The organism is Novosphingobium guangzhouense, from assembly GCF_002896965.1.
In the GTDB taxonomy this organism is placed as follows: domain Bacteria; phylum Pseudomonadota; class Alphaproteobacteria; order Sphingomonadales; family Sphingomonadaceae; genus Novosphingobium; species Novosphingobium guangzhouense.
Genome location: NZ_LYMM01000029.1, coordinates 169326 through 225901 on the forward strand (window position 1 = coordinate 169326; position 56576 = coordinate 225901).

General features: G+C 61.6%; 56 protein-coding genes and 3 tRNA genes (2 of these 59 cut by a window edge). 21 read left to right on the forward strand and 38 right to left on the reverse strand.

Annotated features, from left to right (window positions below):
* From xrtA to A8V01_RS10065, 11 genes are all read right to left on the reverse strand, one after another.
* Window positions 1-451, reverse strand: partial view of an exosortase A gene (xrtA, locus tag A8V01_RS10015; protein ID WP_245892408.1) — the beginning only. Its footprint begins 1076 nt before the window's first position; 451 of the gene's 1527 nt are visible here — the first part of the coding sequence; it begins with the start codon at window positions 449-451; its stop codon lies off the left edge, out of view.
* 28 nt (window positions 452-479) lie between these two features.
* Window positions 480-1706 carry a TIGR03087 family PEP-CTERM/XrtA system glycosyltransferase gene (locus A8V01_RS10020; RefSeq protein WP_103095698.1) on the reverse strand — a complete coding sequence of 409 codons (1227 nt, stop codon included), beginning with the start codon at window positions 1704-1706 and terminating at the stop codon, window positions 480-482.
* Window positions 1706-2782: a FemAB family XrtA/PEP-CTERM system-associated protein gene (locus A8V01_RS10025; RefSeq protein ID WP_103095699.1), complete on the reverse strand. Its 1077-nt coding sequence runs from the start codon at window positions 2780-2782 to the stop codon at window positions 1706-1708. Before A8V01_RS10025 ends, A8V01_RS10020 begins: the two co-directional genes overlap by 1 nt.
* Window positions 2779-3651, reverse strand: a complete 873-nt coding sequence (locus A8V01_RS10030) for an XrtA system polysaccharide deacetylase (protein ID WP_103095700.1) — start codon at window positions 3649-3651, stop codon at window positions 2779-2781. Before A8V01_RS10030 ends, A8V01_RS10025 begins: the two co-directional genes overlap by 4 nt.
* A 15-nt stretch (window positions 3652-3666) precedes the next feature.
* The gene (locus tag A8V01_RS10035; protein ID WP_103095701.1) at window positions 3667-4983 is read right to left on the reverse strand and encodes an XrtA/PEP-CTERM system-associated ATPase; all 1317 of its coding nucleotides are present in this window, start codon (window positions 4981-4983) and stop codon (window positions 3667-3669) included.
* A 13-nt stretch (window positions 4984-4996) separates the two neighbouring features.
* Window positions 4997-6748: a preprotein translocase subunit YajC gene (locus tag A8V01_RS10040; protein WP_103095702.1), complete on the reverse strand. Its 1752-nt coding sequence runs from the start codon at window positions 6746-6748 to the stop codon at window positions 4997-4999.
* Window positions 6745-7746, reverse strand: a complete 1002-nt coding sequence (locus tag A8V01_RS10045; RefSeq protein ID WP_103095703.1) for a P-loop NTPase family protein — start codon at window positions 7744-7746, stop codon at window positions 6745-6747. Before A8V01_RS10045 ends, A8V01_RS10040 begins: the two co-directional genes overlap by 4 nt.
* Before the next feature lie 10 nt (window positions 7747-7756).
* Window positions 7757-9280: an XrtA system polysaccharide chain length determinant gene (locus A8V01_RS10050; protein WP_103095704.1), complete on the reverse strand. Its 1524-nt coding sequence runs from the start codon at window positions 9278-9280 to the stop codon at window positions 7757-7759.
* A 1-nt stretch (window position 9281) separates the two neighbouring features.
* Window positions 9282-9926, reverse strand: coding sequence for an XrtA/PEP-CTERM system exopolysaccharide export protein (locus tag A8V01_RS10055; protein WP_103095705.1), 645 nt, complete (start codon window positions 9924-9926; stop codon window positions 9282-9284).
* A 170-nt stretch (window positions 9927-10096) separates the two neighbouring features.
* A complete protein-coding gene (locus tag A8V01_RS10060) occupies window positions 10097-11326 on the reverse strand; it encodes a pyridoxal-dependent decarboxylase, exosortase A system-associated (protein WP_103095706.1) in 1230 nt (409 codons plus the stop codon).
* On the reverse strand, window positions 11323-12861 hold the full coding sequence (locus A8V01_RS10065; RefSeq protein WP_103095707.1) for an acyl-CoA ligase (AMP-forming), exosortase A system-associated: 1539 nt from the start codon (window positions 12859-12861) through the stop codon (window positions 11323-11325). Before A8V01_RS10065 ends, A8V01_RS10060 begins: the two co-directional genes overlap by 4 nt.
* A 26-nt stretch (window positions 12862-12887) precedes the next feature.
* Between A8V01_RS10065 and A8V01_RS10070 the strand changes: the two genes are divergently transcribed.
* Genes A8V01_RS10070 through A8V01_RS10085 form a run of 4 tightly spaced genes read left to right on the forward strand, consistent with a single transcriptional unit; the run spans window position 12888 to window position 15661 of the window.
* Complete coding sequence (locus A8V01_RS10070; protein WP_103095708.1) at window positions 12888-13916, forward strand: GNAT family N-acetyltransferase; 1029 nt, start codon at window positions 12888-12890, stop codon at window positions 13914-13916.
* A gap of 37 nt (window positions 13917-13953) precedes the next feature.
* Window positions 13954-14214, forward strand: coding sequence for a phosphopantetheine-binding protein (locus A8V01_RS10075; RefSeq protein ID WP_103095709.1), 261 nt, complete (start codon window positions 13954-13956; stop codon window positions 14212-14214).
* Complete coding sequence (locus tag A8V01_RS10080) at window positions 14214-14888, forward strand: alpha/beta hydrolase family protein (RefSeq protein WP_103095710.1); 675 nt, start codon at window positions 14214-14216, stop codon at window positions 14886-14888. The genes A8V01_RS10075 and A8V01_RS10080 overlap by 1 nt, the downstream gene beginning before the upstream one ends.
* Entirely contained in the window at window positions 14885-15661 is a 777-nt protein-coding gene (locus A8V01_RS10085) for a hydrolase 1, exosortase A system-associated (RefSeq protein ID WP_103095711.1), read from the forward strand. The genes A8V01_RS10080 and A8V01_RS10085 overlap by 4 nt, the downstream gene beginning before the upstream one ends.
* A gap of 7 nt (window positions 15662-15668) precedes the next feature.
* Here A8V01_RS10085 and A8V01_RS10090 read toward each other — a convergent pair whose 3' ends face one another.
* The 5 genes from A8V01_RS10090 to rpmF form a co-directional block, all read right to left on the reverse strand.
* Window positions 15669-16082: a MerR family transcriptional regulator gene (locus A8V01_RS10090; protein ID WP_103095712.1), complete on the reverse strand. Its 414-nt coding sequence runs from the start codon at window positions 16080-16082 to the stop codon at window positions 15669-15671.
* 29 nt (window positions 16083-16111) lie between these two features.
* The gene (locus A8V01_RS10095; protein ID WP_103095815.1) at window positions 16112-16408 is read right to left on the reverse strand and encodes an integration host factor subunit alpha; all 297 of its coding nucleotides are present in this window, start codon (window positions 16406-16408) and stop codon (window positions 16112-16114) included.
* Between the two features lie 108 nt (window positions 16409-16516).
* A complete protein-coding gene (locus A8V01_RS10100) occupies window positions 16517-17488 on the reverse strand; it encodes a beta-ketoacyl-ACP synthase III (RefSeq protein ID WP_211294995.1) in 972 nt (323 codons plus the stop codon).
* Window positions 17488-18573 (reverse strand): phosphate acyltransferase PlsX, encoded by a 1086-nt coding sequence (gene plsX / locus A8V01_RS10105; RefSeq protein ID WP_103095714.1) that lies wholly within the window; start codon window positions 18571-18573, stop codon window positions 17488-17490. Before plsX ends, A8V01_RS10100 begins: the two co-directional genes overlap by 1 nt.
* 36 nt (window positions 18574-18609) lie before the next feature.
* A complete protein-coding gene (gene rpmF / locus A8V01_RS10110; protein ID WP_103095715.1) occupies window positions 18610-18789 on the reverse strand; it encodes a 50S ribosomal protein L32 in 180 nt (59 codons plus the stop codon).
* A 161-nt stretch (window positions 18790-18950) separates the two neighbouring features.
* Between rpmF and A8V01_RS10115 the strand changes: the two genes are divergently transcribed.
* Window positions 18951-19355, forward strand: coding sequence for an MAPEG family protein (locus A8V01_RS10115; RefSeq protein ID WP_103095716.1), 405 nt, complete (start codon window positions 18951-18953; stop codon window positions 19353-19355).
* 11 nt (window positions 19356-19366) lie between these two features.
* Here A8V01_RS10115 and A8V01_RS10120 read toward each other — a convergent pair whose 3' ends face one another.
* Both A8V01_RS10120 and A8V01_RS10125 read right to left on the reverse strand, forming a co-directional pair.
* Window positions 19367-20023 (reverse strand): MBL fold metallo-hydrolase, encoded by a 657-nt coding sequence (locus tag A8V01_RS10120; RefSeq protein ID WP_170065886.1) that lies wholly within the window; start codon window positions 20021-20023, stop codon window positions 19367-19369.
* Window positions 20024-20088: 65 nt separating this feature from the next.
* Complete coding sequence (locus A8V01_RS10125; protein ID WP_103095718.1) at window positions 20089-20739, reverse strand: S24 family peptidase; 651 nt, start codon at window positions 20737-20739, stop codon at window positions 20089-20091.
* Window positions 20740-20840: 101 nt separating this feature from the next.
* On the opposite strand from A8V01_RS10125, the gene A8V01_RS29200 reads away from it, so the two are divergent.
* Together A8V01_RS29200 and A8V01_RS10135 are read left to right on the forward strand one after the other, a co-directional pair.
* A complete protein-coding gene (locus A8V01_RS29200; protein ID WP_103095719.1) occupies window positions 20841-21041 on the forward strand; it encodes a hypothetical protein in 201 nt (66 codons plus the stop codon).
* The gene (locus A8V01_RS10135; RefSeq protein ID WP_103095720.1) at window positions 21031-21393 is read left to right on the forward strand and encodes a hypothetical protein; all 363 of its coding nucleotides are present in this window, start codon (window positions 21031-21033) and stop codon (window positions 21391-21393) included. Before A8V01_RS29200 ends, A8V01_RS10135 begins: the two co-directional genes overlap by 11 nt.
* 46 nt (window positions 21394-21439) lie before the next feature.
* Here A8V01_RS10135 and A8V01_RS10140 read toward each other — a convergent pair whose 3' ends face one another.
* The 8 genes from A8V01_RS10140 to A8V01_RS10175 form a co-directional block, all read right to left on the reverse strand.
* On the reverse strand, window positions 21440-23116 hold the full coding sequence (locus A8V01_RS10140) for an acetolactate synthase large subunit (RefSeq protein ID WP_103095816.1): 1677 nt from the start codon (window positions 23114-23116) through the stop codon (window positions 21440-21442).
* A 142-nt stretch (window positions 23117-23258) separates the two neighbouring features.
* On the reverse strand, window positions 23259-24197 hold the full coding sequence (locus A8V01_RS10145; protein WP_103095721.1) for a D-2-hydroxyacid dehydrogenase: 939 nt from the start codon (window positions 24195-24197) through the stop codon (window positions 23259-23261).
* A 134-nt stretch (window positions 24198-24331) separates the two neighbouring features.
* Window positions 24332-25795 (reverse strand): cysteine--tRNA ligase, encoded by a 1464-nt coding sequence (gene cysS, locus A8V01_RS10150; protein ID WP_103095722.1) that lies wholly within the window; start codon window positions 25793-25795, stop codon window positions 24332-24334.
* A 67-nt stretch (window positions 25796-25862) separates the two neighbouring features.
* A complete protein-coding gene (locus tag A8V01_RS10155; RefSeq protein WP_170065887.1) occupies window positions 25863-26408 on the reverse strand; it encodes a DUF2846 domain-containing protein in 546 nt (181 codons plus the stop codon).
* Between the two features lie 5 nt (window positions 26409-26413).
* Window positions 26414-26923, reverse strand: coding sequence for a hypothetical protein (locus A8V01_RS10160; protein ID WP_170065888.1), 510 nt, complete (start codon window positions 26921-26923; stop codon window positions 26414-26416).
* A 193-nt stretch (window positions 26924-27116) separates the two neighbouring features.
* The gene (cobT, locus tag A8V01_RS10165; RefSeq protein WP_103095725.1) at window positions 27117-28931 is read right to left on the reverse strand and encodes a cobaltochelatase subunit CobT; all 1815 of its coding nucleotides are present in this window, start codon (window positions 28929-28931) and stop codon (window positions 27117-27119) included.
* 186 nt (window positions 28932-29117) lie between these two features.
* A complete protein-coding gene (gene fsa / locus A8V01_RS10170) occupies window positions 29118-29768 on the reverse strand; it encodes a fructose-6-phosphate aldolase (protein ID WP_103095726.1) in 651 nt (216 codons plus the stop codon).
* Window positions 29769-29992: 224 nt separating this feature from the next.
* Window positions 29993-30688 (reverse strand): DUF4197 domain-containing protein, encoded by a 696-nt coding sequence (locus A8V01_RS10175; protein WP_245892409.1) that lies wholly within the window; start codon window positions 30686-30688, stop codon window positions 29993-29995.
* 79 nt (window positions 30689-30767) lie between these two features.
* Here A8V01_RS10175 and A8V01_RS10180 point away from each other — a divergent pair, with 79 nt between their 5' ends.
* The 6 genes from A8V01_RS10180 to A8V01_RS10205 all read left to right on the forward strand — a co-directional run bounded on the left by A8V01_RS10180 (window position 30768) and on the right by A8V01_RS10205 (window position 38210).
* Entirely contained in the window at window positions 30768-32933 is a 2166-nt protein-coding gene (locus A8V01_RS10180) for a primosomal protein N' (RefSeq protein ID WP_103095727.1), read from the forward strand.
* Between the two features lie 495 nt (window positions 32934-33428).
* Window positions 33429-33983, forward strand: coding sequence for a F0F1 ATP synthase subunit delta (locus tag A8V01_RS10185; protein WP_103095728.1), 555 nt, complete (start codon window positions 33429-33431; stop codon window positions 33981-33983).
* Between the two features lie 13 nt (window positions 33984-33996).
* Window positions 33997-35526 carry a F0F1 ATP synthase subunit alpha gene (atpA, locus tag A8V01_RS10190; protein WP_103095729.1) on the forward strand — a complete coding sequence of 510 codons (1530 nt, stop codon included), beginning with the start codon at window positions 33997-33999 and terminating at the stop codon, window positions 35524-35526.
* A 67-nt stretch (window positions 35527-35593) separates the two neighbouring features.
* Entirely contained in the window at window positions 35594-36469 is an 876-nt protein-coding gene (locus A8V01_RS10195; protein ID WP_103095730.1) for a F0F1 ATP synthase subunit gamma, read from the forward strand.
* 24 nt (window positions 36470-36493) lie between these two features.
* Window positions 36494-37951 (forward strand): F0F1 ATP synthase subunit beta, encoded by a 1458-nt coding sequence (gene atpD / locus A8V01_RS10200; RefSeq protein ID WP_103095731.1) that lies wholly within the window; start codon window positions 36494-36496, stop codon window positions 37949-37951.
* Between the two features lies 1 nt (window position 37952).
* Window positions 37953-38210, forward strand: coding sequence for an ATP synthase F1 subunit epsilon (locus A8V01_RS10205; RefSeq protein ID WP_103095732.1), 258 nt, complete (start codon window positions 37953-37955; stop codon window positions 38208-38210).
* Window positions 38211-38319: 109 nt separating this feature from the next.
* Here the strand turns inward: A8V01_RS10205 and A8V01_RS28565 are convergent, their stop codons facing one another.
* A complete protein-coding gene (locus A8V01_RS28565) occupies window positions 38320-38514 on the reverse strand; it encodes a DUF6265 family protein (protein ID WP_170065889.1) in 195 nt (64 codons plus the stop codon).
* Window positions 38515-38662: 148 nt separating this feature from the next.
* Between A8V01_RS28565 and A8V01_RS10215 the strand changes: the two genes are divergently transcribed.
* From A8V01_RS10215 to leuA, 3 genes are all read left to right on the forward strand, one after another.
* Complete coding sequence (locus A8V01_RS10215; RefSeq protein ID WP_245892410.1) at window positions 38663-40153, forward strand: hypothetical protein; 1491 nt, start codon at window positions 38663-38665, stop codon at window positions 40151-40153.
* A gap of 23 nt (window positions 40154-40176) precedes the next feature.
* Complete coding sequence (locus A8V01_RS10220; RefSeq protein ID WP_103095734.1) at window positions 40177-40488, forward strand: I78 family peptidase inhibitor; 312 nt, start codon at window positions 40177-40179, stop codon at window positions 40486-40488.
* Window positions 40489-40735: 247 nt separating this feature from the next.
* On the forward strand, window positions 40736-42403 hold the full coding sequence (leuA, locus tag A8V01_RS10225; protein WP_103095735.1) for a 2-isopropylmalate synthase: 1668 nt from the start codon (window positions 40736-40738) through the stop codon (window positions 42401-42403).
* A gap of 76 nt (window positions 42404-42479) precedes the next feature.
* On the opposite strand, the gene A8V01_RS10230 is transcribed toward leuA, so the two are convergent.
* Window positions 42480-43655 carry an FAS1-like dehydratase domain-containing protein gene (locus A8V01_RS10230; RefSeq protein WP_103095736.1) on the reverse strand — a complete coding sequence of 392 codons (1176 nt, stop codon included), beginning with the start codon at window positions 43653-43655 and terminating at the stop codon, window positions 42480-42482.
* 176 nt (window positions 43656-43831) lie between these two features.
* Here A8V01_RS10230 and A8V01_RS10235 point away from each other — a divergent pair, with 176 nt between their 5' ends.
* Complete coding sequence (locus A8V01_RS10235; protein ID WP_103095737.1) at window positions 43832-44782, forward strand: NAD(P)H-dependent flavin oxidoreductase; 951 nt, start codon at window positions 43832-43834, stop codon at window positions 44780-44782.
* Here the strand turns inward: A8V01_RS10235 and A8V01_RS10240 are convergent.
* Genes A8V01_RS10240 through A8V01_RS10250 form a run of 3 tightly spaced genes read right to left on the reverse strand, consistent with a single transcriptional unit; the run spans window position 44685 to window position 46551 of the window.
* Window positions 44685-45308, reverse strand: a complete 624-nt coding sequence (locus A8V01_RS10240) for an AHH domain-containing protein (protein WP_342747372.1) — start codon at window positions 45306-45308, stop codon at window positions 44685-44687. The two genes, A8V01_RS10235 and A8V01_RS10240, sit on opposite strands and share 98 nt — an antisense overlap.
* A complete protein-coding gene (locus A8V01_RS10245) occupies window positions 45305-46117 on the reverse strand; it encodes a hypothetical protein (protein ID WP_245892411.1) in 813 nt (270 codons plus the stop codon). Before A8V01_RS10245 ends, A8V01_RS10240 begins: the two co-directional genes overlap by 4 nt.
* Before the next feature lie 5 nt (window positions 46118-46122).
* Window positions 46123-46551 (reverse strand): flavodoxin family protein, encoded by a 429-nt coding sequence (locus tag A8V01_RS10250; protein WP_103095738.1) that lies wholly within the window; start codon window positions 46549-46551, stop codon window positions 46123-46125.
* Window positions 46552-46891: 340 nt separating this feature from the next.
* On the opposite strand from A8V01_RS10250, the gene recJ reads away from it, so the two are divergent.
* From recJ to A8V01_RS10270, 4 genes are all read left to right on the forward strand, one after another.
* Complete coding sequence (recJ, locus tag A8V01_RS10255) at window positions 46892-48691, forward strand: single-stranded-DNA-specific exonuclease RecJ (protein WP_103095739.1); 1800 nt, start codon at window positions 46892-46894, stop codon at window positions 48689-48691.
* Between the two features lie 92 nt (window positions 48692-48783).
* Window positions 48784-48859, forward strand: a tRNA-Glu gene (locus A8V01_RS10260).
* 37 nt (window positions 48860-48896) lie between these two features.
* Window positions 48897-48972 (forward strand) — tRNA-Glu (locus A8V01_RS10265).
* Between the two features lie 40 nt (window positions 48973-49012).
* Window positions 49013-49088: transfer RNA gene (locus A8V01_RS10270), tRNA-Glu, on the forward strand.
* A 94-nt stretch (window positions 49089-49182) separates the two neighbouring features.
* Here the strand turns inward: A8V01_RS10270 and A8V01_RS10275 are convergent.
* From A8V01_RS10275 to A8V01_RS10305, 7 genes are all read right to left on the reverse strand, one after another.
* Entirely contained in the window at window positions 49183-51408 is a 2226-nt protein-coding gene (locus tag A8V01_RS10275) for a glycosyltransferase family 4 protein (RefSeq protein ID WP_245892412.1), read from the reverse strand.
* 8 nt (window positions 51409-51416) lie between these two features.
* A complete protein-coding gene (locus tag A8V01_RS10280) occupies window positions 51417-52067 on the reverse strand; it encodes a class I SAM-dependent methyltransferase (RefSeq protein ID WP_146037230.1) in 651 nt (216 codons plus the stop codon).
* A gap of 38 nt (window positions 52068-52105) precedes the next feature.
* Window positions 52106-53122 (reverse strand): polysaccharide biosynthesis/export family protein, encoded by a 1017-nt coding sequence (locus tag A8V01_RS10285; RefSeq protein ID WP_245892413.1) that lies wholly within the window; start codon window positions 53120-53122, stop codon window positions 52106-52108.
* A 188-nt stretch (window positions 53123-53310) separates the two neighbouring features.
* Window positions 53311-54618 carry a glycosyltransferase family 4 protein gene (locus A8V01_RS10290; RefSeq protein ID WP_211294996.1) on the reverse strand — a complete coding sequence of 436 codons (1308 nt, stop codon included), beginning with the start codon at window positions 54616-54618 and terminating at the stop codon, window positions 53311-53313.
* Window positions 54615-55484 (reverse strand): SAM-dependent methyltransferase, encoded by an 870-nt coding sequence (locus tag A8V01_RS10295; protein ID WP_146037231.1) that lies wholly within the window; start codon window positions 55482-55484, stop codon window positions 54615-54617. The genes A8V01_RS10290 and A8V01_RS10295 overlap by 4 nt, the downstream gene beginning before the upstream one ends.
* Entirely contained in the window at window positions 55481-56179 is a 699-nt protein-coding gene (locus A8V01_RS10300) for an ABC transporter ATP-binding protein (RefSeq protein WP_103095742.1), read from the reverse strand. Before A8V01_RS10300 ends, A8V01_RS10295 begins: the two co-directional genes overlap by 4 nt.
* Window positions 56176-56576, reverse strand: the end of a protein-coding gene (locus A8V01_RS10305; protein WP_103095743.1) for an ABC transporter permease. It continues 403 nt past the right edge of the window; 401 of the gene's 804 nt are visible here — the last part of the coding sequence; the start codon falls outside the window, past its right edge; the stop codon is at window positions 56176-56178. Before A8V01_RS10305 ends, A8V01_RS10300 begins: the two co-directional genes overlap by 4 nt.

The window sequence follows — 56576 nt, forward strand, 5'->3', positions numbered from 1 at the left end:
CCGTGATCGTCTGCAGGACGTTTACCAGCTCTTCTCCTACGGGCACCAGGAAGATGAGATAGCACAGCGGAAATGCCAGCGCCGTGCTCACCCTCACGCCCAACACCAGCGTAACGCAGGCCCCCAGCATGGCCACCACGCCAGCCTGCCGGGCCAGATCCAGACCCGAAATCGCGCCTAGCAGCCACACAAACGCAGACAGGAAAAGCAGCACCAGTCCCGGCCACCAAGCAACCGGCTTCAGGCACTTTAATTGAGGCCAGCGCTGCCAGACCAGCCATGCCAGGATCGCCGGAACCAGAAGCACGTGATTGTAGGTGGATATGTCCCACCACTGCCGGGCCATGGAGCGCCAGTCGCCCATGAAACACACGAGGAGCGCAAGCCACGCCACGCCGAGCCGAGCCAGCGCACCGCGCCAATCAGGCGACAGTGAACGCCAGCCCCGCATTGCCACTGCCTTTGGTGAGCGCACGGCGTCAGGCTGCATCGTTTGCGACCTCGCCCACCATGCCGACGTATTCGGGCAACCGCGCCAGCGCGGCCTCCCAGCTTGCGTTGGCAACTATCCACTGCCTTGCCGCGTCGCCCATAACCCTCGCCGCCTCTGGCGCGCGTGCAAGATCGATGACAGCCCGCGCCATCGCCGCATCGCCATCGCGCACCACGAAGTCCCGACCGTCCAGTGCATCGATGCCCGTTGCCGCACCGGGAGACAGCACCACCGGCAGCGCCATTGCCATGGCTTCAAGCACCTTGTTCTGAACTCCACGTGCCACGTCGAGCGGGATCAGCGCTACATCGGCCGCCGTAAGCCATGGGCGAATGTCAGCTACCCTGCCCCATACTTCGACACCATCACGCCCCGATCGGGCCAGAATGGCAGGCGGAGGGTTTCTCCCTACGATATGAAGCGTGGCCTGCGGACACGTGCGCCGGATCAATGGCAGTACACGGTCGATCGCGCGGATGGCCGCCTCGATATTGGGCGCATAGTCCATCTGCCCGGTAAACACGATGCGCGGTGCTCCGTGTGCCTTCATCTGCGGTTCGGCGGAGACCAGGGAGGGATCGAAACTGATGGCATCCAGCCCGTTACCCATCGCTCTGACCGGACCACAATCGGGATCGAGACGTGAGAGCAACAGGCCGGCTTCTGCCTCGCTGATCAGCAACGTGACAGCTGAAGTCTCGCAGATGCGCGCCTCTTCTTGCCGCAGGAGGCGACCCTCGCGGCGCTCCATCCATGCGCGTGGCCCTCGTCCCTTGGCGGCATAGGCTTCGAACTTCGCGGAATCGACATCGACCAGATCGGCTACGACACGGCCGCGAAACCCCTGAGGGACATACTGCGCCATTTGCCCGGAAAAAACGTAGATCGTGTCGATGTCACGGTTCGCGATCAGTTCCCGAACATAGGCTTCAAGCTTCCGGTCATGGAACGCTGCAAGGGATAGCGGCCTGCCTTTCGCGATCGCTTCGATGCCCGCGAAAGGCAGGCTTTTCGAACGCTTCGTCAGGCAATAGCTTGCAGCAAGCCGCGCAAGATCGGACTCATAAGCCTGATCGTTCACATCATCGAGAAACGCGGCGACATGAACCGGGGCCAGCGCTGACAGTGCCTTGAGCACGTGATGCGAACGGATCTTGTCGCCGCGATCCGGTGGGAACGGGATGCGGTGCGCCAGGAACAGAATTTCGCCCATCAGCCGATACCGCGCGCAATCATCGGACCGATCCGATTGGCCAGCCCCAGCGGCAGACGCTGCCACAGCCTGATCTGAAGCGAGAGCTTGCTACTGATGGGGTCTGCATCACGCCTTGCGCTGCCGGGCGCCGTCCAGGTCGCGTATGTCAGCGGCTCTGCCTCAAAGCCCCAGTTGCGCTTGTAATGATAAGCCCCGCTATCCGTTTTGGAGCGGCCGAAATCAAACATCGTGCATCCACGCCGACGCGCATGAAGCATCAGTTCGTAATACATCCGCTCATTGGCCCTGAGCCGCCGGGCATCCCATGTACCACCTCCCCAGTACGGCATCACCGCACCGCGATAATACAGGCTGATGACACTCGCCACCGCAGCTCCCTGATAGCGCACCGTCAGGATATCCGCGTCCTCGCCGAAAGCATCGATTACAGCATCAAGGAGTGCCCGTGGGAATACCGGCGTTCCAAGGTTGCGATAGCTTTCACAGAATACCGAATAATGCGCCGCGCGATCTGCTTCGGATGTGCCGATGTCAATCGTCAGGTCCATGGCAAGCGAACGGCGGACTTCTGCGCGCTGCTTGCGCGGGATATCCAGCAATTGCGCTTCGTCGTCAGCGGCAAGCGGACGCGCAAAGTTCGCATGAGATCGGGTCTTGAGTGTCCAGTCTTCACTCGATGGCGGAAGCACGCCCCCGCGCAGTTCGATCGTCGGACAGCTAAGCCTTAGCGCCAGTTCTTCCGCTGCCGCGAAAACCGAAGCGGGATCCGCATACTGCGTGGCAAGCAATCCACCGCCAACAGCGAACCCGGTCGAAGCCAGCAAGCGCCCGAAGACCGGCGAATGAATGGCGTCGAACGGCAGGAAGGCGACGATCTGATCCCCCCTTTCCTGCACAAGCGCGAGTGCGCGGTTGCCCGTCGCCTTGGCGACGGCCACGAACCATCCCGGCCGGTGAAACGGGCTGCCATGCGGATGACGCGCAACGAATGCCTCAAGACGGGCGATCTCATTGGGGTCGGCCAAATCGGCAAGACGGACTTGCGCAGACAAGGGCACGAACGGCGCATTCATGCGGCGAAAGCCAACGGTTCCGCGCGCAAGGCTTCGCTTGCGGCCAGTTCATCCATGCGCCCCCAGCGGAATTCACCGACCAGCCGCTCAAGCTTTTCCGCCATGACGGACAGATTCGTGTAATGACGGACCCGCGAGCGCAGAGATGCGCCTTCGACACGAGGCTGTTCGGGATCGATCTCCCACGGGTGGAAATAGAACACCGCCGGTCGCCGATCGTCGCGGTTCACCTGTCGGATGGCCCAGCGCGAGAAGCCGTAAGGCAGTACACGGAAGAACCCGCCACCGCCCGCCGCCAACCGCCGACCTGCGAAGCGGGCAGTCGTAACCGGAATCTCGATCAGGTCGGCATCGGCGATAGGCCGGAACGCGAAACGCGGTGCCTCGCGCCAGCCATAATGGTCATGCGCGATCGGCGCGACGCTGGAACTATATGCATAGCCCTGCTCTGCCAGCACTTCGAAAGCCCAAGGCGTACGGGCATCGATGGAGAAACTGGGCGCGCGATAGCCCGTTACCCGCTGCCCGGACGCGTTCTCGATCACTTTACGTGCACGGTCGATGTCGGCGGCGAAAGCCTCTCTACCCAACCGGAACACACGGTCATGCTCCCAACCATGGCTGGCGACCTCGTGCCCCTCCGCCGCAATGCGGCGCATCAGGTCCGGATGACGTTCGGCCACCCAGCCGAGCGTGAAGAACGTGCCCTTCACCCCGGCATCCGAGAAGAGCCGCAGAATTACATCACAGTTGCGCTCAACCCGTGTGACGAGACCATTCCAGTTCTCCTTGTCGATCACCTTCTCGAAGGCGCCGACCTGGAACCAGTCCTCCACATCCACCGAGAGGCCGTTGATCGGCACCGACATGAGTCAAACGTCCCTTCAGGCGACCTGACGCTCGCCGTCACCGCTTTCGATCCACTCGATCAGCATGGTAAGGGTATGGCGCAGAGTCCGCTCCGTCTCGGCCAGCCGGGCGTCCAGGTGGTCGGAGTGCGCGATTGCGGCCGCCAGTTGCTGTTCGAGATGGGCGAATTGTTCGGCATGCTGCCTGACCAAATCGTCACGCTCTTCGGCGCTGACAGACATTTCCGTCATAGCTGACTGCAATGCGTCGATCTGCGCATCGCGCCCAGCCATCGCCGCTTCGATCAGCGCATTGGCACCCGCGGTATCGAGCATATCGCGATGAGCAAGAGCGGCTTCGATAAGCGCCGTCGCCTCAGCGGTATCCAGCCCTTCACGATCGGCAAGGGCTGCCTCGATCATTGCCATGACTGCCGAACTATCGATCGACTGCACAGGAGCGGCGTTGAAGCCCGTGAACTCATGCGGGTGTGCGGTAACGGTTTCCGGTTCCGCCACCTTTGTAACCACGGCCAGCGCGCCATCGTCGTTCATCTCTTCAAGCACCTGATCGAGCATCGCGACATCAAGGTGCGTCCGGCGGTCCACCGCTCCCAGCAGGAACAGGCGGTTGACGATCTGGTTGATACGACGCGGGATACCGCCGGTCGCCTCGTGGATCGCCGGGAACAGTGCCGGATCGAAGCTTGGGTTACCCTTCCAGCCGACGCAGCCAAGACGATGCTCGACGTAGGGCTGGACCTCACGCACATGCATCGGACCCAAATGGTGCGTCGCGATCACGCGCTGGCGCAATTGCTCCAGCTGATTGCTCTCAAGCAGGGTCTCGCGAAATTCCGGCTGCCCCAGCAACAGCGTCTGCAACAGCGGATGCGAACCCAACTGGAAGTTGGAAAGCATGCGGAGTTCTTCCAGCGCGCTGACCGATAGGTTCTGCGCCTCGTCCACGATCAGCAGGCAGCGCCGGCCGGCACGCGCCTCTTCATGGAAGAATGCCTCAAGCGTGCCGAGCGCGGAAGCCTTGTCATGCCCGGCAACCGGCAGCCCGAACGACTGCGCGACGACATGGACGATCTCCTCGCCGTCAAGGGCGCTGGTCACCACGTTGGCCGCTGTCATCCGGGCGGGGTCAATAGTCGCCATCAGGTAAGCGACGAGCGTGGATTTTCCCGCGCCGACCTCACCGGTGATGACCACGAAACCTTCACCCTGCGCCAGACCATAGCCAAGGTAGGACAGCGCCTTCCTGTGCGTGCTGCTCTCGAAATAGAACGCGGGGTCGGGGGTGAGCTGGAAAGGCCTCGCGTCGAGCCCGTAGAAGTCGTCGAACATCGGGTTTCTCCTCTCAGAACGTATAGCGCAGACCTGCGAGCGCCGAGGCGGTCCACAAGTCGTCGATGGAGGGCGTATCGTATTTTGCCCCGTCAATGCCGATCGCAAGCGTACCACGCAGGCGCGGCGCGAACATCTTGTAATAGCTGGCAGAAGCACCGTAGCCAGCGACGTCGCCGGTCAGCGGGTCATTGCTGCTGACCCAGTTTGCATAGACATTGGCAGACCAGCCGGCATCACGGCCCAGGTCACCGCCGACATAGGCCGCCAACCACCAGTTTTCGTCCAGTACGCCGTTGGCGGCGGCAAGGATGGTGTTCTGCGCGGCAATGTATTTGCGGCGATCGTAGCCGGCGCCGATGCCCGCGCTCATCCGGCCGAACTTCATCGAGTAGTTCGCCGAAATGCCGCGCGCCCGGAAGGTGGACGATCGGACCGAGCCAAGCACCCCGGACAGGCAGTTGCCCCCGTCCAGCGAAGCGACGCAACCGCGCAGTTCGCCGGTGATGGGATCGCGCACGACCTCGAAATCGTCAGGCAACTGATCAAGCGCGCGATTTACCTGCCCACCGAAACCCGACACGTTGTCGTAGACGGCAACGCTGAACTGGCTGCGATCACTTGGCGCATAGGCCAGCGTGCCACCGTAGCTGGTCGATCCGTAACGGCGCCCGAAATGGGCCGATAGCGAAGTCCGGCGGCTCGGTCGCCACATGACGGCCACGTCCCAGATCAGACCGCTGACGTCATAGGCCATCGAACGGGGGGTGGACTTATCCGTTACATAGCGGCCATCGGAACCGACGATCGGGGCTCCATCGGCATCGCGCAGGGCGTCACGACTGGAAATCTCCACGTCCTCGTAACCGATCGCGCCAACCACCTGCACGGTACGGCTCACCGGCACGGTGACCATGGCGCGAGCCTGCATGTCACGGGCGCGCTGGTCGAGGTTCGAAATGTCTTCCTGATAGAAACTGCCGCCGACGCCCACGCCGACTGGCAGAACCGTACCCGGCGCGAACCCCGCCTGCACGTCAGCGGACTGAACCACGCTCTTGTCGAACACATCCGCCGCTGCACCGGTCTGGAGATCGCGCGAGGCGTTCGACTGCTCGACCTTGGTAAAGCCCGCACGGTAATTGGCGCCCACATCAAGGTCGCCAACGCGCGTAGCAACCGAGGGACCGGCGTAGACCGAATAGACCGTCGACTTGCCGTTGCCCGAAAGCGGCCCTGCGGCCAGTGCGGAACCGCCATTCTCTACATTTACCTGAGATGCAAGTGCACCAGCCTCGATCGTCACGCCCGGAACGACGGTGGCATAGCCCCTCACGACGCCGCTGATGACGTCCCCATCGCCCGCCTTCCTGCCCCAGCCGAACTGACGCTGATAGCGCACCGACGCCGAAGCGCCGTTGTTGCGGCCCTGTATGGTGGCATCGACGCCGACCGCAACCTGCGTGTAGGTCAGCACATCGTCACCGGGCGAAAGCTCTGCGGTAACGATCTGATCGACCTCGATGTAAGGGGCAACCTCAACGCGTTTTCCGCCCTGCCCCCTGGAACCGCGACGCGATGCCCGATCGGATTTGCCCGAAGGTGCCTCGGATGCGGTGTCTGAACCCATCCCGGTGCCCGCATTGCCCATTGCACTACCCGCACCGCTGCCGAATCCGGTTGACTGGGCATAGGCAACCGTTGGCAACGCAAAACCGAGCGCCGCCAGCGCCACCATGCCCGATGCCTGCTTCATCCGGGTCATCCCTGGTATCCGTAATAGGAACCGAAGCGGCGGCCGCTGGGGCTGAACTGAGCGGCGTTGAGCAACAACTGGACGTTCGGACATGCGTTGAGCAGTGAGATCGCATCCTCAAGTGATCCGCGCCCGGTCTTGTCGGCACGCACGATCACAACCGTCTGCCCCACATACTTTGCCAGTTCGGCAGCAGGCGAAGCGGCGAGAGCAGGCGGGGAATCGAAGATCACCATGCGATTTGGCGCGCCTTGCGTCAGCCGTTCAAGCACGCGCGCCGTGCGCGAACTGGAAAGGTATTCGCTGTCGTGCGCGGTGGTGTCGCCGGCAGGCAGTACCCAGAGCCCGGGAATGTCCGTACCAAGCACGCAGGAAGCAACGTCGATACTCTCATCCATCAGAGCATCCATCAGTCCCGGTCCGCCCGGCAGGCCGAGCGCGGAAAGCACGGAAGGCTTCGCGAAGTCTGCATCGACAAGCAGAACTTCGCTTTCCTTCTCCGCCGCGATGGAGAGCGCCAGATTAAGCGCGCAGTAAGTCTTGCCCTCACCGGGATGCGGTGAGGATATCAGCACCCGCTGTGCCATAGCCCCTGCCTTCTGACGCCGCAGATCCGCGGCCTGAACCAGAAGCTGGCGCTTGACGATGCGGAATTCCTCAAGAAGCTCTGTGACCGTGCCCTCGGGCACGATCAGACCCTGTTCGCGCAGATGCTCACGATCGACGGGATGCGCCGTGTCCTTGAAGCGCGCAGCCTCTACCGCCGGTTCCAGGGCAGGATCAGATGCGCTGTCCGAATCCCCGACGCCCTGTTGCGGTGTCAGCCGGGGCGGCGCGGCAGCCGCCTCCGGCCTCGTGGGCGTGCGCCTTGCAGGCCGCTCCGGAAACGCCACTGGTTTGGCGATCAGCGTGTTGAAATCGAAGCGGTCGTTGGCCCGCTCGAACAGCGATTCCCCTTCCGCTTCATCGGACTGGCCGGGCACAGGGATCTTGCGATGATCGGTCATGTCAGTTCCCTCAAGCCACCATGCCGCGCTGAATGAACTCGGCGACAAGCAGAACCACGAACAATCCGCAGAGCGCAGCGGTCCCGGCATAAAAGTACTTGCGACGCTTGGCGCGGAGCGCCCGCGCACGATCGGTCAGGCTGTGCGAAATCGCTCCCAGCACCGGCAGGCCGGTCGCCTTTTCCAGCCCCGCCGTCGTGGCGAACACCGAACGCACCCGGCTCAGCGCAAAGGCCGCCGCGCAACCGCCCGCAAAGCCGACGATCAGCACTCCGAGAAGCAGCACCGGACGATTGGGCGCGACCGGGGTGCGCGGGCTCGTCGGCGGATCGACCACCTGGAACTTCACCGCCTCGCGCTCAGTCTTCACCTCGCCGCGAAGACGCAGTTCCTCACGATCCTGCAGAAGCTTGTCGTATTGCTGGCGCAGCACGTCATAGTCTCGATTGATGCGCTGGGCTTCAGTTGCAAGTTCGGGATCGGAAATCGCGGACGCCGTCAATGAAGCAATATCGGACTGCGTCGCCGCCTTGCGCGACTGCAGCGCCTGAACGCTGGCCTGCCGCTCGGCACGAATCGACTGAAGCGAGGAATAGGCCGGATTGATCGTGCCGCCACCGTTCGCGGCTTCCTGTGCCGCGGGACCGCGCAGAGCCGCGACCTGATTCTTGGCGGCGATCACATCGGGGTGGTTCTCGGTGAGGCCGCGTGCCCGCATGGCTGCAAGGTCCGCCTGTGCCCGCGCCAGCGAAGACTGTGCTCCGCCGTCCGCTGCACCGCCTGCGATTGTCCGGGGCGTGCCTGCAAGCTGCCCGTCGATAGCCGCCAGAGCGCTCTGCGCTGCCGAAAGATCGGCTTCGATGTCCCGCAGGGTCGCGCGTGAACTCTCCAGGCGCTGCGCCACGGCAGCACCGCCCAGCGCCATTTCGGGATGCTGGGCTTCAAAGGCACTGCGCTTGGTCTCGGCGGATTCCAGCTCCCGCTCTCGGGCGCGCAACTGCTGGTTCACGAATTCCAGCGTTTCGACCATGTCGCCGCGATTGCCGGAGAGGTTCTCCTCACGGAAAATATCGATCAGCTTCTGAGCGACGTTCTGCGCCAGCCGCGCGTTTTCCGCGTCGGAGAACGAGCTGTCATTGGCCGTTGCCGTAATCTCGAAGAGGTTATCCTCCTGGCTCACGACCTTGACGTTCTTACCCAGCTTGAGGACCGCAGCCTCCATCGCCTTGGGACTTTCGATAGTGTCTCCAAGGCGCGTGGCACGCACAACTTTCTCAAGGTTTACAGCGCTGGTCAGCGTCTGCCGGATGCGTTCGATATCGCGCTTCTTGTCCGCCACGCCGATGCCAACCTGCTCGGCCAAAGCATCGTCCAGTTGTATGAAGATGCGCGCATGGGATTCGTAGCTATTGGGAATCAACGCCACGACCAGCCAGCCGGCAAGACACACCGCCCATGCCACGCCCAGCGCGATCCAGCGGCGATGCCAGATGCTGTGCAGCCCGGCGAGCAGTTCTTCGTAGAGCGAGTCCATCTTAGAACATGCTCTCCGGAATGATTATAACGTCGCCCGGAGCGAGCATGACGTTTGCCTTGCTGTCACCTTTCTTCAGCAGATCGCCAAGGCGCAGCTTATATTCCTGCTGCTTGCCCGCCGTCTTGTCGAAGCGGATCAGGCGCGCGCTGTTGCCGGACGCATATTCGGACAGCCCGCCCACCGCGATCATCGCATCAAGCACCGTCATGTTCGCGCGATAAGGGATTGAAGCCGGCTTCTCGGTGGCGCCGACGATACGGATCTGCTGGCTGAACGTGCCCGAAAAACCATCGACGATGACCGAGACCAGCGGATCCTCGATGTACTGTGAAAGCTGCAGGCGGATGTCCTCGGCCAGCATCGAGGGTGTCTTGCCCACGGCGGGCATGTCGGTGATCAGCGGGGTCGTGATGCGCCCGTCGGGGCGAACCTGCACCTTCGCGCCGAGTTCGGGATTGCGCCAGACGAAGACGGTCAACTGATCGAGCGGGCCGATGATATACTCCTCGCCCGGCCCTTCCTGCATCGCCACGAACGACGCCGGCGGCAGTTCGCGCGCCGGGCCGCCAGAAGCAGCGCATCCGGTCAGGGCGACGCTGGCAAGCGCAGCGGCGGCCAGAAGTCGGGCTGGAAGATGCGGCATGAACGTGTCCTCGTCTTATAACCGCCCCTCTCCACGCCATGGACGCGGATCGGAGCCGGCAAAATCAGCCCCCCGTATCAATGCAAACGATGAATTTTGCGTTAGCCTTGCAAGGCTAATTCCCAGCAGGTCCCAAATCGGGACGCAGCGATCAAGGGGTTAACACAAAGTCAGACAAGCATTTCCCTGGCTGGCCCCTGCCCCAGAAATTGCGCGGGGCTGGCGCTGGCCCCATAGGCGCCTGCACAGAAGACGGCTATCAAATCGCCTTCTTGCGCGATCGGGAAGCCGCCCTTGTCAGCCAACTTGTCGAGCGGCGTGCAAAGACAGCCCACGATCGATGCTTCTTCCTCCACCGGCGCAACGAAACGGGTAGCGATAGCCGAAGGGTAGTTGCGGCGCACCACCGTCCCGAAGTTGCCCGATGCGGCAAGTTGGTGGTGCAGCCCACCATCAGTCACCAGGAAAACCTCTCCATGACTGATCTTTCGATCGACGATACGGGCGATGTAGACCCCCGCCTCGCCCACCAGATAGCGGCCCAGTTCGATGCAGAATTCCGTCTCGCGCAATATGTCCGGCAGAGACTGCATCTGCTCCCCCAGCCGCCCTCCGACAAGCGACAGGTCCAGCGGAGCGTCACCTGGAAAATAGGGGATGCCCAGACCACCTCCCAGATTGCAATGAGGCAATGCCACTGCGCTTTCACTGGCAAGTCGAGCGGCAAGGACTAGCGTCTGCCCCTGTGCTTCTGCGATTGCCTCCGCGTCGAGCGCCTGACTGCCGGCAAAGATATGGAAGCCGCGCCATTCCGCCCCGCTCTGAACGATTTCACGTGTCAGGGCCGGGACCAGTTCGGCATCCACCCCGAACGGCTTGGCACCGCCGCCCATCTTCATGCCAGACCCCTTGAGGTCGAAATCAGGATTCACCCGGATGGCCAGCCGCGGCCTAGTTCCCAGCCGATCCCCGATAGCGATCGCCCGCCTTGCTTCGCCGGCGGATTCCAGGTTGAGCGTCACCCCCGCCCGGATAGCCGCTTCAAGTTCGGCGTCACGTTTGCCCGGCCCCGCGAAGCTCACTTTACCAAGGGGCAAGCCGGCAGCGCGGATACGTTCAAGTTCGCCGCCCGAAGCAATGTCGAAACCATCGACCAGCCCCGCCATCAGCGAAAGCAGCGGGCCGAAAGGGTTGGCCTTTACGGCGTAGTGCAGCGCCACTTGCTCGGGCAGTGCAGCGCGAAGTTCCGCAACACGACTGCGCACCAGATCGGCACTGTAAAGAAACAGTGGCGTCTCCCCGCCAGCTTGCGCCACCCAATGCGTGACGGGCTTGCCGCCGACACCCAGAACTCCGCCGATCGCCTCATAGCCGGATGGAATTGGTCCAAGAGCTTTCACGACAGCACCGACCCGGCGATCTCTGCGGCCAGCCCCGTGCGATCAAGCTTGCCATTAGGCCCAACGGGCATCACCTCGCGCCAGTGTATCACCTTGGGCTGCATAAAGTTTGGCAATTCCTGCATTAGTTTACGTGGGAGATTTTCCATCGGATCTAAGATTCCGGGTGCCGCCCGAACGACAAGATGCACCGCATGACCAAGCCGTTCATCGGCGACACCAAGAGCGACCGCTTCTGCGACGAGCCCGGTCGACAGGGCGGCCTCCTCGACTTCCTGAGGTGAAATGCGGTTACCCGCGCTTTTGATCATCGCATCGCGCCGTCCGACAAAATAGAGCAGCCCATCCGCGCTCCGCTTCACACGGTCACCCGACCACACGGCAATACCACCATACCGCGATGCTGCCGGCGCAGGTCTGAAGCGTTCGGCCGTGCGTGCTGCATCCTTCCAGTAACCTTGCGCCACCAGAGGACCGCAATGCACCAGCTCGCCCTCTTCCTCATCCTGAGAAATGCACCCCAACTCATTGACAACTAATATCTCAGCGTGAGGAATGGCCTTACCCATTGATGTAGGATGTGCGTCCACCAGATCGGGATCAAGATAGGTCGATCGAAAAGCTTCCGTGAGCCCATACATCGGAAACAGCTTCGCTTCGGGGAACATCGTGCGTAACCGCCGGACCAGATCAATCGTCAAGGCCCCGCCGCTGTTGGTAAGACGGCGCAACCTTGAGGCAGTCGCATCCGGCCATTCCACTTCAGTAACCTGCACCCATAAGGGCGGCACGGCGGCCAGCGTTGTGATGGCATGACGCTCCACCGCCTTCACCAGATCGCGGGGCGTCAGATAGTCCAGTGGGACGATACAGCCGCCAGCGTACCACGTGGATAGCAACTGGTTCTGTCCATAGTCGAAACTCAGCGGCAACACAGCCAGCGTCCTGTCGGACTTTTCCAGATCCAAGTAACCCGCGACGCTTTCGGCACCTAGCCACATATTGGCGTGACTGAGCATGACGCCTTTGGGGCGTCCGGTGGAACCGCTTGTATAAAGGATGGCCCCAAGATCGTCCGGGTTCCCGGAGGAAGGCGGCAGAAGCTTATCGAATTCGGCTACTCTACCAAGTGCCTCCGCCTCTCCCAAGGACCGGCAGCCTTCGGGTACGTCACCGGGCTCAAGCGTATTGATTCGCGCCGGTGTACCAATCAGAAGCGACGCGCCACTGTCGGACAGGATATGCGCCACCTGCGCATGCTTCAGCAACGGATTGATCGGCACATGGACCAGCCCCGCTCGCGCTGCCGCCAGCGGCATCAGGCAAGTCAGTTCGCCTTTCGCGGCCCAGGTCGCAACGCGGGCTCCTTTTTCGGGAACTTCGGCGGACAGCCACGCGGCCATCCGGGCTACACGCGTTCTTAAGTCCTTCCAGCTAATGACGCCTTCGCGCAGTACAAGTGCGTCATCTTCGTCTGCCCCGCACAGTGCCAGGTGGTCGAGCGGCAGGATCGGATTGTCGGCGCTGCCGGACATGTGACGGAAAGGCTCCAGGAAAGTACGTGACAAGTTTGCGGATCGACTATCACTCCGATCTTAAGGAAGTGCAATCGGATGAAGCGCTTGCGCGGCTGCTGTCCGATGCGGAGCAGTGCGCGCCTTTCGACCGGCTCGCCTGGTGGCAGGGGCTGACTGAGCATTGCGGAATGACGGCGCTGCTCGCCGTTGCCCGTTCTGATGATGGCATCGCCGTGCTACCGCTTTCGGGGAGTTCGGGCCGCCTTGCCGCGCTGAGCAACTGGTACACGTTTCGCTTCCGCCCGATCGTGACGGGTTCCCCTCCACTTGAGGGCCTGGCCCGCGACCTTGCCCGCAGAGCGCATCGCCTTACCCTTCACGGCCTGCCTGATGAGGACGGAAGCGCCTCCGACCTAGCTTCTGCGTTCCGGGCCGCAGGCTGGCTCGTCAGGCGCGACCGTTGCGATACCAATCGCATCCTTGCCGTAGAAGGCCGGAAATTCGACGAATACCTCGCAGGCCGCCCCGGCAAGTTGCGCACAACGCTGAAGCGCAAAACGGCCAAAGTGGCGACACATATCCTGACCCGCTTCGACGCCGAAGCCTGGGACGAGTATGAGGCCATCTACGCACAAAGCTGGAAACCCGAGGAAGGCTCCCACGCGTTTCTCCGCGCCTTTGCCAAGGCTGAAGGTGAGGCAGGTCGCCTGCGGCTTGCCTTGGCACACGCCGTCGATCCTTCCGCCAAAGAACCCTCCCCCGCAATCGCGGCACAGATGTGGACCGTCGAAGGCGGCACTGCCTTCATCCACAAACTGGCCCATCGCGAAAGCGGCAAGGCCCTGTCGCCGGGCTCCGTCCTCACAGCGGCGCTGATGCGCCACGTCATGGAAGTTGATGGAGTGAGCCTCATCGATTTCGGCACCGGGGATGATCCGTACAAGCGGGACTGGATGGAGACGCAACGCCCGCGTTACCGGCTGGACATGGTTCGGCCACTCAATGCGCGCAATTGGGCCTATCTTGCTTGCAAGTGGGTCCGCTCTCTTGCCGCAGGTGCGAAGCGCAGCTAGAGGGCGGCCGTTAAGAATGACAGATTGCCGAGGGGCCATGCCAGACCAAACCGACCTGCTGCTGCGCCGCATCCTGACCGATGTGCTCGGGCTCAAGCCGGGTCAAGCTGATACGTTCGATGCCGATACCGGCCTTTTCGGGCACCTTCCCGAACTCGATTCGATGGCTGTCGCCGGGCTCCTTACCGAGTTGGAAGATCGGCTAGACATCATCATCGAAGATGACGAGATCGAGGGCGAGATGCTGGAAACCTACGGCGGTCTGCGTAGCTTCGTCGAGGCGAAGCGCGGATCCTGATGCTGCCGGCAAGCTGGCCCTGCCCGCTCCCAGACGGCCAAGCCAGCAAGGAATTCGCGCTGTGTCGGGACACATCCCGACAGCGGCGACTGCTCATCGTTCCCGCGCTGTTCGACGAAGGTAACAAGCTTCGGCGTTTCACCGTCGAAGTCATGCGCAGGCTCGATGCCGCGGGAATTGATACGTTCCTGCCAGACCTGCCCGGCTGCAACGAAAGCGTGCGGCCCTTGCATGAGCAGACACCTGCAATCTGGATCGAAAGCATGGCCGCCGCCGCCCGACACTTCGGCGCCACTCACGTGCTCGCGATACGCGGCGGAAGCCTGTTCGCGCCGCGGTTCTTGCCCGTGGTGCACTATGCCCCGGTCAAAGGCGCAGCCATTCTGCGACAAATGTTGCGGGCCCGTGTTCTTGCATCGCGTGAGAGCGGCAACGAGGAGAACCGCGATACTCTTGTCGAACAAGCCATGGCTCACGGCATCACACTGGCAGGATACCCGCTTGGCGCGGAATTTTTCCGGAATTTCGATGTGCTTACGCCCGCGCCCGAAGCCGATGTGATAGACCAAACCGAAATCGGCGGCAGCGGATTATGGCTCCGCGCGGAACCGGACGAGAACCCGGCGCAGGCCGAATGCCTTGCAACCATCCTGACCCGGCGTATCAGGCAATGACAAGGCGCCATCTGACATTCAATTGTGCAGGCGACCAGATTTTCGCCACTCTGGACGATGCGCCGGGGGCTGCCGCCTTGCTTATCGTGTCAGGCGGCAACGAAATTCGCGCCGGCGCATGGAACGGGCAAGCCCTTCTGGCGGCAAGGATCGCGGATGCCGGATTCCCGGTGTTGCGTTTCGATCGGCGAGGCATCGGGGATAGCGCGGGGGCCAACCTCGGCTTCCGGGGAAGCGCCCCGGACATCGCGGCCGCGTTACGCGCGTTACGCAACGAGCTCCCGCAAGTGCAACGCATCGTCGGCTTTGGTAACTGCGACGCAGCTGCGGCGCTGATGCTGAGCCGCGGGACAGGATTCGATGCGCTGGTGCTGTCAAATCCTTGGACGCTCGATGGCGCTGATGACGCACCTTCAAGCGCGGTGATCCGCGATCATTACCGGCGGCGCCTCGCCAATCCTGCTGCGATAAGGCGACTGCTGAGCGGTAAGGTGTCGCTGACCAAACTGGCGAGAAGTGCTATGTCCGCCCTTGCCCCCTCACCGTCGGCGCCATCGGGCCTTGCCGGTGAATTATCGGAAGCGATATCCGGATTCGGCGGCCCGATCCGGTTCGTGACGGCCGGCCGGGACCGCACGGGCATCGCGTTCCTATCGCTATGGAACAAGGGCGATACGCGCATCCGAACATTTCCGGATGCTACGCACAGCTACGTAGAGCCTCAGGCGCAAGATTGGCTGATAGAGCGAGTGCTGGAAATGCTGCGCAACTGAAACGTTCTCATGCCCTTGAAAGAGCGGATGCCAGACTTTTGCGAATCAGCCCAAGTTTCTCGAAGAATGCTGCTGTCGGCAGTTCTTCCATAGCCGCCGAATCATAGGCGGTACTGCTGTCCGCCCCGGATGGTATCTTATCGGATATCGCCTTCGCTGCCCCGCGAAGCGTATATCCTTCGCGGTGGACCAGACGATCTATCTCCCCGATCAGCGCTACGTCCTCCGGGCGATAATACCGGCGGTTGCCGCTACGCTTGATGGGTTGCAGTGCCGGGAATTGCTCTTCCCAATAGCGCAGGACATGCGCACGAATGCCAAGCGCCTTTGCCACCTCGCCAATCGTGCGAAGTGCCTGAGGCTCCTTGCCATCGTCGAAAAGGGCCTGCGCTGACGGCATGCCAGTTACTGAATCGTCCATATCTGCCTTTTTCCGACGGCACTTTACCGTCAATCCGTGGCGATACGGTCCTTCAGCATCTGGCTGGCACGAAACGTCATTACGCGACGCGGCGTGATCGGCACTTCGACGCCGGTTTTCGGGTTACGGCCGACCCGCTCGCCCTTGTCGCGTAGCAGGAAGGTGCCGAAACCCGAAATCTTGACGTTTTCGCCATCGCTGAGGGCCGTGCACATGTGCTGCAGTATCGCTTCCACCATCGCAAGCGACTCGGCACGGGATATGCCCAGTTTGCGATGAATGGCTTCTGCAATTTCGGCCCTGGTCAAAGTATCCGTAGAGCGCATCAAGCCCGCATCCCCATAGTGCGCCAATGGGTGGATAATATTAGAAACAGGGAAGAAATCAACGGTGCGTCCAATATTGAACGCATCCACGACGAAGTCGTATCGGACTTATATGCGGATCAGGCTTGCGCCCCACGTAAATCCGCCCCCCATAGCCTCAAGCATGACCAGATCGCCCTGCTTGATGCGACCGTCGCGCACGGCCTGATCCAGTGCCAGCGGAACGGAAGCAGCCGAGGTATTGGCATGCTGACCGACCGTCATCACCACCTTGCCAGGCGGCAGATCAAGTTTCTTAGCCGTCGCATCCAGAATTCGGGCGTTGGCTTGATGCGGTACGAGCCAATCGATATCGGATGTGGAAAGCCCAGCATCTTCAATAACTTCGCGAAGAACGTCGGCAAGGTTGACGACCGCGTGGCGGAAGACCTCTCTGCCCTTCATGCGCAGCTTTCCAACCGTTCCGCTCGTCGACGGGCCGCCATCGACGTAAAGAAGCTGATTGTGCGCGCCATCGGCATGGAGCCGCGTTGCGAGGATCCCCCGGGGTGTTTCCCCCTCCTGATCCTGCGCCTCAAGCACGACTGCGCCGGCGCCGTCACCGAAAAGGACGCAGGTAGTGCGATCTTCCCAGTCCAGAATCCGGCTGAAGGTTTCGGCACCTATCACCAGCGCACGCCGGGCCATGCCGGTGCGCAGCATCGAATCGGCAACGCCCACCGCATACAGAAAACCGGAGCACACTGCCGCGACATCAAATGCGATGCCGCCCGGACGACAGCCCAGGCTGCTCTGCACGATAGTGGCCGTCGCAGGAAAAGTCTGGTCAGGCGTAGCCGTGGCAAGAACGATCAAATCGATCGAATCAGCCTCGACGCCCGCTGCTTCCAGCGCCTTGCGCCCCGCTTCGGTCGCCAGAGTGGACGTGGTTTCGTCAGCTTGTGCGATATATCGGTTGGAGATGCCGGTACGCTCGACGATCCATTCATCGCTGGTATCGACCCGCTGCGCGAGTTCGGCGTTGCTGACGGCCGTGCGCGGTAGCGCGGAGCCGGTCCCGATCAGTACCGAACGAATCATCAGGCGCGCTCTTCCTGTACGCCGGTCAGGCCGCCGGGCGTGCTTGCGGGCATGCGCCAGGTCGCCCCGCCCAAACGGGCAAGGTCGGCAGAGATACGCTCGGTCACGTTTTCCTCCAGAAGCCGGGCGGTGACCGCCACGGCATTAGCCACACCGGCGGCGTTGGCGCTGCCGTGGCTTTTCACGACAATGCCGTTGAGGCCGAGGAAGACCGCGCCATTGTGATTATTGGGATCGAGGTGGTGCTTGAGCAGGTCGGTCGCCGGCTTCGAGATCAGGAACCCGATCTTCGAACGCAACGAACTGCTGAATCCACGGCGCAGCAGATCGGCAACGAACCTCGCCGTACCTTCCACCGCCTTCAGGGCGACGTTCCCGGTGAAACCATCGGTCACAACGACATCGACGTCTCCGCGACAGATCTTGTCCGCCTCGGTAAAGCCGTCAAAGGACATCGCAAGATTATCCGCAGCGCCCTTGAGCACAGCGGCTGCATCGCGCAGTTCCTCGGTGCCCTTGGTTTCTTCGGTACCGATGTTGAGGAGCCGTACGCGCGGCTCAGCACGCCCTGTCGCCACACGCGAATAAGCCGCCCCCATGATCGCGAACTGGACCAGGTTACGACTGTCGCACTCGGTATTGGCACCGAGGTCGAGCATGATCACATCATTATCACCCAACGTCGGCAGCAATGCGGCCAGCGCAGGACGATCGATGCCAGGCATCGTGCGAAGCGAAAGCTTGGCAATAGCCATAAGCGCACCGGTATTGCCGCCACTGACGGCGGCACCGGCATGCCCAAGCTTCACCGCTTCGATGGCACGCCCCATGGACGTACCCTTGGCACGGCGAAGCGCCTGACTTGGCTTGTCCTCGCCACTGATGACACCATCAGTGTGCAGGATTTCAGAGCTGGCCCGCAGGTTCGGATGATTCTCAAGCACGGCCTTGATCCGCGCTTCGTCACCGACGAGCAGGAACTTGAAACGGTCATGACGGCGGCGCGCAAGCGCGGCGCCTTCAATCATGACGCGCACGCCCTCGTCGCCGCCCATCGCGTCAATAGCGATACGCGGCAAACTCATGGGGCTTTCTCCGAAATACGCCGTAGGATCTAAGTCTTAGACTTCGACCGCGACGATTTCACGACCATTGTAGTGGCCGCAAGCGTTGCACAGGTTATGCGGGCGCTTCAGTTCGCCACAATTCGGGCACTCGTGGAATGCCTCAACCGACAGCGCGTCATGGCTGCGGCGCATGCCCCGGCGGGAGGGGGTCGTCTTTCTTTTAGGGACAGCCATTTCGGCACCTGTTCCTGCAAATACGTTTCTGTCAAAAAGGCCGCCGGTGACCGTCAGAGGACACGGCGGCTTGCGAAGGCGCGCCTATAACCCATTTCTCGTGAGTTGCAACCCGTTACTCCCTCCACCATCAAGCCGTCACCAAACGGGAGTACGCCTATATGATTCTGCAGACCACCCTCAGCATGTCCGCCGCTGCCGGCCTGATCGCCCTGTGGCTGGCAGTCCGCACCGGCAAGGCGCGCATGTCTGCGAAGGTATGGCACGGTGACGGCGAGAATCCCGTACTTCTGCGGCGTATGCGCGCTCAGGCCAATTATGGAGAGAGCGCCCCGTTCGTCCTGATACTGGTCGCCGCGATCGAATTTTCCGGCAAAGGCGGAGCGGAACACGGCAACTGGCTGGCGATCGTCGGGGGGCTCTACATGCTCGCGCGGATCGCCCACGGCATCGGCATGGACAAGCCCGAGAAATCTCCACTGCGAGCAGCCGGATTCATAATCTCCGCGCTGACACTGCTGGGACTCGCCCTAACGGCGGTGCTGATCGCGGCCGGGCGATTCTAGACCGACCAGTTTTAGACCGGCAACCCGCGCCTGATCGCATCGTCGCTAACATAAGGGTTGGTCAGGCGCTCCTGCCCGAACGTACTCACCGGGCCGTGTCCGGGCACGAACGTGACGTCATCGCCCAGCGGCCAGAGCTTCTGCGTGATTGAATGAAGCAGGTCGTCGAGGTTGCCGCGCGGGAAGTCCCACCGGCCGATGCCGTTCTGGAACAGCACGTCGCCCACCATCGCGAATTTGCTGGGAGCATGATGAAACACGACATGTCCCGGCGTGTGTCCCGGACAATGGACAACGTCGAGTTCGAGTTCGCCCACGGTCACCTTGTCCCCATCCTCAAGCCAGCGGTCGGGCTCGAAGGTATGGGCTTCCATGTTCCAGCGCGGCCCATCGTCATCGAGCTGCGCGATCCAGAACCGGTCTTCCTCCTGCGGCCCCTCGATCGGTAGGCCCAGTTCCTTGGCCAGCACGCCCGCCTGCCCGCAATGGTCGAGATGGCCATGGGTGACGAGAATCTTCTCAAGCTGCACCCCGGTCTTCTCAAGCGCCTGCTTCAGTTTGGGCAGGTCGCCTCCGGGGTCTACAAGCGCGCCCTTCATCGTGGCCGTGCACCACAGAAGAGAGCAGTTCTGCTGGAGCGGCGTGACGGGAATGATACCCACGCGCATCTGCTGTTCGGATCCTTGCGTCATATCACCGGAAATGGCTGCAAGGTCGCGTGAATGCAACCGGGCTAGATGCGCCCGCCTTTCCAGACCACTTTACCGATCACTTCGATTTCAGAGGCGTCACACGTCACCGGCGGATAGGCCGGGTTGTCGCTGATAAGGACGACATGCCCTGAACGCGAAGCATCAAGCCGCTTGACCAAAAGACTATCACCCGATCGCACCACATGGATGCCGTCGCGCAGCGCACGCAGGGTACGATCCACGAGAATCTCATCCCCGTCACGCAAGGTTGGCTCCATCGAGTCGCCGCTGACCACGATCGTCGAAAGATGGTCCGGCTGAAGTCCCATCGAGCGCAGCCAGCGGCCCGAAAAACATATGGTATCGAAAGCCAGCTCCGCCTCTGGTGTCATCCCCGGCCCTGCAGATGCGCCGACAGCGAGGCGCGGAACATCGACCCAGGTGGGACTTTGCTCCGGCCGGAAGGGAGCAAAGGAATTTTCCTTCGGCTGACCCAACTCGGATTCGTCCACGCCGAAGAACCGCGCCAGCATTCCCCGGTCCTGCTCCTCCAGTTTGCGAGGGCTGCCCTTCCGAATGAACTGCTGAAGGTAACTGGAGTTCTTGCCCAGCATCGCGGAGAGCCTGGCGAGGCTCACCCGCCGCTCGTCAGCAAGTGCCAACAGCCTTAACCGCGCAGGATCGCTTACCATTTTATAACCCACATCCGTAGGAAATTTCCTAGACATGTAGGATTAAGATCGGAACAAAACAAAAACATCAAGAGAAATCCTACAGGAAAGGACAAGCCAGGATGCTGTTGCGCCAGATCGAGCGCTTTCTACGCCAAACGGACATGCCTTGGACCAAGTTTGGTCGGCTCGCCGCTCAGGATCCCCGGTTCGTTGCAGACCTGCGCAACGGCCGAATCCCTCGCGAAGATACAGCGACACGAGTCGAGCAATTCATGAGCACTTATCTTAAGGGTCCGGGAGAAAACCGCCATGCAGTCTGAACTTGTACGTGGAACCTCATTTCCCTTCGCAACTGGCCGCGCACGCGGACCATGGCTTCGCCTGCTTTCGGAAGTGCTCAACCTTGCCGGCCCTTCAGCCGAATTCCTGAGGCATTCCGAACGCGACTGGGCCAGCGCGACATTTTCCGGCGCACGGCACACGGTTGCACTTACATTCGATGGCGCGGCCGCCGTGGCGCATGGAGAAGCGTTCATGACGCTCCTGCCGGATCATGAATTCACCGTGCCTCGCCACATCGTCGCCGACGCCGCAGTGACCTCAGTGGAGCAAACGCAGGCGCCCGCCCGCATGACACTGGAGGTCGAGCTGCTGGTGCTTCAGGACTTCTGAAGGCAAGTTCGTCCCCGCCGGCGCGCGGCGGGGACGAACCCTCAGATCAAAGTCCTCGCGACAGTTCCTTGATCTCGGTGTTGAGAATGCGGTCGTTCTCGGAATAATCGACCGGACAATCGATCAGGTGCACGCCCGGCGTATCCCGGCAGTGCACCAGCAATTCCTTGAGGTGCTCCGCGCTCTCCACCCGGTAGCCATTGGCGCCGTAGCTTTGTGCGTACTGCACGAAATCCGGGTTGCCATAGTTCAACCCGAAATCGGCAAAACCCATGTTGGCCTGCTTCCAGCGGATCATGCCATACGCGTTATCGTTCAGGATCAGCACCGTCAGGTTGAGACCAAGGCGAACCGCTGTCTCCATCTCCTGGCTGTTCATCATGAAGCCGCCATCACCGCAGACCGCGAAAACCTTCCGATCCGGATAGACCATCGCGCTTGCCATCGCGGAAGGCAGGCCCGCGCCCATCGTCGCCAGCGCGTTGTCCAGTAGGACCGTATTGGGTTTCACCGCGCAATAGCCGCGCGCGAACCACAGCTTGTAGACACCATTGTCGAGGCAGACGATCGCATCGTCGGGTAGCGCATCGCGCACCTGCTTCACCGCATGCGGCGGGAAGATCGGGAAACGCTCGTCCGCAGCCAGCTTTGCGGTGTGCTCCACCTCGGCCGCGCGATAACGCAGCATCGAATCGAAGTTCCAGCGGGTGGACGGCGTGATCGCTTCCTTGATCTGCCACATGGCGTTGGCGATATCGCCGATCACCTCGATATGCGGGAAATAGACCGGGTCCACTTCCGCCGTTTTGGTGGAAACGTGGATAACCACCAGCCCGTCGTCGCGCTTGCCGTCATTGTGCATGAAGAACGGCGGCTTTTCGATCACGTCATGGCCGATGTTGACGATGCAGTCGGCATCCTCGATCGCGCGGTGAACGAAATCGCCTGAAGACAGCGCCGCACAGCCCAGGAACTTGGGATGCCGCTCGTCGATCACGCCCTTGCCAAGCTGCGTCGTCAGAAACGGGATGCCGGTCTTCTCGACGAACTCGCTCAGCATCTTGCTGGTCATCTTGCGGTTCGCGCCTGCCCCGATCACCAGCAGTGGACGCTTGGCTGTCTGCAGCGCATCAACCGCCTGGACGATCGACTTCACGTCCGCCGTGGGCCGCCGCACGATGGAGCGCGGCACGGGCCGCGAATCGGTGTGTTCGTCCGCGATATCCTCGGGCAGTTCGATATGCGACGCGCCCGGCTTTTCCTCCTCGGCGATACGGAACGCTTCGCGCACGCGGCTCGGGATGTTGTCCGAAGAGGCCATCTGGTGCGCATACTTGGTGATCGGCTGCATCATTGAGACGACGTCGAGGATCTGGAAACGGCCCTGCTTCGACTTCTTGATCGGCTTCTGGCCGGTGATCATCAGCATCGGCATGCCGCCCAGCGTCGCATAGGCAGCGGCGGTCACGAAGTTCGTCGCCCCCGGCCCCAGGGTGGACAGGCAGACGCCCGCCTTGCCGGTATGACGCCCATACGTCGCCGCCATGAAGCCCGCGCCCTGTTCATGGCGCGTAAGGATCAGCTTAATCTGCTTGGAGCGCGACAGCGAATCCAGAAAGTCGAGGTTTTCCTCGCCCGGCACGCCGAAGATATACTCGACGCCTTCCTGTTCGAGACATTCGATGAACAGGTCCGACGCCTTGCGCTTGTCGCTCTCAGCCATGATCCGCATTCCCCATTAGTTTCGGTGCCGCAGCCTGTCGTGCGACCGTATTGGACGAGGCTGATACGCGATTTGGTTCAGGCCCGTCCCTGATGAATTAATCAGCCGTGCGGTAGAAAATATCAGCCACGGCAAAGCAGGGCTAGTAACCGTGCGAAAGATCGACCTGATGCGCCAGCGGCTCCGCGCGCTGGTAGCGGCCAAGGTTGTCAAGGAAGCGCGCCGCGCCCCGCCGCAGCAAACCTTCCTGAGCCCTACCGGACAAGTGCATGGAAATATGCACGTTCTCCCGCGACCACAGCGGATGATCGGAGGGCAGCGGCTCGGGCGTCGTCACATCAAGAAAGGCGCCGCCCAGATGCCCCGAATCGATCGCCGTCAGCAAGGCGTCCTGATCAATTACCGTGCCGCGCGCGAAGTTCACCAGCACCGCCCCCGGCTTCATCGCGGCGAACTGCGCAGCCCCGAACATGCCGGTTGTCTGCGACGTGGAGGGCACAATCAGGACCACCCAGTCGAACCGGCCCAGCGCGCCCTGCCATTCGCCCTGACCCAGCTCTCCCTTCCCCGGACTGCGGCGCGCCACGGTGACTTTCGCGCCAAACACGTCGAGCATCTGCGCAATTTTTGCACCGATCTCTCCCGCACCGATCACCAGCACTTCGGCATCGAGAAGTTCGCGCTTGCCCGGCGGCTCCGTCAGCCATTCGTGCCGGTCCTGCGCGCGCACGACCTTTCGCCAGCCCTTGGCCATCGTCAACATGCCCATCAGCGCATATTCGGATACCGACTGCGCGTGAATCCCCGCACCGTTGGTCAGCCGCACCCCGCGTTCGCGAAACAGGTCGAGCGGCAGCCAGTCCACACCCGATGACATGGCGCAGTACCATTTGAGCCCGGCCATCAGGGCGATCGCCTCCTTCGCCCGAGGCGGCGCGATCATATCAAGCCAGGCGACTTCCGCCTGCGGCGCCAGCGCCATGAGCTGATCGGCACCCTCGAACCACAGCGGTTCCACGCCTTCCGGCAGCTTCCCTTCCAGCAACGGGCGGGAACTGGCATTGATGAGGGCGACGGTCATGGGGGCACTCCGATTACGCCCGGCCGACCACGGCCGGTTACAAGACCCCGGCAGCCTCGGCGCATAATCGGGCGAAAACAAGGGCGTGTTCGGCATCCGCCCTTGCGTTGCAGGCAACAGTCGGAAGCGGGTGCTCAGCCCAGCTTCCATTCCCAGCCAAGCGGATCGCCGTCCATCGCCTCTACCCCCCTGGCCGCAAGTTCATCGCGCAGCGCGTCTGAAGTGGCGAAGTCCTTGTCGGCGCGCGCCTGCTTTCGGGCGGCCAGCACGTCCTCGATCTCCGCCTCGGTGATCACTGCCGCCTTGGGGCGCAAGCGCAAATCGGCGCGCGACGTGCCGAACAGGTCGAGACCCAGGACAGCATCCATCTTCTCGACAACGGCGCGCTTGGCCGAAGGATCGACCTTCTTGGCTGCCAGCACATCCTCCAGCGCGGTAAGCGCGATCGCGGTATTGAGATCTTCCCCGATGGCTTTCTCGAAAGTTTCGAGCATCGGCGCCAGTTTGGGATGAAACGCCTCCCCCGGCTCCACTTCGGCAAGGCGTTCGGCCACGATGATCATGCGCTTGAGCCGCACCAGCGCGGCGGCCAGACCTTCCCAGGAGAATTCCAGCTCACTGCGATAATGCGCCTGCAGACACATCATGCGATAGCCCAGCGGGTGATAGCCCTTGTCGATCAGCAGTTGCAGGCGCAGGAATTCGCCCGATGACTTGCTCATCTTGCCCGATCGTTCGACAAGAAAATTGTTGTGCATCCACACCTTGGCGCCCGAATTTGCCGGTGCGTCGAGGCTGCAGGAATCTTCCGGACCACAGCAGAACGCCTGATTCTGGGCGATTTCGTTGGGGTGGTGAATCTCGCGGTGGTCAATGCCGCCGGTGTGGATATCGAACGGGAAACCCAGCAGGTCGCCGCTCATCACCGAGCATTCCAGATGCCAGCCCGGCGCCCCCCGTCCCCAGGGCGAATCCCATTCCATCTGCCGCTTCTCACCCGCGGGGGTCTTGCGCCAGATCGCGAAGTCGGCGGCGTTGCGCTTGCCCGCTACCGCCTCGATGCGCCCTTCCCCTTCGTCCGTGACGGAACGGGCAAGGCGGCCATAATCGGCCACCGTCGAAACATCGAAATAGAGTCCACTTTCCAATTCATAACAATGCCTTGGAGCGATCTTCTCGGCAAATTCGATCATCTGGGGAACATAGTCGGTCGCGATCGACCACTTCGCGGGCTGCCGAATGTTGAGCGCGGAGATATCGGCCCAGTAGGCCTGCGTGTAATGCTTGGCGACGTCCCAGATGGACTGGGACTGCGCTTTCGCCATCTTCTCCATCTTGTCCTCACCATCGTCGGCGTCGTCGGTAAGGTGGCCGACATCGGTGATGTTGATGACGTGGGTAAGCTTGTAACCCTTATGGCTTAGCGTGCGCCCCAGCACGTCCGCAAAGACATAGGCGCGCATGTTGCCGATATGGGGATAGTTGTAGACCGTCGGCCCACATGTATAGACCCGCGCCTCTCCGGCATGAACGGGCTCGAACGCTTCGAGCTTGCGGGTCAGGCTGTTGAACAGCGTGAGAGAAGGTGCGTCGGTCATGGCGGCGACGACTTAGGCCTCACGCATGAAAGGTCAAGCGTGAGGCCTATAGACGGCAGCAGGCGTTTCAGGACGCCGCAGCGGCTTCGCCGGTCACTTCCGCAGGAGTAGGCGTCGCTGCCACAGCCGCTTTCAATTCTTCTGGGCGCAGGGCACCGGGGGCCGGGCCCATGTCTTCGGCATCGACGATACGGTCGGTGCCTGACTTCACGAATTCATCGCGTGTCGACGGACGCAGATCAGGGCGACCTGCCATGATGCCCATCTTGATCCGGCACATGGCATACTGGGTCTCGTCCGCTTCAACCTCAAGGGCGAGAACGTCCTTGGCTTCGCTCTTGACTGTGTATTCGTGACGTCCGGGCTCAGTCACCAGAACGAAATAGCGCCCCGACCCCAGGGAACTGATCTTCTGGCCGTTTTCATTGACTGCACATCCCATCGCGGCGCCCATGATGGTGCCGGTCCGGTAAAATACGATCTGTCCCTTGCCGGCCGGCGGCGCAGGAATTGCGACAGGCGCGCTGTCCTCAGCCGCAAGAGCAGGCCCGCCAACAGGCGCCAACGCTGCTGCAGCCAGGATAGTCAACGAAACAGGAATCTTGCGCATCATGACCTTTACCTTTTCTCGAGGTCGGTTGGTTGAATTGTGGCTGGAGAAGGCGACGGCACGGCTCCGGCGATTTTCGCCCATGCCAATGTGCCCTTTGCATACGTCACGTTTCGCCCGGAAATGGCGAAGCCAATGAGGCCGATCGGAAGCATCGACGCCGCTGAGACGGCATTGACTACATTGACGGTGCCGATCGCCCCTGCACCTGCAGCGGAAAAATTCATCGAGCGAAGCTTCAGTCGCTGACCACAAGCATCGATCCAGCGTGCCGCAAGCACAAGTTCACCGGGCGTTCCGCTGCCGCCAGCCTTCTTCGCATGAACGACTTCGCCCAGTCCCTTTGCCCCAGCCGGAACGATTTCCACGCCATCGATCACGATCGCTTCGGCTAGCCGGATCGGGAAAGCATCGAGAGAGTGGCTGGTCGCACTGCCGAGATCGGCCGATATTTCGATACGAACCGGGGTGAGCGCAGGGATGGCGCGTTCGCACGCTGATGACGAAACGGCAGGCACGGGAAAAACCGCCCCCCGCTGCTGCGCATAAGCAGGAAAAACCGCACAGCAGGACGCCGCGACTACTATGCCGGCAAACGAGCGCAAGATAACCCCCGAGATCAGGCGCCCCCCGCGCCGTCAATGCTCGATGAATGTCAAATCCTGCAATTCAGGCAAGTGAAATGTTTGTATCACCAGGGCAGTGATGATCTCACTCCTCTTCGAACAGCCCTGCTAGCTGTTCGATCATCGTGCCGCCAAGCTGTTCGGCGTCCATGATCGTCACTGCGCGGCGGTAGTAACGGGTCACGTCATGGCCGATGCCGATCGCGACGAGCTGGACCGGAGACTTGCTCTCGATCCATTCGATCACGCGGCGCAGGTGGGCTTCCAGATAACCCGCCGAGTTTACCGAAAGGGTCGAATCGTCCACCGGTGCGCCGTCGGAGATGACCATCAGGATGCGACGGTCTTCCTGACGCGCCAGCATACGGTTGTGCGCCCAGAGCAGCGCCTCACCGTCGATGTTTTCCTTGAGCAGCCCCTCGCGCATCATCAGGCCGAGGTTCTTCTTGGCGCGGCGCCAGGGCTCGTCGGCCTTCTTGTAGACGATGTGGCGCAAGTCGTTGAGGCGGCCGGGGTGTGCTGGCTTGCCGCTGGCCAGCCAGCTTTCGCGACTTTGCCCGCCCTTCCACGCGCGGGTGGTGAAGCCCAGGATCTCCACTTTCACGCCGCAGCGCTCCAGCGTGCGGGCCAGCACGTCCGCGCTGATCGCCGCGATCGAGATGGGTCGCCCGCGCATGGAGCCCGAGTTGTCGAGCAGCAAGGTGACGACGGTGTCCTTGAACTCCACGTCGCGCTCGATCTTGTAGGACAGCGACTGCCCCGGCGAGACGACCACGCGGGCAAGGCGCGCGGCATCGAGCAGCCCCTCTTCCTGATCGAAGTCCCACGAACGGTTCTGCTGCGCCATGAGACGGCGCTGCAGACGGTTGGCGAGCCGGGTCACCACGCCCTGCAGGCCCTTGAGTTGCGCATCCAGATAGGCGCGCAGGCGGGTCAGTTCCTCCTCGTCGCACAAGTCGGAGGCGCCGACGACTTCGTCGAACTGAGTGGTGTATTCCTTGTAGTCGAAGCTGTCGGGAATGTCGGTCCAAGGGCGGTTCGGACGGACGGGAAGCATGCCCTCCTCGCCTTCCTGACCGTCTTCGCCTTCCTCCATATCGTCCGAGGTTTCGCCTTCGGCCTCGCTTTCGCCCTCGTCGTCGCCGGACGAGGGTTCGGCGGCCATTTCGGCGGGCTGCTGGTCCTGCCCCTGCTCGCCGCCTTCTTCCTGCTCCTCGGTTTCTTCCTCGCCGTCCATGTCTTCCATGTCGGTGGGTTCCTGCGGGATTTCCTCCGCACGGGTCAGTTCGAGGTGCTGCAGCATGTCGAGCGACAGGCTCTGGAATGCCTTCTGGTCTTCCAGCGAGTGCGCCAGCGCATCGAAATCGCCGCCCGCCTTGCGCTCGATCCACTTGCGGACCATTTCCACGCCGGGGCGCGCAACTTCGGGGATTTCCTGCCCCGTCAGACGCTCACGCAAAAGCAGCGCCAGCGCGGCCGGGACAGGCACGGCATCGGGCGTTTCCGCGCGGGCGATAGGGTCCGAGCCAATCCGGGTGAGCAGCGCCGCATCGAGATTGTCGCGCATGCCGTCATACGCGTTCGCGCCCAGCGCTTCATAACGGACCATCTCCACCGCATCGAACGCCGCGCGCGCGGTGGGGTCGGCGGGAGAATTGCGCATGTGCAGCTTGTCATCGTGATGACGAAGCTTGAGCGCGAAGCTGTCTGCAAACCCGCGCGCCTGCATCGCGGCGGCGCGCGGAAGGCTGCGGCCGGGCATCGGCACCCGGAAAGTGCTGCCGGTCGAACTGGGCGCATCTGCGGTCCAGTTCACTTCGATCTCCGCCTCCTGCGCAATGGCGCGCGAGGCGCCGGCGAGGACGGACTTGAAGCGGTCTGCTGGGGATTCGTCGGACATCGCAGGAACGCCTAGCGCATAGCGGCGGCGGGCTCAAATGGGCGATGTGAGAACGGCAAAAATGCGCCGGCAGCAGACGGGGCTTCATCGTGCCCTGCCTGCCGGGGCTTCGACAGGCTCAGCCTGAGCGGAATCAAGAGGGTTTAGCCCTGCTTCCGCCCATGCCGAGCCTGTCGAAAGATCAGGTCAGATCGACTGGCCGGTCTTCGCCCAGTCGGCCAGGAAGCCTTCGATGCCCTTTTCGGTCAGGACGTGCTTGAACAGGCCCTTGATGACGGCGGGCGGCGCGGTCATCACGTCGGCGCCGATACGGGCCGCTTCGAGCACGTGGACCGAATGGCGCACCGAGGCGACAAGGATTTCGGTGGCGAAGTTGTAGTTGTCGTAGATCAGGCGGATATCGCTGATCAGGCCCATGCCGTCGAAGCCGTTGTCGTCGTGACGGCCGACGAAGGGCGACACGAACGTCGCGCCCGCCTTGGCGGCCAGCAGCGCCTGATTGGCCGAGAAGCACAGCGTCACATTGACCATGGTGCCTTCGCCCGTCAGCGCCTTGCAAGTCTTTAGGCCATCGATGGTGAGCGGCACCTTGATGCAGACGTTGTCGGCGATCTTGCGCAGGATTTCAGCCTCGCGCATCATGCCGGCGTGGTCGAGCGCGACGACTTCGGCGCTGACGGGGCCGGTGGTGAGCTTGCAGATTTCTGCGGTGACTTCCATGAAGTCACGGCCCGACTTGGCGATCAGGCTGGGGTTGGTGGTGACGCCATCGAGCAGGCCGGTGTCGGCCAGTTCCTTGATATCGGCGATTTCGGCGGTGTCTGCGAAAAACTTCATGGCGTGAATATCCTGAGCGGTGCCGCGACAAGGGCGGCGATAGATCTTGTGCGATCGTTCCCGGGCGGTCGGTCCCAGGCGATTCTGGCCGCCCCTATAAGGAATGCGCAGCGCCGGGGCCACCCGTGTTAGCGCCCGGCGCGCGGCGGCTTCGACGGGCTCAGGGTGAGCGGCGGCAGGGTGAACTTCGCGGCATCCCTCAGGCTGAGGTTGTCGAAGCCCTCCTACAGCGCGCTTGCCGCCTTCAGCGCCGCGATCAGGCCCGCATCGTGGGTACTTTCGGGATGGGCGCGAATATCGGCTTCCTGCGCACCGATCTCGTACCAGATGGCGTTATCCGCTTCGAGCGCGAGGGCGTGAGCGGCATCGGCCATGTTCACGCCGGCCAGCGCACTGACGGCGGTATTGAGGATGGGGTCTTCCGCCACCCGCATTACCCGGTCCAGTTCGGGGATCATAACGTTGACAAGGCCCGATCCCATCGACTGGCGCAGGAACGTGGTCGCCGCCGTATCGCCGCCGCGCAGCAACGCCAGCGCGTCAGTCACCGTCAGGGAGCGCACTGCATCATAGACCAGCGGCGCTGCCACGCGGGCGCCGTCTTCCGCCACGCGGTTCAGTTCGCGCTGCAGCTTTTCCTTGAACAACGGCGAGCGGAACACCTTCTGCGCCACCGAACCGGGACGCCCGAACAGCACCGGCAGATTGATCCGGGCGACCTGGCTGTCCCAGAAACCGTCCGGCTGCGTCAACCGTGCGAATGCGCGCTGGCTGGAAAGCATCAGCAGGCTTTCGATCAGGTCCGTCTGGCTGGGCCGCCCGATCGTGGCGCACCCCGGCAGGGCCAGCGCCCCGGTGGCAAGAAACCCTGCAAGAACCGCACGCCTTCCCGTCATTTCCATACCCGATCCCCCATTCATCGTCCGCGACTCCTTTAATGGCCCCTGAAATTATGGCCCGACTTCACGAAAGCCTCTGCCCGCGCCTATATGAACGCCAATGCAACGTGTCCGACTCCTCGTGTTCAATGCCGCGCTCGGCGTTCTCGACTATCGTGTGCCAGAGGGGATGACGATCGAATTCGGATCGATCGTGGTGGCCCCGCTCGGCCCGCGTCAAGTGCTTGGCATCGTGTGGGAAGCGGAACGCCTGAGCACGCAGGAAGTGCCTGAATCGAAACTGCGACCGCTGCTTGGGGCGATGCCGGCGCCGCCGATCTCGGAGCGCCTGCGCCGACTGATCGAATGGACCGCCGATTACTACTGCGCGCCGCTATCGTCGGTGGCGCGCATGGCGCTGGGCAGCATCTCGGCCCTTCGCGGCGGCGGCACGACGACGGAATATCGCCTGACCGGGGCGGAACCCGCCCGCCTCACACCGCAACGCGCCGCCGCGCTCGATGCGCTGCAAGGCGAACAGGGATCAATCCGCGAACTGGCCGAACTGGCCAGCGTTTCCGACGGCGTACTGCGCGGGATGGTGGGCGCGGGGCTGCTGGAAGCGGTGACGGTCGATCTCGACCGCCCCTACCCTCCTGCCCGCCCGGAATTCGCGCAGCCGACCCTGAGCGAGCTGCAACAGGATGCCGCTGACATTTTCATAGATGCCGTGCGCGCCGAAAAGTTCGCGCCCTTCCTACTCGACGGCGTCACCGGCTCGGGCAAGACCGAATGCTACTTCGAAGCTGTCGCTGAGGCACTCAGACGCGGGCGGCAAGTGCTGGTGCTGCTTCCCGAAATCGCGCTGACCGAGAATTTCCTGCGCCGCTTCGAACATCGCTTCGGGGTGCCGCCGATCCTGTGGCACTCCTCGCTCAAGTCCAGCGAGCGGCGGCGGGCCTGGCGGGCGATCGCCGGCGGCACCGCGCAAGTGGTTGTCGGCGCCCGCAGCGCCCTGTTCCTGCCTTACGCCAACCTTGGGCTCATCGTCGTCGACGAGGCGCACGAAATCTCGTTCAAGCAGGACGATGGCGTGCGCTACAACGCCCGCGACGTTGCCGTGATGCGCGCCAAGTTCGAGGGGCTGCCGGTGGTACTGGCCAGCGCCACGCCCGCGCTTGAAACGATGCAGCTGGCCGAAGCAGGGGTCTATCGCAAGATAGACCTGCCATCGCGCTTCGGCGGCGCGCAGCTGCCCGACATCCGCGTCCTCGACCTGCGGGAAGAAGCGCCGGAGCGCGGACGGTGGCTGGCGCCCAAACTGGTCGATGCGCTTAAGGACCGGCTGGCGAAGGGCGAACAGTCGCTGCTGTTCCTCAACCGGCGCGGCTATGCTCCGCTTACGCTGTGCCGCAACTGCGGCTACCGCTTCCAGTGCCCGAACTGCACTGCATGGCTGGTGGAGCATCGGTTCTCGAAGCGGCTGGCCTGCCACCACTGCGGCCACGAAACCCCGGTGCCCGAAGCTTGCCCCGAATGCGGCACCGGCGACTGCCTTGTCGCCTGTGGCCCCGGCGTCGAGCGGATCGCGGACGAAGTGGCCGAAATCCTGCCGGAAGCACGCACCGCCCTCGTCACCTCGGACACGATGAACAGCCCCCATGCGGTGGGCGAATTCGTGGCGATGGCGGAAAACAAGGCTGTCGATGTGATCATCGGCACCCAACTGGTGACCAAGGGCTACCACTTTCCCGAACTCACCCTTGTCGGCGTGGTCGATGCCGACCTCGGCCTCGAAGGCGGGGACTTGCGCGCCGGAGAGCGCACCTATCAGCAGATCGCACAGGTCGCCGGTCGTGCCGGGCGCGGAGAGAAGCCGGGCGAAGTCCTGATCCAGACGCGCCACCCGGAGGCCGCGGTGATCGCCGCGCTCGCCAACGGTGATCGCGATGCCTTCTACGCCGCCGAAACCGAAGCCCGCCGCGATGCCGGCGCCCCCCCGTTCGGTCGCTGGGCGGCGATCATCGTCAGCTCCGAAGACCAGTCCGAAGCGCTCTCGGCCGCCCGCGCCATCGGCGGCACCGCCCCCAACCTGCCCGACATGCTCGTCCTTGGCCCCGCACCCGCGCCGCTGTCCCTGCTGCGCGGACGGCACCGCTTCCGCCTGCTCATCAATGCGCGCCGGTCTGCCGAACTGCAAAAGACGATACGGGAATGGTTGGGGCCGCTGGAATTTCCTCGCGGGGTGCGTGTAAACATCGACATCGACCCTTATTCCTTCGTGTGAGCGCGCGCTCGAGGGCTTATTGGTGTGCCTGGGTGCCAGTTGGGTGCCGTTAGGTGCCGCTTGCGTGCACGCAAAATCTCCGCCGTGCGAAGAGAGCGCCCATAAGCCCGGCATCGCAGGCATTCCCGGCAAGACAATATATCGCATAGGCGGTTCCACCGTCGAACCCGTCGCGCCCAGCCACGACGCAGGCCGATCATATTGCCCGCACCACCGTAAAACAGCGCCGCGCAAGCGCGCATTGCTGCGCCGATTCGGTAAACCCCTGCAATACCGGGGCTCAAGTTCATACCGGGCATTGCACACCGCATCGCAGGAACGCACCTCGGCGCTTGCTTTTAAACCGCTTACCTGTCCTTTGTCCCCAGAGCCAAAGGGGCACCTTGCGTTGTAACGGTATCGTCGCTATGCGCGCCCCGTCAGCGGGCTGGGGGAGCACGCTGTGCTGCTGCGCCCCCGACCCGAACCCACCTGCGATGTAAGGATAGGACAGGCGTGGAGAATTCCGGAGGCATCAAGGCCAGCTTGCAGGGACGCTACGCTTCGGCGTTGTTCGATCTCGCCAGCGAAAACGGCGTCGTTTCTGCCGTTGAGAGCGACCTCGACAACCTCGGCCAGGCCCTGCGCGAAAGCGACGAGCTTGCCGCGCTGATTCGCAATCCGCAGATCAGCCGCGAAGCCGCTGCCAAGGCCATCGAAGCCGTTGCGGGCGTACTCGGCACCTCGGCTCTCACCAAGAACTTCCTCGGTGTGCTGGCCGGCAATCGCCGCCTGTCGGCTCTTCCCGAGATCATCCGCGCCTTCGCGTCGATCGCCGCCGCCCAGCGCGGCGAAGCGACCGCCGAAGTCGCATCCGCTCACGCCCTCACCGACGATCAGGTCGAACAGCTTCGTCAGAAGCTGGAAGTGCGTGAAGGTCGCAAGGTCAAGATCAAGACCAGCGTCGATCCGGAACTGCTCGGTGGCCTTGTCGTCACCATCGGCTCCAAGCGCATCGACAGCTCGATCCGCACCCGTCTCAATTCGCTCGCCCAGGCCATGAAGGGCTAAGAAAGGCAGAACAATGGATATCCGCGCAGCAGAAATCTCGAAGGTCATCAAGGACCAGATCGCCAGCTTCGGCACCGAAGCGCAGGTTTCCGAGGTCGGCTCGGTTCTGTCGGTCGGTGACGGCATCGCCCGTATCCACGGCCTCGACAACTGCCAGGCCGGCGAGATGGTCGAATTCTCGAACGGCGTGCAGGGCATGGCCCTCAACCTCGAAGCCGACAACGTCGGCGTCGTGATCTTCGGCTCGGATGCCGAAATCAAGGAAGGCGACAGCGTCAAGCGCACCGGCACGATCGTGGACGTTCCCGTCGGCAAGGGTCTGCTCGGCCGCGTGGTCGATGCCCTCGGCAACCCGATCGACGGCAAGGGCCCGATCCTCGCCGAAAAGCGCGCGCGCGTCGAATCGAAGGCTCCGGGCATCATCCCGCGCAAGTCGGTGCACGAACCCGTGCAGACCGGCCTGAAGGCGATCGATGCTCTTGTTCCCGTCGGCCGTGGCCAGCGCGAACTGATCATCGGTGACCGCCAGACCGGCAAGACCGCCGTTGCCATCGACACCTTCATCAACCAGAAGGAAGCGAACCAGGGCACCGACGAGGGCAAGAAGCTTTACTGCATCTACGTCGCGGTCGGCCAGAAGCGCTCGACCGTTGCGCAGATCGTGCGTCAGCTCGAAGAAAACGGCGCGATGGAATACTCCATCGTCATCGCCGCCACCGCTTCGGAGCCCGCTCCGCTGCAGTACCTCGCGCCCTACACCGGCGCCGCGATGGGCGAATTCTTCCGCGACAACGGCATGCATGCCGTGATCGTGTACGACGACCTTTCCAAGCAGGCCGTCGCCTACCGTCAGATGTCGCTGCTGCTGCGCCGTCCGCCGGGCCGCGAAGCTTACCCCGGTGACGTGTTCTACCTCCACAGCCGCCTGCTTGAGCGCGCTGCGAAGCTGAACGACGAGAACGGCAACGGCTCGCTGACCGCCCTCCCCGTCATCGAGACGCAGGCCGGCGACGTTTCGGCCTACATTCCGACCAACGTGATCTCGATCACCGACGGCCAGATCTTCCTTGAAACCGGTCTGTTCTATCAGGGCATCCGCCCGGCCATCAACGTGGGTCTGTCGGTGTCGCGCGTCGGCGGTTCGGCCCAGACCAAGGCGATGAAGAAGGTTGCAGGCTCGATCAAGCTGGAGCTGGCGCAGTACCGCGAAATGGCGGCATTCGCCCAGTTCGGTTCGGACCTCGACGCTTCGACCCAGAAGCTGCTCAACCGCGGCGCGCGCCTGACCGAACTGCTCAAGCAGAAGCAGTTCTCGCCGCTCGCCTTCGAAGAGCAGACCGTGTCGATCTTCGCCGGCACCAACGGCTACCTCGACGGCCTGCCTGTTTCGAAGGTTACCGAGTACGAAGCGGAAATGCTCAGCTACATGCACTCGGAGCACCAGGACGTGCTGGATCTGATCCGCACGACAAAGGACTTCGGTGACGAAGCCAAGAGCAAGACCAAGGCCGCGCTCGACGCCTTCGCCAAGCAGTTCGCTTAAGTTTGATGTGATCCCACCGCCCGAGCCTGTCCATCTGGACGAGCCGGGCGGTTAACGGAGGAAACGAGTGGCTTCGCTCAAGGAACTCAAGGGCCGCATCAACTCGGTCAAATCGACCCAGAAGATCACCAAGGCCAAGCAGATGGTCGCAGCGGCCAAGCTGCGCAAGGCGCAGGCCGCCGCCGAAGACGCGCGTCCCTATGCCAGCCGTCTGGCGGAAGTGATGGGCTCGCTCGCCTCGAAGATCACCGTCTCCGAGAACAGCCCCAAGCTGCTGGCCGGCACCGGTAGCGACAAAGTGCACCTGCTGGTCGTCGCGAACTCGGATAAGGGTCTGTGCGGCGCGTTCAACTCGAACATCGTCAAGGCAGCTCTCGCCAAGGCGCGCGAACTGGAAGCGCAGGGCAAGACCGTTCTGTTCTACCTCGTGGGCCGCAAGGGCCGCGCGGTGATCCGCCGTGAACACCCTACGCAGATTGCCCATATGTTCGATACTTCGGACGTGCGTAACCCCGGTTACGACGAAGCCGAGCGCGTCGCTGACGAACTCGTCGCGATGTACGAGGCGGGCAAGTTCGACGTGGCGCACCTGTTCTACTCGAAGTTCCGCTCGGCACTGCTGCAGGAACCGACCGACCAGCAGATCATCCCGGTTCCGGCACCCAAGGCTGCTGTGCAGACCGCCGATGCCGTCACCGAATATGAGCCCGATGAGGAAGAAATCCTCGCCGCCCTGCTGCCGCGCTATCTGAAGACCCAGCTCTTCGGCGCGCTGCTGGAGAACGCCGCATCCGAACAGGGTGCGTCGATGACGGCGATGGACAACGCCACGCGCAACGCGGGCGACCTCATCAAGAAGCTGACGATCGTCTACAACCGCACCCGCCAGGCTGCGATCACCACCGAACTCGTCGAAATCATCGCGGGCGCGGAAGCGCTCTAAGTCATCGCAGGCAAGGAAACCGAAATGGCCACTGCACCCGTGCTCAACCTCACCACTACCGGCAAGATCAGCCAGGTCATCGGCGCTGTCGTCGACGTGACCTTCGAAGGCGAACTGCCCGCCATCCTCTCCGCGCTGGAGACCGAGAACAACGGCCAAAAGCTGGTTCTCGAAGTCGCCCAGCACCTCGGCGAAAACACCGTGCGCACCATCGCGATGGACGGTACCGACGGTCTTACCCGCGGCCAGGCCGTTGCCAACACCGGCAAGCAGATCTCGGTGCCGGTCGGCCCCAAGACGCTCGGCCGCATCATGAACGTCGTCGGCGACCCGATCGACGAACGTGGCCCGATTGGTTCGGACATGTTCTCGCCGATCCACGCTGAAGCTCCGGCCTTCATCGACCAGTCGACCGAGGCATCGATCCTCGTCACCGGCATCAAGGTGATCGACCTTCTCGCTCCTTACGCAAAGGGCGGCAAGATCGGTCTGTTCGGCGGCGCAGGCGTCGGCAAGACGGTTCTCATTCAGGAACTGATCAACAACATCGCCAAGGGCCACGGTGGCGTCTCGGTCTTCGCGGGCGTCGGTGAACGTACCCGCGAAGGTAACGACCTCTACCACGAGTTCCTCGACGCCGGCGTTATCGCCAAGGACGCCGAAGGCAACGCCACCTCGGACGGTTCGAAGGTCGCCCTCGTGTTCGGCCAGATGAACGAGCCGCCGGGCGCCCGCGCACGCGTCGCCCTGTCGGGTCTGACCATGGCTGAATACTTCCGCGACCAGGAAGGCCAGGACGTCCTGTTCTTCGTCGACAATATCTTCCGCTTCACGCAGGCTGGTGCAGAAGTGTCGGCTCTCCTTGGTCGTATTCCTTCGGCCGTGGGCTACCAGCCGACCCTGTCGACCGACATGGGCGCGCTGCAGGAACGCATCACCTCGACCACCAAGGGCTCGATCACCTCGGTCCAGGCAATCTACGTTCCCGCGGACGACCTTACCGACCCGGCACCGGCAGCATCGTTCGCACACCTTGACGCGACGACCACGCTGAACCGCGCGATCTCGGAACTGGGCATCTACCCGGCCGTCGACCCGCTCGACTCGACCTCGCGCGTGCTTGAACCCCGCATCGTCGGTGCAGAGCACTACGAGACCGCGCGCCGCGTTCAGGAAACCCTGCAGAAGTACAAGTCGCTTCAGGACATCATCGCCATTCTCGGCATGGATGAACTGTCGGAAGAGGACAAGGTCACGGTCGCCCGCGCCCGCAAGATCCAGAAGTTCCTCTCGCAGCCGTTCCACGTTGCGGAAGTCTTCACCGGCATCTCGGGCAAATTTGTTCAGCTGGAAGACACCGTGAAGTCGTTCAAGGCCGTCGTCGACGGTGAGTACGACCACCTGCCGGAAGCTGCATTCTACATGGTCGGCGGCATCGACGAAGCGGTCGAGAAGGCCAAGAAGCTGGCGGCGGACGCCTGAGATGCCCCTGCACTTCGAACTCGTCACGCCTGCGAAGCTGGTCCGTTCCGAGGACGTCCACATGGTGGTCGTCCCCGGCACCGAAGGCGAGTTCGGCGTGCTGGCGGGCCATGCGCCCTTCATGTCGACGATCGCCGACGGCGCGCTGAAGGTCTACCGGACCGAGAACGGCGCGCCTGAGGAAATCCGCATTACCGGCGGCTTTGCTGAAGTGGGTGACGCTGGCCTGACAGTGCTTGCCGAGCACGTCGAAGGCTGATCGTCGCTACAAACGGATCGAAAGGGCGTCGCCGGGAAACCGGCGGCGCTTTTTTCGTATCGTACCCGCCTATGGCGTGAGCTTGCGCAACGTCCATTGCATCGGCTCGCTACCGTCCAACCCGCGATTTCGGCGCGAAGCATCGAGGGATGGTCCTGCCATGTTCAGGCGTCCAGCATTCCTCACCCCATTCCTGTGCGTTTTCGCTCACCCACGACCCCGCCATCCAGTTCGGAAGCGCCAGCACGGCGGAAACTGCCGCGGCGGCAAGCGGCAGCACGCCCGTCATGCTCGTTCTTCTCATGCGAATGGCAGCGCCAACATCGCACGCGCGCCCAGCGATGTACAGGCACCGGCCATTCGCCAAATGGTAAGATATTCTTGACTATGAAGACCGGCAATTTTGCGGGAAATTTCGATGTCTGGCTTACCGAGCACGTCAAAAATGCGTCATGTTTAAAGTTACAGAAAGCCGCATCGCGCAATTCATCTGCCTGTTGGCTTTTGCCACACTGATCCGCTGTCCGGCCTGGGGGGAATGGAATTTCGGCATCGACGACCAGTTCTACGCTCTCGTCGGCGAACGGCTGACCAAAGGTGACCTGCTCTACGTCGACATATGGGACCGCAAGGGCCCGCTGCTCTACCTCATCTTCGCGGCCCTTGCGCTCATATCCCCCACGATGCTGACCTATCAGCTGGCCGCGACGGGCTCCGCAGCGCTGGGCGCCTATGGCGTGAACCGAATCGCCCGGCTGATTGCGACACCCGGCAGCGCAATGCTGGCGGGACTGTCCTACCTCGCTCTGCTCAGCCGCTTCGAAGGGGATAATCTGGAGGCCGGCGTCTTTTTCAACACGCTGGTGATAGGTGCAGCGTGGCTTCTTGTTTCCCGCTTCGACCTTCTGCGACGCGGTCAGATCGACTTCGGACTGATCGCAGGGTTCATGTGCGCAGGGATGGCGATAGCTATCAAGCAGACAGTCGCGCTGGAAGGCGCTCTGTTCGGGATCACGGCACTGCTCCTGCTCGCACGAAGCGGCCAATCGATACCCGGAACAGCGTGGCGCGGGGCACTGCTGGCACTGGCCGGCGCGCTGCCGATGTTGGTCACCGGCCTATCTTACTGGGCGAATGGCCACTTTGCCGAATTGTGGAACGCGATGGTCACGTCCAACTTCGCGCGCGGCTATGCCGACCCGGGCATCCGAGTGCAGCGGATTTTCACCATGGCCGGGATGCTGGGCATTCCGATGGCCTTCGCCGGTATCGGTATCCATGCTCTGCTGCGGCAATCGACACCGCGTAGCGTCACATGGCTAGTGACGCTTTGGGCGGTTGTTGCTCTGGCATTGATCTTCTCGTTCCCGAACATCTATGTCCACTATGCACAGTCGGCGCTCGCGCCGCTGGCGATTCTGTGCGCCGGATACTTCGCGCACCGCCGTCCCGTGTGGCCGGGCATAGCCGCAGTCATCGGCCTCAGCCTTGCCCTGTCAGGCACGCTCCATATCAGGGACCGCTGGCGCGCCCGACCTGCCGCAGCAGCGCTAGTCAGCTATGTCACCGCAACCACGCCACATAAGCGACTCCTCGTGTGGGGCGCGCCGAACTACCTCTATGCGAAGATCGGCGCCGATCCCGTCAGCCCGCTGGCCTTCTCCCCGCATCTCTATGAAGGTCGCGAATGGACAGGGTTGGACGAACGGAAGGAAGTGCGTCGCATCCTTGCCCACCGCCCCGAAACCGTAGTGATGCAGACTCCGCTTCCTTCATCGCCGCTCAACGAGGCGACAGTGGCGATGGTCAACAGCTATGTCGCAACCTGCCGCAAACATAAACGCTTCACCATCTACGACCACAACGGCGAACAGGTGCATACAGTGTTCAGTGGCTGCGGCGCAGAGCATATGTTGCACCTGCATTCAGCTTGGCTACGTTAACGCGCCGGCTAAGGAGAGAACCCATGTCCCCCAACACCTTCATCGCTCCCCTCGCATTGGCCCTTATGCTTGCTGCCTGCAATGGCCAGGCATCGCCAGAAAAAGCACCTGCGCCAGTCGCAGAAAACGCGCCCACGTGCGGCGCGGACCAGTTCGCCAGCTACATCGGTCAGCAGGCGACTGATGCAACGATCGCGGCGATACAGTCAAAGCGCGGCGACGCCCCCATACGCGTCATCCGTCCCGGCATGGCCGTGACAATGGATTATCGCGCAGAGCGCCTCAATGTGGACGTCGATGGAAGCGGTACGATCAAACGATTCCACTGCTCTTGATATCGACGCAACATACGAAAAGCGATTGCAGGCAGCCGGGCGTGAAATTGCGTCCGTGCTGCCGCTTTGTCTCTTTACACAGGCCCCTGAGATGCGCATAGGCAGCGCCATGAACTTTCTGCTTGGCCTTACCCTGCGACTTACCCGCCCTTGGGCGTGAGGTGACGCGTCGGCCTGCGGCGCGCTCGGCGCTCAAGGGGACCTTTCCGACTTTGCCTGCAGACGTATTACCGAGCGAGAATACCCCATGACCATGCTGAAAGACCCTTCGGTCAAGTATCGCCCCTTCCCGCAGATCGACCTGCCGAACCGCCAATGGCCCTCGCAAGTCATCACCAAGGCGCCGCGCTGGCTCTCAACCGATCTGCGCGACGGCAATCAGGCGCTGATCGATCCTATGGGCGCCGAAAAGAAGAGCAGATTCTTCGACCTGCTGGTGAAGGTCGGCCTGAAGGAAATCGAGGTCGGCTTCCCGAGCGCCGGCGCAACCGAGTTCGACTTCATCCGGGGCCTCGTCGACCAAGATCGCATTCCCGAAGACGTACTGGTCCAGGTGCTGACCCAGTCGCGTCAGGATCTGATCGAACGCACCTTTGAAAGCCTCGCCGGCGCGCGTGCAGGCATCGTCCACCTTTATAACGCGGTATCGCCGCTGTGGCGCAACGTGGTGTTCGGAATGGAGCGTCACGAAATCCGCGCCATCGCTGAAACCGGCGCAAAAATCATGCGCGATCAGGCCGCAAAGTATCCGCAGACCCAGTGGCACTTCGAATATTCGCCGGAAACCTTCTCGACCGCCGAACTCGATTTTTCGATCGAATGCTGCGAAGCGGTGATGGAAATTCTCAAGCCCACGCCTGAGAACCCCATCATCCTCAACCTGCCCGCGACGGTGGAAGCTGCCACGCCGAACATCTATGCGGACCAGATCGAATACTTCTGCCGCAACCTGCCAAACCGGGATTCGGCGGTGATCTCGCTGCACACGCACAACGATCGCGGCACCGGCGTTGCTGCTGCGGAACTGGGCCTGATGGCTGGTGCAGACCGTGTCGAAGGCTGCCTGTTCGGCAACGGCGAGCGTACCGGCAACTGCTGCCTCGTCACCGTGGCGATGAACATGTACACGCAGGGCGTGAACCCGGAACTGGACTTCTCGGATATCGACGAGGTGATCCAGACGGTTGAATACTGCAACCAGCTCAAGGTTGCAGAGCGCCATCCCTACGGTGGCGAACTGGTCTTCACTGCGTTTTCCGGCTCGCATCAGGACGCGATCAAGAAAGGCTTCGCAGCGCAGGAGAAGCGCAATGACCAGATCTGGTCAGTGCCCTACCTGCCCATTGATCCGGCGGATCTGGGCCGCAGTTACGAAGCGGTTATCCGCGTCAACTCGCAGTCCGGCAAGGGCGGCTTTGCCTGGGTGATCGAGCAGGATCAGGGCCTCAAGCTGCCCAAACGGATGCAGGCGCACTTCTCCAAGCACGTGCAGGAACTGGCTGACGAACTCGGCCGCGAACTGCAGGCCGGTGATATCTGGGACGTATTCCAGAAGGCCTATCGCCTGAACGGCGAGCAGCGCTTCCAACTGATTGACTGGGATGAAGCCAAGGGGCCCGACAACACCCGCGTTTTTGCCGGCAAGATCGGCGTCGAAGGCAAGGAACAGTCGGTGTCAGGCAAGGGCAACGGCCTGATCTCGTCCGTCACCGCGACGCTGGCCGAAACCTTCGGCGTCAGCCTTGATGTCAAGGACTATGCAGAGCACTCCATGGGCAAGAGCAGCGACGCGCGCGCCGCAGCTTACGTCGAATGCGTGCTCCCTGATGGCCGCACGGTATGGGGCGTAGGCATCGACGAAGATGTCGCCACCGCCAGCGTACGCGCTGTTTTGAGCGCCGCCAACGCGGCCTGACGCGGTCGACAGTTAGTATAAAAAGCCCGGCCTCCACGGCCGGGCTTTTTTGTTTCCGTGCAAAGTCCTTGCCAAATCAGCCGGGCTTTTTCGGCAGTTCGATCTCTGCCAGGCCCATGCACATCTTCACGCCCTTCTGGTTCTGCATCAAGTGCTTCACCTGCACGAGATGGCGCCCTTCCCCATCGATCATCTTGTCGACCACTTCGGCAGTCTGGATAGTCACATCACCGGCAAGTGCAGGCCCGCGGTAATTCGCGGTCGAATGGACCACCATGCCCCATTCGCCTGCCCATCCCGCAAGATAGTCCGTAACCCAAGCGCCCATCGATGCTCCGTAGCCATAGGCACGGGGCATGCCGATCTTACGGGCATACTTCGGGAACAGATGCCCCCGCGATGGACCGTAGTAGGCGCCATCCGTCAGTTCCGGGTTGATACGCTCCATAACGGGGTCGTTTTCATGCCCCGCCATCTCCTTGGTAAAGCCAAGCGCTTCAAGATCGATCGTTCGCCGATCCAGCGTCCCCCACACGGTAAACAGGTAGGAACGCCATTCGGTGGTAAAGCTGGCAACCGTATGCGGCCCAAAGACGCGCTCCGGGAGTTGGTTTCCGATCGCGACATCATCCCACCACCGTTCACCATGGCCCAGATCATGCAGCATCCGGATCCAGCCGAACTTGCGCTCTTCCAGCGCTTCGATCTCTGCATCGGTCCACTCCGGCTCGTCGAACTCGGAAGTGTCCACGCGCGCTCCGCCTGCCGCTGCACGGTAACGGATCGCGGTAGAACGCTGCTTCGCGATCAATTCGCCATGCTGATTGCGGTAGAAGTTGTCTCCCCGCTGGAAGCAGGTGGGGCCAAATCCGGTGTCCTTGACCGAATAGTCATATGGGATGCGTTCGTTGGTGATCGTATCGCCACCGAATACGCGCGGACCGTAATGCCAGAACTCATCGCCACCAAACAGCAAGTGGGACTCCGCAATTCCCCCCATGCACGAAGACGACGTGCCGTGGCTATCGTCCATCACAATCGGGAAGCTTTGCGGCGCAACCAGCTTTCCCCAACGGCTGGCGGCAGCGAACGCCGGATCGTAGTGGGCAAGATTGGGATAATGCATCGCCTGCACCCAGCGACGTATATCGTTGTTTCCCAACGGCTCACGGATCGGCGAGCTATCGATGACAGTGCCAAGATACTGGTCGATGTCCGAACAATCGAACGTTGCTTCCGCGCTTTCAGCCATAGCGATGCTCCTTCTCCACTGCAGTCCGTTAATAGACAGTGGTGTCTATTTCAGGCTCACCCTCAGGTCACGCCCGGCACCGGTGGAAACGCTGGGGCGGTATGGCCAAGCACTCTCGACAGTATCGTCCGCAGGCTTTATGCACTGATTTAATCGATCGATTAAACGGAGATGAGATGCCCACGCCCGCGTTGTTCCAGTCGCTGCGCCTGCCTGTCATCGCCGCTCCGATGTTCATCGTGTCGAATCCGGAACTGGTGATTGCACAAGTACGAAGCGGGATCGTCGGCAGCTTTCCCGCACTCAACGCGCGGCCGGTGAGCCAACTGGATGAATGGCTCCACCGGATCACCGAGGAGACGCAAGCGTTCAGCGCACCCTTCGCGGTCAATCTGATCGTCCACCGCACCAACACACGGCTGGGCGAAGACCTTGCGATGCTGGAAAAGTGGAGGGCGCCCCTTGTCATCACATCGCTCGGTGCGAACCCGGAAGTGAACGCGGCTGTTCATGGCTGGGGCGGCGTGGTGCTGCATGACGTGATCGACAACATGTTCGCCCGCAAAGCCATCGAGAAAGGCGCTGATGGGCTGATCGCCGTTGCCGCAGGTGCAGGCGGGCACGCCGGGCCACAATCACCCTTTGCCTTGATGCAGGAAATTCGCGAGTGGTTCGATGGACCGGTCGCATTGTCCGGCGCAATCGCCACAGGCCAGTCTATTCTGGCAGCACAAGCTATGGGCGCGGACTTCGCTTACATCGGCACACCCTGGATCGCGACAAAGGAAGCCAACGCCGCCACCGACTACAAACAGGCGATTGTCGACGGACATGCTTCGGATATCGTGAATTCCAATCTCTTCACAGGCGTGCACGGCAATTACCTTCGGCCTTCCATCGTCGCGGCAGGCATGGACCCGGACAACCTTCCCCAAGGCAACAAGACCCAGATGGACTTCGGCTCAGGCGGGAATACCGCAGCAAAGGCCTGGAAGGACATCTGGGGAGCAGGGCAAGGCATCGGGGCGATCAAGTCTGTCGGCAGCGTGGCCGAGCACGTTGAGGCGCTGGCGGCGCAGTATCAGTTTGCAAAGGCAGAACTGCGCCGCCGGGCCGGGCTGGAGTGAAGCGTTGGCGCGGCGACGATATCCGTCGCACCCCACAGCGCATCAGCCATCGCATCAAGCTCATCAAATTCGGTGAAAGAGCCACCGGATCACGACGATTGAGCTTCAGTCTGCGCCTCTGACCATCCAGCAAATATCGCCGCAATGCTCGCTGCAAGAGATCAAGCCGCATATGCGCCTGAATGGCTGCAGCCTGCGGATCTTTGCACTGCGTAGCCGCCCAGGTCCGCTCGATCTGCCCCACACGTGCCGCCACCAATTCACTGTACAGCCGATGCGGCCCGCGGTGCATCGGCAATCCCATACGCATTGCTGAAAGTTCTTCGCAAGGGAGCAGCAGCCCATTCTCGCGAAAGTCTTCAAAACGATGGCGGTTACCACCGATCGTTCTCAACATTCTTGAGAATGCGACATCTCCAAGCAATTGGCGCGGTAGCAGGTGGTGGCGCTGCAGGCCGGGATCATACCCTGGAGCATCCCTGCGGTTGACTGCGCGAAACGCAAGGTATCGCCGAAATACGCTCAGCCGTCATTCTCACGCCACAGGAGCACCAGCCTGCCTATTTGTGACGGTTCCGCAAGCAGGGTTTGTCCGCCTGCATCGATCTTCATCGGTGCATCGATTCGGCCCCGGCGCACAAGCTGGTCAATAACACGCATCGCGATCTTGACGCTGTCGGCCGCGCTTTCTCCCCGGAGCCCCTGAAGTTGGATTTCCTGACCCATAAAATGAGTGAGGCCACGGCTCGTAACGCTGCCGTCTTCCGCGCGAACCAAGCCAGTCAACCCAAGGGCGGGAAACGGACCACCTCCAAGCCAGTTCAGCACGGAGCGGCAGAAGTACGCAGGCTCCATGCGGGTTTGAGCCGGCCCCCAACCCACTGCAAGAACCGGCAATTCGAGCACAAGGTTTGCAGCCAGGTTCATCATCGTGCGCAAGATGGGTACCAACCCTGCCCCTGAAACAATGTGGCCGGACGGAACCAGTTCCACCACCTCAAATGCTTCGGGCATTGCCGCATCCGTGAAGCCGAAGCTCTGGGCAGCATCCATCATCCGCCCCCCTTCCCCCGGGCGCAAACCGATCAAATCGAAAGTCAGGCCACTGGCCAGTAGTTCCAACCACCCCGCTTCGCCCGCTGGACGATGACTGATCTGGGCGGACAAGGGAGTGTTATCGACACCATCGATCAAGCTTGCGATTGCGTCCGTATCAGGCCGATCGCCGGGCGCGAAGAACAGGTATAGGCCGCTTGGCAGGGAACTCCCTGGTGTCACAGGCTGAACAGGCATCATTTCCAACGAAGCATCGATTCCATTGGGCACCGCGCGCATCCCCCTCAGAAAATCCCCAAACGCAGCCCTTCGGCCATAGCCGCCCCCAGATCCCGACAAGTATCCAGCCCGGCCTTCTGCACCTTTTTCTCGGCAAGGATAGCCTCCGGAGACTGTGCCCCGAGATTGACGATCACCGGTTCCGCCACGCGCCTCAATCGCCATCCGGTCACAATGCGATCAATCTGGGCCAGGGCCCCGTGACCGTCTGATCCGGCAGCAATCGCAGTAACATAGGGTCGCCCCTCGATCCGGCCGAGCGCCGGGTAATAGCACCTGTCGAACATCTCTTTCATCATGCCCGTCATGGAGCCAAGATTCTCGGGACAGACGAAGGCATAACCGGCTGAACCGAGAAAATCTTCGGGAGATGCCTCCGTTGCGGCGATAAGACGCGACTTGCCAGCCGCTGCGTCATGCATGGCTTCAGCCATCAACTGTGCTGCACCGGTTCGGCTGTGCCAGAAAATGGCCATCACAGGATCGGCATGTCCTGCAACCGTCACACATCAGACTCCATTTCGGCCCAGAGCATAATACCGATTTTACTCACCCATAATTGACCGGAAACTGCCCGATTGATGACGATCCGCAAACCCATCGAAACGCACCTGACGACGATATTTATGAACAATATGGCGCGCGGCAAGTAAATTCAAATTTTATACTATGCCCGCCCTCAGAACGGCTGACGCCTCTCCCATCTGAAAAATGGAGCAGCCAAGTTCGGCGCGCCACTTCCCGCCGGACGATGCGTGCGGTAACGGCAGTGCCATGGAATCACGATCCGCCTGTGTCTTCGGGATCGACCGTTCACTGTCAGGCAAAGCCTGGCGCTGGCGCGGCGGCAACATGGACCTCTCCGACCGCGTCGGCAGCGGCCCGGCCGGTCTCGAAGATGACATCGTCACGCAGCTCCTGCTCTCACGCGGCGTCCCCCGCGAGGATCTGGAGCGCCACCGCAATCCCAGCCTACGCGCGTTCCTGCCCGACCCTTCGGCGTTCCGCGACATGGACGCGGCAGCGGAGCGGCTGGCTCAGGCCGTGATGACTGACGAGACTGTGACGATCTATGGCGACTATGATGTCGATGGAGCGACCAGCGCCGCCCTTCTGATCCTGTTGCTCCGCGCTCTGGGTCATCAGGCCCGCTACTATATCCCCGATCGCCTGCTCGAAGGCTATGGCCCTTCCGGCGAGGCTCTGGTCCGCATCGCCGCAGAAGGGTCCAGCCTGATCGTAACGGTCGATTGTGGTGCCATGGCGCATGAAGCGCTCGATATGGCCCATCAAGCCGGTGTCGATGTGATCGTCGTCGACCATCACAAGTGCTCACCCACGCTTCCACGCGCTTCTGCACTGGTAAACCCCAATCGCCTTGATGAAGACGATCTGGCAGCTTCACATGGACACCTTGCGGCGGTCGGTGTGGCTTTCCTGCTTGCCGTGGCAACAGTGCGCACACTTCGCAAGCGCGGCTATTTCGAAAGCCGCCGCGAACCTGACCTATTCGCGTTGCTCGATCTGGTCGCGCTGGGAACTGTAGCGGACGTCGCCGCCCTGCATGGCCTCAACCGCGCTCTGGTAGCACAGGGCCTCAAAGTCATGGCCAGACGCGACAATATCGGCATGGCCGCTCTGATCGACGCCAGCCGGCTTGGCCGCGCACCTACCTGCAGCGATCTTGGCTTCGCACTGGGCCCCCGCATCAACGCCGGAGGTCGAGTGGGGGAATCGACGCTTGGCGTCCGCCTTCTCACGACAACCGATCCAGAGGAAGCGCGCGATATCGCCGCCCAGCTTTCACGCCTGAATGATGAACGCCGCGCCATCGAGCAGGCCGTGCAGGAAATGGCGGAAGCGGAGATTGAACGCCAGCACAACCGGTCCGTCCTCGTCTGCGCGGGCGAAGGTTGGCACCCCGGTGTCATCGGAATCGTTGCCGGACGCCTCAAGGAAAAGACCGGAAAGCCGGCGCTAGTCATCGCGCTGGGCGCCGACGATGCCGGAAACGGCAAAGGTTCCGGACGCTCCATCCCCGGCGTAGACCTTGGCGCAGCGATCATTGCAGCGCGGGAAGCAGGCCTGCTTGAAGCCGGGGGCGGACATGCCATGGCCTGCGGTCTTACGATCGCGCCCGACAAGCTGGAAGCCCTATCTGAATGGCTTGATGAACGGCTCGCCGCGGATATCTCCGCTGCGAGCGCAAATCGGCACATGCTTCTGGACCTTGCGCTTACTCCGGGGGGGCTAGTCCCCTCGCTCGTGGAAACGCTGGAAAGCGCAGGGCCATATGGCATGGGCTGGCCCGGCCCTCGCGTGGCCGTCGGCCCTGTGCGCATCGTCAAAGCTGACGTCGTAGGCGCTGATCATCTACGTCTGATCGTATCGGGCCCTGACGGCGGCCGTTTCAAGGCCATGGCGTTTCGCGCTGCCGAAACGGACATGGGGCAGGCTTTGCTTCATGCCGCGCAGGGTCGTAAACTGTGGCTGGCAGGCCGTGCCAAGATCGACGACTGGGGAAGCCGCCCTGCCGCCGAGCTACACCTTGATGACGCTGCATTCTACGACTGAAAAGAAAGGTTCAAAAAAGTTTGGAGATAAGGGTTGACCACCCTCGGACCCACCGCTAGAGGGCCGGTCCTGCCTCCGGCGCAACCCGGTTTGGCCCCTTCGTCTAGCGGTCTAGGACGCGGCCCTTTCACGGCTGAAACACGGGTTCGATTCCCGTAGGGGTCACCATCGGTGCTTCGCAGGAAGCGTTTGAAAATGGCCTAATGGCCCCTTCGTCTAGCGGTCTAGGACGCGGCCCTTTCACGGCTGAAACACGGGTTCGATTCCCGTAGGGGTCACCATTTTGACAACCGATAAACCATCGCAAGATGGTGCCAACATGGCCCCTTCGTCTAGCGGTCTAGGACGCGGCCCTCTCACGGCTGAAACACGGGTTCGATTCCCGTAGGGGTCACCATCGGTTACTAGCGGCACCATCTGGCTGCTCCCCGCGCGCTGCATTTACGACTTCCTATCGACAGGAAGCGTGCGTTACCGCTTGTGCTCTCCGGTCACCCAAACAAGTCAGGCAGTGCTTCAAGCGCAAAGCCGGTCTTGCCTAGTTCACGCATAGCTTCAGCAGCGGCTCGCTCAAGCCCGATCGCCTTCAGGAAGTGAGTGTGCGCCGCGCCGCGATCTCCTTTAAGGACATACAAGCGGCCGATCTGAAGGTTCGCATCCCTGTCATCCGGGCGCAGGGCAAGCGCCTTGAGGAAAGCAGCCTCGCTTCGCTCCAGACAGCCGGCTTCCTTGGAACAGTTTCCAAGCTGTACGAGGTAAGCGAACGCGTTTGGCTCGACACAAAGTCCTGCTTCGTAAGCGCTGGCAGCATCGTTCCACCACGCCCTATCGCGAAAACTGTCACCCTTACGAAAATGCTTCATAGCCACCGGGGACAAGACCTTGGTATCGACCACCCTCGATACGCGCTTAGGCCACGATAGCCGGCGGCGAGGCTGCGGCGGCGGCGTGTCGGGCAACATGGCAAGGCTTTGCCTTTGATTTCTGATCGTAACGCCACGGAACAGGAAGTTGCAGTTCCCGCTGACTTTCAAACCGATCCGGAATTCCATGATCGTATGCTCAAGGCCAACGGGAAATAAAAGGCGCAACCCTCCTTCGCTCCGAATCTGGACTACAGTGACCGCGCGGCTTGCTACAGGCTCTTCACCCTCGGCAGCGGCCTCCAGTTCCAAGACCACACCGGGATCACCGGATTGCTCGGCTTCAATTTCAAAATCGACCGAGAAGAAGCCTCTGGGAAAACGGGCATATGGCCCATAAATCAGATGGATACGTCCCGGCGCTTGCTGCGCTGCAAACGTAATACCCTCCTCCAAGCGCTTGCCATTTGGCGACATGAACTCCCGGTGCGATATCGACACGAAATCATCCCGAGACTTTTGATCCGGCAGACCGGCCAGCCCATGATCCGAAGTCAGCATCGCCTCATAGGATTCAACATCGTAGAGCGTTACATAGTTTTCGCCGAATTCCCGAGGGATCTGTTCAAAACCGGGCTCAGGCCAATACCCATGTCTCACCTCGTCATTGACACGAGATCGCACGATCTCTGCATCCTCAAGGGCGTTGGCATCCGGGCACGCAGCATTCCCGGTCCAGTGCCCGCGCGCACCGTCAAGCGCCGCCGCAAGCTGATCCATGATCACCTGCCGCGTATAAGTCCTGAGTATGCTCGCCTGTATCGACAGCACGCGCGCTCTGACAGCTTCGTCGTCAATCAGCCGGACCATCGCGGCCGCCCGCACATAGTCGAGTTCATCAAGTGCGAATGGGTGCACCTGCATAAGTTCGCTCAGAGCCGTGCGCCTGAGGCAGATCACCGGCACACCAAGTCTCATCGCCTCGAACACCGGCATCCCGAAACCTTCATGCTCGGACAGGCAGATGAAGAGATCAGCGGCAAGGTAGGCTGTGTGAAGTTCCTCGTTACTGACTTCCCCCTCGAACCGAACTTCCACACCGAGATCGCCGGCCATCCGTTGCAGCCGGCCTTTCAGACCCGATGACGGGTCATCCCGCCCCAGGAACGAAACTATGAGATCGCGACGCAGTGCCGTCTTCAGATAGCCTGCAAGCTCGATTACATGGGCATGCCCCTTGTGGGCAACCACGCGACTGACGAACAGCAACCGCAGGGGGCGCACCTTACCCTCGCCGGCAAGCGCATCGCTTTGCAGCACCGGCACAGTATCTCTTTCAGATTCAAGGAATTTGCTGCCGGGGAAGATGACAGCCCCTGTGTCAGCCCGCCCTCCGACTGCGCGCAGCTGGTCGAGCGTAAAATTCGAATTCACCCAGAAACGCAGGTGGGTATTTCCCGCAAAATTGACGATCGTGCGAAACCCACGAACCGTTCGCTCGACCGAGCGGCGATGGCTGGCGCCATAGAACCACGGCGGGGTATTATTGTGCCAGCGGACTACGACTTCCCGGCCCGCATTCATGATGTATTCGTCGAAAGCGGGCCATCCATCGCAATAATGATACAGGATTGTCGCTGATGGGTTCTGGTCCACATAGACCCAGAAATTACCCATCGGCTGCACAGGCACATCCGCGTGAAGATTTGCATCAAACCTCTCACAGAATATGTCGACCTGGTCGCGTCCAAACATCTCGGAAAGGAGACCCCATTCGAATACTGCATCGTACCCGATAGAATCGCTTTTTTCGACAAGACCTTGGACAACTATTGCAATGCGCCGCCCCACCATGACTAACGTCAGGCTCCAAGCCGCGTAAAAATCATCACACGATGATCATAGCCGAACAGTTTGGAATGCTCTTCCGCTGCGAACCGTTCCGATGCCGCCTCGTCAAATCGTGCACCCGTAAGCGCCACGACCAAATCCACCCACCACGAAAAGGGCTGGAAAGTCAGGTGCGTGGGTTCATTGGGGTCGAAGGTCTCCCCATTTTCGTAAGTCGCGGGCACAATCAGAAGGTCGCGGCGGGTGGCCTGCCACAAATTGTTGATCGCGAAGGGCAGACGCTCCGGCAGGACATGTTCGACAACGTCGTAACTGACAACAAGGTCATATTGCTTGCGCAAAAGTTGCTGAGAGAAATCGGCCTGCACCACGCGAGGCGTTTCAGCATAACGAACTGCCCAGTCAGAGATGTCGACACCATGCGCATCGACGCCCAGTTCAGCCAGTCGTTTAACGCCGTGACCAACAGCACAGCCGACATCGAGGCAATCAAGCGGCCGGAAAAAACGGAACAGTGTCTCAGCAAGCATCGTAGTCGGGCCAAGGGAAGCCTCTGCATACCCGCTATAGTTGCTGGTTTCCCGGTCACCCTGAAAATAGGCTTCAGTGTAGAGGTGGCGCGTTCCTTCAGCAGAATTACTCATTCCCTCGGCACCAGACATATTCATCACCCCTTCAATATCGCATGAAATCAAACTGGCTATTTTACAGAATTTCCAACGGCGATGATGGAGAATGCCGCACTTGACACACTATTTATAAATTTCTGAAGATCTGCTCCGGGAGCATTTGAGACATAGATCACATCGCGATCATGGACGACGAAGTCCTGCGCCAGAAACAAGCTGGAAGCATCGGACATGTCTAGTCGGTAGATTACCGGAATACGGTCATCAGCGGTGCGCCTGGCATCCGCGATGCTTGTGGAATCGAGCGCATCGGGCGCCTCGAGACGAAAGACGAATACCCCCCGCACATTTGCCCGTTCGTCGCGCAGCCCCCCGATACGACCGAGCGCCTGTGCCAGGCTCAACCCGCCGCCCTCAAAGGGAACTTCGGCGTTCTGCCCCACCGCGCCAAGCGCGATAAAGCTGTACGGCTGAAACATCACCGTCAGGACATCGTCGGGTTGCAGAATGATGTTCTGCGAAGGATCGCGGATCACGGCTTCCAAAGGCATCGCAGTCGTGCGCATTCCGCGCGACAACTGGATTGTTACCTTACCCACCGGCTGACGCGCGCCCCCCGCGGAAGCCAGCGCATCAAGCAATCGCTCACCCCGAGCAGTAAGCGGTATCCGACGCGAAGCTCCGACCTCTCCCATGACCGTTGCGGTACGCGCTTCATTCTGAACGAGGCGCACGACAGCTTGCGGATCATGCGCACGCCCCTTGAGCCGTGAGACTATCGCCCGCTCAACCTGTTGAGGGGTAAGTCCTATTACCGGCAGTTGTCCGACGAAAGGTATCGATACGGTGCCTTCTTCGCCCACGACTTGCTGAGGGATGGCAGCGCTTTGCGTGACGGTGGAACTGGAGCCAAGATTGGTTGCGCCGAACAATACGGCAGGGGGCGCTTCCCAAACGGCGATGTCCAACGCGTCTCCGCTGCCTATCACGGTGCCGACCGGAGAGCCTTTTCCAAAGACATCTGCAAAGCGCGTGGCCTGCGCAACGCGCGTGGTGCGACGCACCGCAGCATCGTCAAGCTGGACCACTCGGATATCCTGACCGCTATAACCCTCCCCCTCGCTACGCGTAACAGATCCTGCCGATGGGCCGGAACTTCCCAGCGAAGAGCAGGCGCCAAGCATGGCCAACGCCGCGATCGCCATACTCGCACTGAACACATTCGTGCCCCGGCGACCCTGTGCGCCGTCCGCTGGACAAGGAAGATACGCAAGCATTAGAGGAACCTCTGGTAAACATCGGCCAATCGCGCACGGTACGCGGCCGGGGAAAAGCGTTGCGCCTGAACCTGTCCTCGCAAGGACAACTCTTTGCGCAAATCCGCATCGGCAAGAATTCTGCGCATGCCGGCGGCGATTGCATCGCTATCGTAAGGGTCAACCATCAAGGCCGCCTCCCCGGCGACTTCGGGCAGAGATGCGGTATTGGAACAAAGTACCGGCGTGCCCAGCAGCATGGCCTCCAGCGCCGGAAGCCCGAAACCTTCATACAGCGAGGGAAAGATCGCTGCGCGGGCTCCGCGAATGAGGCTGACCAGCACGCTGAACGGGGCGTACGGCAAGCGAATGATGCCTTTGCGTCCGCCCTGCCCCTTTGCATCCAGAACGCCGGACGTCCCTTCGTTGAGGAGTTGAAGCTCTTTCTTTGATTTCCAGGCCTGCGCTCCGACAATCACCAGGGGTATGTCGGCCTTGCTGGCGAGATAGGCCTCGATCATGCGGCCGATGTTCTTCTTCGGCTCGATAGAGCCCCAGAACAGCACATAGTCCTTGTAGCCCACCTCGGCGAAGCCTTCGACCTCGCGCGCGACCTGCTCTTCCGGCTTGTCTTTCAGATGATCCGGGATGCTGACGGACTGATAGGTGTTCGTGATCCGTTCAGGCGCGATACCGGCAATTTCGACCAGATCACGCTTCGAACATTCGGACACCGTGACGAAGTGGTCTGCAGTGCGATCAAGCTTGCGAATCAGCTTGAGATAGGCCCGCTTGTTGTCCAGCGTCGTGTATGGAAGGCGCAGCGGAACGATATCATGAAGGGTGTAGATGTTCGGCCGGCGGGGAACTTTCAGCGCCAACGGATACGTCCAGTGGGCAAGGTCCGGTTGCTGCGGCAGGTCGACGCTCGACAAGCCACCCCACGCATGAAAAGCACTTTGAGAGCGCCGAAACAGGTCGGGCGCGTTCCATATGCTGTCGTAGTGTGGAAGTTTAGACACGAAGGCACTCGTCACGACTTTCCCGGACATCGGGATGTCGACGGCCTTGTGCCGCCTTGGCCCCCTGGCGCCGGATGCAATGCGTTGGAGCTTGTCGACCAGGCCCTTTCCCTCATCCTGATAAGTGTCGAAAAACGATATCTCGCGCAGCAGCTTGTCGCGCGAAGAACTTGATCCGTTGCCATAGAGGACCGACACCTCATGGCCCAGATTACCGATCTCAAGACTGAGGTTGCGGGCATAAGTTGCTACCCCTGTGCCCTTTTCCAGCCCGAGATTGTATCCATCGATCAATATACGGGTCATCTTGGATATCCCGCGCTGCCTGCCTTGCGCACCACAATGCCGAACGAGGTTGTCGTCCATTGCTCGATGCGGAGCTTAAGGTGGTTGTCCAAGGCATACGGCGGCAGATCCACGTGCTTGTCCAAAGGCAGGTCGCCCAGTTCGAAATTGAACAGCACTTCGCACCCGCGCGCCTTCAACCTTTGCCCCAGTTCCACGAAATCGCGCTTGCGGAACAGCACGGTGGATGCATTGTCGAGGGTGTCGCGATTGGACGAGCAGTTGAACTCGGTCGTATGAACGGCAAGCCCGCCGGGCTTGAGCGTATCGACGGAACGTTCCACGAAAGTCAGGCCCGCCGCGATTGAACCAAGGTGCTCGAAGGCACAAGCCGACCAGCAGAAGTCGAACTGTCCGTCCAGCATCGGATCGATCGCGTTCATGTCCATGAAACGGAAATCGACCAGTCGATCGAACACATCGGGAGGGCATAGCCCGCGTTGGTTGAGGGCCTCCTTGCCCGCGGCATGCTGCGCCGTATCCACCCACCCCTCGTCCATGGCGCGGTCAGGCTCCAGGTCAGTACCCAGAACTGAAACTCCGCGCGCCGCAAAGAGCGCAGCAAGCGGCTCACTCCCAACACCGAAGCCCAGGCCACGAAGTCCCGGTGCCAGCATTCCGTAGCGCGCAAGAACCTGCAGGATATAACAGAATTCCCACTGCTTGCGGTGAGTACGGGGAACTTCTCCGATCTGCTCACACCAGTAGGCATAGGCCGGATCCTCGAACTGCGCCTGCGTACAGGCTTGCGAAATGGGGGCCTGAAGGCTGGGCTGTCCCCGACCAATCTGCGCAGAGCGAAAATGTCGTAAAAGGGTATGGATCACGCTGTCGGAACCTCGACATTCGGCCAACCCGGCGGAGGTTTCCACCCGATCAGCTCTTTGAAATCGGCGTAGGCGATTTCAAAATCATCGTAGAGAACAAGCTTGCCACCATGCAGGACAGCGAAGCGGTTGCAGTTGTCGCGGATGTAGGCTGCGTCGTGGGAGATGATGACCATCGCCCTGTCGCCCCGCTTTCCGAACAATTCATGATTGCATCGCGCGTGGAATCGTTCGTCCCCCACCGCGCCGACTTCGTCGATCAGGAAGCAGTCGAATTCGATGATCATCGAAATCGCAAAAGCGAGACGGGCGCGCATACCCGACGAGTAGGTTCGCACCGGTTCGCGCAGATAGGCGCCCAGTTCCGAAAAATCCTCGACGAAGGCCAGATTGCGATGGAAGTCCTGATCGTAGACGCGGCTAATGAAGCGCACATTGTCCACGCCGGTCAGCATATATTGAAATGCGCCACCAAAGGCGAGCGGCCAGGAAACCGACATAGTGCGTTCTATCCGCCCTGAAGTCGGCCGTTCCGCTCCGCTGATCAGGCGAACCATCGTTGACTTTCCGGCACCATTCCGGCCAAGCACGCCCAGTCGCTCTCCCATGTGCAGTTCAAAACCCACGCCATCGAGCACCAGATTGCTGCCAAATCGCGTGTGATAGACCTTGCGGACATCGGTAAGTCGGATCATTCCGGCACCACCCTCGCCGCAACCCAGCGCACGATCATCAAGGCGACGAAACTCAGCACAAGGCTGAAGGGAATGACGTAGCCCAGATCGTAATGGGCGTGCGCGCGATTGCCGAAGTAGCCTTCGCGAACCATCTCAACCCCGTGGACCATCGGAATGTAGAGGACGATGTCCTGCGCTGCCTTTGGCAGCGCATCGACCATGAAGGCCGATCCCGACAGCGGAAAGATCAGGTACGAAGCCGGATGCCACAGCTTATCAACCAGTTCACTCTCGTGCGACAATGCCCCCAGAGCAATCGCCAGCGCCGAACCGAACCATGCGATCACCAGCCAGCCGGCAACCACTTTCATGATATCCTGCGGCGGTTCGAGCCAGCCAATACTGATGAACAACA

Excerpts from the sequence above, each read along its gene's own strand:
- A8V01_RS10020 (WP_103095698.1), bottom strand. The coding sequence starts at position 1,706 with ATGGGCGAAATTCTGTTCCTGGCGCACCGCATCCCGTTCCCACCGGAT.
- A8V01_RS10025 (WP_103095699.1), bottom strand. The coding sequence starts at position 2,782 with ATGAATGCGCCGTTCGTGCCCTTGTCTGCGCAAGTCCGTCTTGCCGAT.
- A8V01_RS10030 (WP_103095700.1), bottom strand. The coding sequence starts at position 3,651 with ATGTCGGTGCCGATCAACGGCCTCTCGGTGGATGTGGAGGACTGGTTC.
- A8V01_RS10035 (WP_103095701.1), bottom strand. The coding sequence starts at position 4,983 with ATGTTCGACGACTTCTACGGGCTCGACGCGAGGCCTTTCCAGCTCACC.
- A8V01_RS10040 (WP_103095702.1), bottom strand. The coding sequence starts at position 6,748 with ATGACCCGGATGAAGCAGGCATCGGGCATGGTGGCGCTGGCGGCGCTC.
- A8V01_RS10045 (WP_103095703.1), bottom strand. The coding sequence starts at position 7,746 with ATGACCGATCATCGCAAGATCCCTGTGCCCGGCCAGTCCGATGAAGCG.
- A8V01_RS10050 (WP_103095704.1), bottom strand. The coding sequence starts at position 9,280 with ATGGACTCGCTCTACGAAGAACTGCTCGCCGGGCTGCACAGCATCTGG.
- A8V01_RS10055 (WP_103095705.1), bottom strand. The coding sequence starts at position 9,926 with ATGCCGCATCTTCCAGCCCGACTTCTGGCCGCCGCTGCGCTTGCCAGC.
- A8V01_RS10065 (WP_103095707.1), bottom strand. The coding sequence starts at position 12,861 with ATGTCCGGCAGCGCCGACAATCCGATCCTGCCGCTCGACCACCTGGCA.
- A8V01_RS10075 (WP_103095709.1), top strand. The coding sequence starts at position 13,954 with ATGCCAGACCAAACCGACCTGCTGCTGCGCCGCATCCTGACCGATGTG.
- A8V01_RS10080 (WP_103095710.1), top strand. The coding sequence starts at position 14,214 with ATGCTGCCGGCAAGCTGGCCCTGCCCGCTCCCAGACGGCCAAGCCAGC.
- A8V01_RS10085 (WP_103095711.1), top strand. The coding sequence starts at position 14,885 with ATGACAAGGCGCCATCTGACATTCAATTGTGCAGGCGACCAGATTTTC.
- A8V01_RS10090 (WP_103095712.1), bottom strand. The coding sequence starts at position 16,082 with ATGGACGATTCAGTAACTGGCATGCCGTCAGCGCAGGCCCTTTTCGAC.
- A8V01_RS10095 (WP_103095815.1), bottom strand. The coding sequence starts at position 16,408 with ATGCGCTCTACGGATACTTTGACCAGGGCCGAAATTGCAGAAGCCATT.
- A8V01_RS10100 (WP_211294995.1), bottom strand. The coding sequence starts at position 17,488 with ATGATTCGTTCGGTACTGATCGGGACCGGCTCCGCGCTACCGCGCACG.
- plsX (WP_103095714.1), bottom strand. The coding sequence starts at position 18,573 with ATGAGTTTGCCGCGTATCGCTATTGACGCGATGGGCGGCGACGAGGGC.
- rpmF (WP_103095715.1), bottom strand. The coding sequence starts at position 18,789 with ATGGCTGTCCCTAAAAGAAAGACGACCCCCTCCCGCCGGGGCATGCGC.
- A8V01_RS10115 (WP_103095716.1), top strand. The coding sequence starts at position 18,951 with ATGATTCTGCAGACCACCCTCAGCATGTCCGCCGCTGCCGGCCTGATC.
- A8V01_RS10120 (WP_170065886.1), bottom strand. The coding sequence starts at position 20,023 with ATGCGCGTGGGTATCATTCCCGTCACGCCGCTCCAGCAGAACTGCTCT.
- A8V01_RS10125 (WP_103095718.1), bottom strand. The coding sequence starts at position 20,739 with ATGGTAAGCGATCCTGCGCGGTTAAGGCTGTTGGCACTTGCTGACGAG.
- A8V01_RS29200 (WP_103095719.1), top strand. The coding sequence starts at position 20,841 with ATGCTGTTGCGCCAGATCGAGCGCTTTCTACGCCAAACGGACATGCCT.
- A8V01_RS10135 (WP_103095720.1), top strand. The coding sequence starts at position 21,031 with ATGCAGTCTGAACTTGTACGTGGAACCTCATTTCCCTTCGCAACTGGC.
- A8V01_RS10140 (WP_103095816.1), bottom strand. The coding sequence starts at position 23,116 with ATGGCTGAGAGCGACAAGCGCAAGGCGTCGGACCTGTTCATCGAATGT.
- A8V01_RS10145 (WP_103095721.1), bottom strand. The coding sequence starts at position 24,197 with ATGACCGTCGCCCTCATCAATGCCAGTTCCCGCCCGTTGCTGGAAGGG.
- cysS (WP_103095722.1), bottom strand. The coding sequence starts at position 25,795 with ATGACCGACGCACCTTCTCTCACGCTGTTCAACAGCCTGACCCGCAAG.
- A8V01_RS10155 (WP_170065887.1), bottom strand. The coding sequence starts at position 26,408 with ATGATGCGCAAGATTCCTGTTTCGTTGACTATCCTGGCTGCAGCAGCG.
- cobT (WP_103095725.1), bottom strand. The coding sequence starts at position 28,931 with ATGTCCGACGAATCCCCAGCAGACCGCTTCAAGTCCGTCCTCGCCGGC.
- fsa (WP_103095726.1), bottom strand. The coding sequence starts at position 29,768 with ATGAAGTTTTTCGCAGACACCGCCGAAATCGCCGATATCAAGGAACTG.
- A8V01_RS10175 (WP_245892409.1), bottom strand. The coding sequence starts at position 30,688 with ATGAATGGGGGATCGGGTATGGAAATGACGGGAAGGCGTGCGGTTCTT.
- A8V01_RS10180 (WP_103095727.1), top strand. The coding sequence starts at position 30,768 with ATGCAACGTGTCCGACTCCTCGTGTTCAATGCCGCGCTCGGCGTTCTC.
- atpA (WP_103095729.1), top strand. The coding sequence starts at position 33,997 with ATGGATATCCGCGCAGCAGAAATCTCGAAGGTCATCAAGGACCAGATC.
- atpD (WP_103095731.1), top strand. The coding sequence starts at position 36,494 with ATGGCCACTGCACCCGTGCTCAACCTCACCACTACCGGCAAGATCAGC.
- A8V01_RS10205 (WP_103095732.1), top strand. The coding sequence starts at position 37,953 with ATGCCCCTGCACTTCGAACTCGTCACGCCTGCGAAGCTGGTCCGTTCC.
- A8V01_RS28565 (WP_170065889.1), bottom strand. The coding sequence starts at position 38,514 with ATGAGAAGAACGAGCATGACGGGCGTGCTGCCGCTTGCCGCCGCGGCA.
- A8V01_RS10215 (WP_245892410.1), top strand. The coding sequence starts at position 38,663 with ATGTTTAAAGTTACAGAAAGCCGCATCGCGCAATTCATCTGCCTGTTG.
- A8V01_RS10220 (WP_103095734.1), top strand. The coding sequence starts at position 40,177 with ATGTCCCCCAACACCTTCATCGCTCCCCTCGCATTGGCCCTTATGCTT.
- leuA (WP_103095735.1), top strand. The coding sequence starts at position 40,736 with ATGACCATGCTGAAAGACCCTTCGGTCAAGTATCGCCCCTTCCCGCAG.
- A8V01_RS10230 (WP_103095736.1), bottom strand. The coding sequence starts at position 43,655 with ATGGCTGAAAGCGCGGAAGCAACGTTCGATTGTTCGGACATCGACCAG.
- A8V01_RS10235 (WP_103095737.1), top strand. The coding sequence starts at position 43,832 with ATGCCCACGCCCGCGTTGTTCCAGTCGCTGCGCCTGCCTGTCATCGCC.
- A8V01_RS10245 (WP_245892411.1), bottom strand. The coding sequence starts at position 46,117 with ATGCGCGCGGTGCCCAATGGAATCGATGCTTCGTTGGAAATGATGCCT.
- A8V01_RS10250 (WP_103095738.1), bottom strand. The coding sequence starts at position 46,551 with ATGGCTGAAGCCATGCATGACGCAGCGGCTGGCAAGTCGCGTCTTATC.
- recJ (WP_103095739.1), top strand. The coding sequence starts at position 46,892 with ATGGAATCACGATCCGCCTGTGTCTTCGGGATCGACCGTTCACTGTCA.
- A8V01_RS10275 (WP_245892412.1), bottom strand. The coding sequence starts at position 51,408 with ATGGTGGGGCGGCGCATTGCAATAGTTGTCCAAGGTCTTGTCGAAAAA.
- A8V01_RS10280 (WP_146037230.1), bottom strand. The coding sequence starts at position 52,067 with ATGTCTGGTGCCGAGGGAATGAGTAATTCTGCTGAAGGAACGCGCCAC.
- A8V01_RS10290 (WP_211294996.1), bottom strand. The coding sequence starts at position 54,618 with ATGACCCGTATATTGATCGATGGATACAATCTCGGGCTGGAAAAGGGC.
- A8V01_RS10300 (WP_103095742.1), bottom strand. The coding sequence starts at position 56,179 with ATGATCCGACTTACCGATGTCCGCAAGGTCTATCACACGCGATTTGGC.